This window comes from Fibrisoma montanum (assembly GCF_003583365.1).
Classification (GTDB): domain Bacteria; phylum Bacteroidota; class Bacteroidia; order Cytophagales; family Spirosomataceae; genus Fibrisoma; species Fibrisoma montanum.
The window spans coordinates 1-57671 of sequence record NZ_QXED01000018.1; the positions used below are offsets into that span (position 1 = coordinate 1).

Consider the following 57671-nt stretch of genomic DNA (forward strand, 5'->3'; position numbering starts at 1 on the left):
TTCCCGGCGAATGTCACCCATCTTTTTAGCTGCCTTGATAAACTCGAAAGCGGATAGTACGTCGGAGTCGCCAAGGCGAATTGGGACAAGGATACTGTCACAAAAGGTGAGCGCCATCACCGCTTCGTCGGGGCCAGTCATCCGGGGTAAGTCCAGAAAGATGACATCAAAATCTTCGTAGCGTTCATCCAGTACCGTTGCTACGTCGTCGGTAGCCATCACCTCGCAGGCATTTTCCGGTTCCCCAAGCCGGTCAACTTCCCGGCTTCGTAGCTTGGCAATGGTCCGCTGTCCGTCAGCATCCAGCACCAGTACCCGTTTTCCCTCCCGGCGAAGGCTGTTAGCCAGCCAGGCTGTAATTGCTGATTTCCCGCTGCCCCCCTTCTGTGAGCAGACCGATATGATTCGTATGTCTTCCATTGAAAAAGGTTTATTCGGCTGCAAGTAAAGCAATATACTGATATAATGGTAATGTGATTTATCAATATAATTAAACAGTACCCTCGTGCTGTTTGATTATATTTTATTCAATTACTTCATAGACAGGCTTTTAAAAAAGTAGAATAGAAGGGAAGAAAAAGTTAGGCTTACGCATTATGGCCTACAAGTCATTATATCAATATTTTATTATCACAATATAATGACGTATATTTATAGAGTCAAACAACGATACCAGCAGCACGTATGAAACTCTATTTGAAACACAGCATTGCTAATTTCTTCTACGCTGTCGATGTACAGAACCAGCAGGTAGAACTATGTAGCACAGTAGGAGGGAGGGAGCGCATAGAACGCTACGAGGGCATCAGTGGTGCGCTGCAAACGGGTAACGTCCTGATTACAGAGCAGGAGTTTAACAACGCTAAAGGTTTCGCCCTTCGTCAGTTGGGATTAGCTACGCAGCAGGAAAAAGCAAACCCTATGAGCTACATAACGGACTTCCTTTTCTCTCCCCTCAACTAACGCCAATACCTGCCCCGGTGGATTAGGCCGGGGCAGGAAACAAAATTTACCTCATCAACAACGATGCAATCTAACATCCTCAAACTTATGGAAACCGCCCGCGTCCTCGACCCCCAAACAATGGAGCCAATAACTGGCATCAAATCATGGCAAACTGTCAACCAGCAAACCGGTGATGTCGTCAGCAAATACAAGTATCTGGAAGGCCATCCAAGAAACTACCGTTTTGATGCCAAAGAAGGTGTTTTCTCCATCAATGGCACAGAGAAGATAGGCCGGTCGCTAACCTTCCAGCCGATTGCATGGCGCATCTTTACCGACAGCATATTAGGCCAACCGTCGAAGCAATGGGCCGAATTGTTCTTTATTGACGAGCAGAAATGCGTTGCTACTGTCCTGTTTCACGGGTATTCAGTTAATAACATCTTTCGCTTGATCGAGCCACTTTATTACGACGATTATTCATTGGCTAATATAGTGCTGACCGCTACCGCCGAGCGGAAGGAAAACACGAAAATTCAACCCAAAGGGGTGTATTACATTGCTCAATTCCGCTATGAATTGGCCGATACTGACCTAACTAAGCAGCGGCAGGAGTTCGCGCAGGAGAACCCGATTTTCCGGCAGGACACCTTAACCGACCCTGCCCGGTTCAAGACCTCTCACCTGTACGGCTTTCTAACTATTGACCAGCAAATAACCCCTGCCCCGGTAGCTTAACTGTCCAATCATAGACCGGGGCAACCCGTCCCGGTCTATTTTTTTCCTCAGCCATGTACGCATTCACCAAAAACGACGGAACCGCTTACCGTACCGCTTTCAGCCCCCGCGAGATTGCCCGAATGTATTGCTATGATGCTTGGGACGATGCCGGAAACCGCTGCATTATCCTAACCGACGAGACCGATTTTAAAACCTTCGAGTACCAGCAGTAAACAACATAACCGACAGTAAACGACCATGAGCAAGTTAATTAAAGCCATCAGTATTGACCCCACTAAACGAACTATCGAAGAAGTTGAAATTGAAGCCAGAAACTTGGGCGTTTTATACAATCATATTGGCTGTAGAACCATCGACTTTGTGTGTCGGATGCCGAACGGCGACGCGCTGATCGTGGACGACGAAGCCTTATTGTCCGACCCGCAGCCGCCAGCTTTCAAGTTTGCGTATTTTCTTCACCGTATTCATGGTATTGCTCTCGTCGTTGGCTCTAACAAAAATGGTCATACCATCGAACCAAAATTGACATTTCAACAAGTGCGGAATTTGACCAAGTTCTTAGGTGAGGTTCGGACGGAGCCGTTTATGAATGTGCTGTCGTGGGAGTGATGTTGCTGTAGCCGGGTAGTAACTCCGCTGCCCGGCTTTTTCTTCCCTTCTATTCTTTTGTCTAATGAACGATTACCGCAGCTTACCCCGAATTGCCAACAGCGACCTTACCGAACTCAAAAATCATTTGTTTGGCAAGCCGGATTTTCAATCAGGCCCGGCGCAGGAGTTCGGCACCCGGTTTCATGATTTACTGCTACTCGAAACCGGCGTAGTGCCGACTGGTAAGGGGGCCACCGCACAGAAACGTATGCTCGATGTGCTACGAGCCAACTCCTTGTTCTGTCGGCTGATGGATTCAGCGCAGGTCGAAACGCCCCACTTTGGGAGGATAAATTGACCGGCCTACCCTGCAAAGCCCGGATTGATATGCGCGTACCTGACGAACGATTAATTGTTGACGTGAAAACGACCTCAGCCCGTAGTCAGAATGAGTTTATAAGCAACTGTTATGGGTATGACTATGATCGACAGGCCGCTTTCTACCTTGATGGATGCCGACAGGCCGGGGAGTGTACTGACCAGTTCATTATCTTAGGTATTCAAAAGCAAAAACCTCATAACCTGTACATTATAGAGGTTGACGCCGACAGCATTTTTCTGGATTATGGCCGACGTAAATATCAACGCCTATTACGCTCATGGCAGGAGGTAGGTTATAAGCCGAGGTCTTGGAATAAATAGACTCAGTTAGGTTTGCTTATTGAGTAAAAAGCTCAGGAAATAACAGCCTGAAAACGTCATCGTAGCTTTGGTCTGGCTCGACGTTTTTCTGCCGAAAGGCTTCTATCTTCTTAGCCAGTTTTCCCCCTGAACGATCATCCTGTTTTTGTAGATTTGGGCTGGGATAGCGTTCTATGGCCTTTAAAAATAAGTGGGCGAAAGATTCTTTGCCCGGAAATACAGTGTGCGCCACTTGCACCACTTTCTGAAAACTTTGCCCAACCACACAGTCTAATTTGACCGATAAGAGAACAAACACGGTTCCGTACACTTTCTTTAATCGGTGAGCTTTTTGAGGGCTTTTAACTTTAATCAGGCAGGTTACCAGACACAAACACGTTAACAAATCAGTCCGATCCAGGTGAGAACGATTCAGGCGTTCGCGCTCAAAAGTTATTCTTAAAAAAGATTTGTCTTCCTCTGTAGGCTGATACCCTTGATCTTGTCCAAACAGGGTAAACAAATTTCCATACGTATCCAGCGAAAAGGCGGCAAACTCATTCAGTAAAGGGCTTCGTCGTTCGGGATAAGCATGAACTTCGCTAAGTGTTTGATGAACCGACGAGCGGGCGCGGGATAAGCCAACTTCAAGTTCTTCTTCGTAAGCCTGTCGGCGTTGCTCAAATACCTGTTGCCGTTGCTCAATTTCGCGTTGCCGCTCCCATTCGGCCCGTTGCTCGTCGTCAATTTCTTGCCTGATCGAGTTGGTAGCTCCTTCTACATCGAATAGGAACACTTTGTAATTCTTATCATCGAACGTTAAGTCGTGCAGGCCAACTGACCGTTCCTGCCAACGGTAAGCTATCTGCTGACCAGATCGGTAAGGTTCACGGTACAGGCATTTGAGGATAAGGTCTTGTTGGCGTTTGGACTCGCTGATAGCTTCGCCATCAAAAATAAATGCATTCTGATTATTGCCGTAGAAAACGTCTTTCTCGGTGAATCGTTGTTTGTCGAACTCATCGGAAAAGAATTTGAAAATCCAGATTATGAATGTCTGGTTTTGTTGATAAAAGTATTCTCGATCTGCAATGACACTCAAAAACGTAGTTGAAAGCTGTATCTCAAACACGACTTGACGTGAGTGGTAAACCGCGCTGACATCGGGCTTACGCCAGGTCAATAGTCCAGAGGTATCCCGCCTAACCGTTTCCGTCGCCACCTCAGTTATACCTTTGTTTGTCAACCGATTCGACTCTAAGGAGGCTGCTACCAACTCCTTTGTTCGTTCGTGCAGCTTGCTTTCTTTCTGCCCGTTGTATTTGATAGCCCGAATCTGTTGTTGGGTTAACTTATGGCTGGTCTTTATAGGGCAATCGTCGCTGTCCCACTGATGGGCAAAGTGCATCCGCTTTAGCTTTGTCTCGTTTTCGGCTTTACCCCGAATCTTGATAAGCTGATTGCAGTAGTAGCATTTGTATTTAGGGTCGCGTCGGTTACGGATAGCATCTTCTAACTGTCTGCGTATCTCGAAAATGGCCGATTCGTCTTGGTTGAAAAATGACCCTGCGAAAACCTCCTCGCCTGTTTCACAGTCTAACACGGAATGAATGGTGTATTGAAATCCTTTCATTTAAACGTCGGATCAAAAGAAAATGCTACATTCTTATACCGAAGGGAAACAGTTATCTTCACAGCCCAATTAATAAAATAAATGCTTTACGACCGCGAAACTACATTCAAACTCCTTCAGCAGCGTAATTGGATGGCTCTCATCGAGTTGTTTAAAAACAATAAGACTTATGACCAGCTTCGGCAGGACGATATTACAAGGAGTATTCTTGAATCGCAGTTCATCCGGGAACTAATTGACGGAAGTAGCTTCGATAAAGACCCTGATTATCTCTTTTATTTAGAGCAGTTTCATATGCTTCACACAGGGCCTAATTTTCACTTTGCCCTGCCGACTGTAGATGTGGAACGCCTTGCAGAAAAAATTATACTTGGATATCGCTCGACTCAAGTTCAGTCAGCTTTAATCTATGCCAAGAAATATCAGCATCTGCCTGTCAGTATTGAATTGCTTCAAGAGTTTGAACGAACACAACCTAAAGTAGTCGAACACAGTCAGCAACGGACGATCCACGTAACTGTAAACCGTGAAGTTGAAGCTGTAAACAATACAATTAGCTTGTTCAAATCGAAGCAAGAGTATGAGTTTTACCGGGCCGTTCGGGAGGTGTACAGCACGTACCTCGTCTTCCCAAATGTAGCTGTTTCGGCACTGGTAGATTTTGAGCAGATCAAACACCTTTTAGAGCCGCATGAGCGAAATTACTTTTTCAAAGCCTTAGTAGATTGCGTTGTCTTTGATGCAGAAAATGCGTTTAAGCCATTCAAGATGCTGGAGATTGACAGCGAGTATCATGATAGTGAAAAGCAGCAAGCTAAGGATCAAATAAAGGACAAAATAATGGCTAAGGCGGGCCAACGTTTGCTTCGCATTCGTGTGAGAGCAAGAATGTCAGAGCAAGACCTAACCCGCTTAGTTCGGGAAGTTACTCGTGAACAATCCTGACATTTGAAGCTATTACGTCTCTCAAACTAAAGTGCTTTCTCGTTCTTTAAACGTAACGAGTTGGTCAGTTCTAAAACACGATCTTGGTGTTCCAGTTGCTGAGTTGAATCGTTCAGTTTCCAATCGAACCGCCAATCGTGTAAATCATAGACCCCTAAAGGCTCGGCTCCTTGTTTGGCTACGTCTTCTAAATCCTCTACGGCGTTGAGGTAATTGCTGGCGGAACGGGTGCAATATTCCCCGTTGAAGATGTATAGGCTGTAATAACGAGTAGCAGATTTCGTCCGGCTCATAAAAGCTTTACATTATTAATTAACATTTAAACAGACCGCGCTATCCTCTCCAAAACCCGGTGACTATCCCCAAACCGGCAAAGAGCATCACAGTGAGTGCGTAAATCTGACATCAAAATGTAGCGGATTGGGGTATTCGTTTGCCGGATAGAAGGGCGGGTTAATTGCATTTCGACTTCTTTTCGGCGGCTGTCGGGAACGACCAGATACAGCGTCGTGGCATGGTCGGGCAACGAGCAGGTTAAATCGGTTAGTCGTAGGATACCAGAGTAGATCGACGTACTTTTCTCCACCTCGAAGGCGCAAATGATGCGTCCTGTGCCTTTCTCCAGCCATACAATATCAATCAGGCCAATGGTTTGAGCCGTTTCGGGCGCAACGGGTAGCGCGGGTAGGCTGGGCAGGCTCAAAAACGAAAAGGAATGGCCATTATACTGCCGGGAAATATCATTTCGGGCAGCCGCTACATCGTAGCCTAATGCCCGCCCAATGGTTAGCAGATGATACTGCATCTCGCTGTGCGTTTGTTCCTCCTGCTGTTCACTGACAACTTCCTTATGACGCTTAGATAATTGCTTTTCGAGTTTTTCGCGCTCGACAAGGGGTTGATCGGCCAGGCCCGGCACCAGTAGATTACCTGCCCCAATCTCGAACAACAAACCCGCCAACGCCCCTAAGTCATTCGATAAAACGTGTCGGTATTCAGTATTCACTGCCAGCATCTTATCCCGAATGGCTAAGTATTCCGACCACGAACCCAACTTACGTTTTTCATTAAAAAGTCGGTTGTAACCATTAATAATGGCCGTATTGAAGGGTGGCACCCAGGTCGGATGCAGGAAGTAGAGGATACTGGCTACGGCAGGCCCTAAGCCCTTAATCTTGTACGCATCAAGCCGATTTATTTCACTCACAACCGTTTCGGGCTTCGTGGCTTTTAGGCAGCATTCCAAGAACTGACCGAAATAACGCTTATGGTCCAGATTCTCGTAAATATCCGGGATACGTAGCTTCGGTTTCCAGTAAAATGGGTGGGATGCTCCCTCAAAAACCTGCTTCTGCTCGGTTATACAACTCAGCACAAATTCAAGTGAACTGCCCTTGAAGTCGTTGGGAAAAGAACCTTCTTTGATGTCGCTGATAACCTGCAAAACCCCGCGCCGGATAGACCGGAATGCCTTCAGGCGGTCTTCGTTGTGCAGAAACCAGCTTTGATACGTAAGGTCCGGGTTTCGTTTATAGTCGTCAATCAGGTCAATTAAAGAAGTAGCGGGCATAGGTATTGTCAATGAATACACCAATAAATAGCTAAGTTGAGGAATATACAGTGATTTGCCAAGCAATGAAAGTACTTATATGACCCCGGAAATTCTGTAATCTACAGGGGCAATCTTGTAATAACCCTCTTGGGCAACCGCCTGTTAACCATAGACGCAATAAGCGCACTCAACTATATGAAAAATTCACTTCAACGGGCAACTTCTGTCTTATTCATGGCAGGGATTATGCTGGCTTGCGACAGCAAAGAGGGCTTACAGCCGCAGGCCCATGATGCCAATGTGTATCAACAAATTAACCATCGTATGATGACAGAGATGGACAAAATGAAGGATACTAATGACCCTGATAACGATTTCTCGATGATGATGCGGATGCACCATCAGGGGGCCATTGATATGTCGAACGAAGAACTTAAATCAGGCGATAACCAGGCTATGAAAGCGATGGCACAGCAGGTGATCACCGCTCAAACTTCGGAAATCAGCCAGTTCAATCAATTTCTTCAAAATCATACGCCTGTTCCAATCACGGCTGGTTCAACTTACAATGCAGAAGAAATGGAGTCGATGATGAAAATGATGCGGGCGCAGGATGTCCGTATCCTGACAGGTGACTCGGATGTAGATTACGCCCAGCTTTTGATCGATCATCATCAAAGTGCCTTGGAAATGGCTATGTCGGAGCTTAAACATGGTGACGATGCCCAAATCCGTCAGATGGCCACGAAGATCATTGAGGATCAAAAAAAGGAAATTGGAATGCTACAGGACTGGCTAAAAACCAACAAAAATTATTAATCGCTAACCTGCCAGTACGAATACTGGCTTAATTGATGTTCCCCTTTATGAAAATTAATCCGTTTTATGGGCTGGCACTCAGTGTAGCCCTGTATATAGCGCAACCGGCTGTTGCACAAACCGGGCAGACATCGGCCAGCAACGCGATGATGAAGTCTATGCAATCGGGCATGAATCAAATGATGAGCATGAAAATGACCGGCGACCCCGATCATGATTTCGCTATGATGCTTAAAATGCACCACCAATCGGCGGTCGATATGGCCGACCTGGAGATCAAGCAGGGTGCTAACGCACAGACAAAAGCACTGGCTACCCGCATCAAAGCCACCAATCAAAAAGAAATCAGGGAACTAACGCAGTTTATCAGTAGCCATAAACCGCAGTCATCGTCTTCTAAACTGAGTCAGGATGCCATGAAGATTATGCACAGCGGCAGCCATTCGATGAACGGCAAAACTGACTATGATTTTGCCAGTATGATGGCCCAGCACCATCAGCAGGGCGTGGACATGGCTAAAGCATTTCTGAAAGAAGGAAAAACAGAGAAGATGAGGATGATGGCTAAAAACGTCATCAAGCAGCAAACCAAAGAGATTACCGAGTTGAAGAAACTGGAAACCAGCCTGAAAGGATAAGCCAGTTATCCGTTTGCCAATAACAAGGCCCACCCTATCATAAAAAAGGGTGGGCCTTAGTGTTAAGATTGCCTGTTGACATGGAGGTGTTTCCTCTATTTCATGTTGTGATGCATACCACCCATGTTCTTCATTCCCCGCATCATATTCATAACCATCACGGAAGGCGTGATTCGGAGATAAACCTCACCGGAAAGAGGAAACTTACCATAATAAGGCTGCAAGGCTTGTTCTGGCATATTACCCGTTAGCTGTGCTCCCAACACGAGATCGGTGCTGGCGTATTGAAGGAGCCGATAATTCATGCCCAACGTAAACGCATTATTCGTCAATATGCGCTGATTCGGTATCTCCGCTTCTAAACCAATTTCTTCGGGGGATTTACCGACGTTTTCGTAGCGGCCGTAGAAAGCAGTCCGGCCCAGTTGCAGACTACTTTCGGCTAAGAAGGCTTGTTCATTCGTTCCGTGGGAATTATTCAGCCCCCATACAAAGGCCGAGGTGACGTAATGATCGGCCTGCCCACCCAGCGGCACACTATGCAGCACCGAAGCGGTTGTACGGGTAGTATTATCTTCAGGGTGCAGATCTTCCGGGCTTTTGATATACCCTTGTGAGAATTGGAGAGCCAGCGAGGGAGAGGGATTGACCGATATACGGTACGAATAACTGTCGAAACGGGGCTGGTCGAAATTCAGGCGTTGTTCATCCGGCTCCCGGCCTGTAAACCGGGATGCTTCCAGTTTAACCCACTTGTAGCGGAAGCCAGCCGTGGCCACCCCAAACAGAATATGGGTAGCGTCTTCCCAATGGTGTCCCAGTGGGGCATCGGGATTGTTAAACGTGGAAATGCGGTGCATAAAAGCCGGTGGACCCAGGGCCGGTTCGCCGGGATAGCCGACGTAGCCATACAGGTCGATGTCCCGACTGAAGGAGTGCGTATAGCCGACGGATAATTCTGAAAATAAGTCGTGTGGGTGTTGTCGGTCAATCAGGGGTTGCCCTTTGTACGATTCGCCGGATTGAAACAGGAGCGGATAACCGCCATTGCCTACGGTTATGGCATCGAGCGACACCATTGCCCGTAACAACAGCAGCCCCCGCTGGCCGATTTGCCGTTGCGCCATGCCCATAAACCAGTTTGGCGCGTCGAACTGCCGGTCACTGCCCCGTTTGTCCCGGTTGTTGGTGTTCTGGCTATTATAGCGCAGAAAAACGCTGTAATGAACCATATAGCTCCATTTTTTTCCGTGGGTCATGTAGGCGTACATCGGCGTGTTGTCGGGGTGCCAGGACGTACCCGACCCATTGCGGTTCATCGGCAGATTGCGCGAAAACGAATGCGTCATCATCATGCCGGATGAATCGCCCATTGCATGGTTCATTCCAGCCATATTGTCCATCGAACCGTGATTCATCTGGCCAGGCCGTCGCTCCGGCGTACCGGTTCGGCTATGGTCCATCTGCCCATGCTCCATACCGTCGTGCTTCTGCCCGGTTGCGGAAGGTGCTCGTTTACGCCCTGGAGAGACGGTATCCGAAGGGGCAATTGTTGCCTTATCGGACATCGTGTGATGTTGAGCAAGGGTATTAAAAGCCCAAAAGCTGTTCAGAAAAATAGTGAATAAGATTGCTTTCATATCGTTGAGGTATTGTTACTAAATTAAAAAAGCGGGCTACCCGACCCGCTTCTGTGCTGAATGGACCCCCTTTCTATTAACTGTCCGAAAGGGATAATCCTCTTTTACAATGCTTTGTAATTTCATTCGCCAATGATTACAAAATTGTCAGCCGATGTGCGGTCTTATCAACCCCTATGGGTTTCAAAGCGCGTGGCCTTAGCCGGGTACTGCTCGAAGTGCCGATTGAGACTGCGTTCAATGTCGGAAACCGATACAGTAATATTTTCTGACAAGCTATTCCGCTTAATCCAGACTGAGGTGTATTGTTTAGCTCCTTGACAATAAGCCGAATATGTCAATCCCATGAGTTGGGATAAATACAAAAAATGGTCAGGCGCATAGTTAGGGGAGAATAGTTCAAACAAATGGGTACCCGGTTCGCACCAGATGATATTAGAGAACGATGCACCGTGAGGGCCAACAATAAGCGAGGCTCGGTTGTATAGCGAAAGCTGTTCCGATAAACTACGGGGTTTGTCTTCCACTATCGTAAAATCGTACTGCTGGAGGAGCTTCACCAAAGCATCTTCGTTGGCAATTCGGCGACGACCAGCCCGGCTAATGTATAGTCGTTCTCGTTTGCTGGTTGGGTTTTGTATTAAGGGAAAGAGCCGTTGTCGGATCGCTTGTACATTGGCTTCGTTGGGGTAGAACCAATGCCCGTTGTTGCCCATCAGACACGTATCAAACTGAACATTGACCGAGCGGCTATCAAGAATTTGCTCCGGGGAAAAGCCTACATAGGTCAAAAATTCCCGCTCATAGGTGGTACTGAATAACGGATAAGACACAGCGGCATCGGCAAATGAGCCGCTGGGTAGATTCTGCTCCATCCGACAAAGCTTTGCGGCTACAAGAAAGATGTAGTCGTAATAACCTCCGAATGCAACCCCATCCTGATAATGACCAAACGGAGCCACCAGCGTGTGAACTTTGCGGGTTTGTCGCCTATCGGGTTTTAAGCTGTCTTTCAGCAAATGTTGACTTCCGTAATCAGGGCAAAGTACCAATCCATCCGTCAATATATTGCCGCACCGAAGCTGAGACGTTTCGCGGTCGCCAGGTCTGTAAACCCACGTATAGCTCGGTTCACTAACCGCCGTTTTATTCCCGAAAATAACCTTTGCAGCATCCGTAGTATCCGTTACTTCGGGGAGGGGTAACAGATTTGCTGCATGAAATCCCTTCTGATAGGGCCGCAGGTAAACGATAGTTTCGTCCTTAGTTAGAAACGTTACTCCAAACCGTTTAGCAATCCAGGTGAAAAACTGTTTGGCGAACGTTTTGACGGTCGAAAGGTGCATGGTATCGGACTGTGAGAAAATAGCTAAAACCTGCTATTTAGACCGCCAAGCTAAAATCCCGTTACCGAAAAAGCCCTGCCAACTACTTGTAAGATTATCGGGTAAGACTTACAAAATTCAGGCGGGTTAAACACGATTAACAGCGTTACTTTCGATCTAACTCCTCCAGTTTGGCTTTCATCTGACTAATTTCAGCTTCTTGTGATTTGATAATTTCCTCACTCAATTTCCTGAGTTCGGGGTCATTCAGCTTTGCTTCTTTGGCCATCAGAATAGCACCGGCATGGTGAGGTATCATGGACTTAACGAATTGCCGGTCCGACACCGCCGTTTGTTGCCGGATGAGCCAGAAGAACCCCGTAAGGGCTAACGCACTCACAGCGATGATGATAGCGTTTCGTCGTTTGTCTGAATACATAGCCGACATCAACAAAACTTCAATGATAATCATAGGCATCGTCATCAGGCCCGCCATATAAAACTGATTGACGTTGGGAACGACGTTGGCAAAGGTATCCACCATCGCGTACATCAATACGTACATGGAAATGAACGATAAAACAGCCATAATTGCCAGCTTGCCGTAATGCTGTCCATGAGTCATTGAGTGGTCGTCCTGCCTGTGCTGCACTTGGTCAGTGTGTTGTTTGTGTGCTTCCATAAATTCTTCAGATCGTTGAGTACCTCTATAAACAAGTAAGCTGCCCAACCGGATGGCCGTGCAGCTTATAAGATTCGGCCCACTACGTTGCAAAACTTTTGGAAATCAGGGCCGTGGCATTGGTTCCGCCTTATAGCCTGCTCGCTCAACGGCTTTTCGGACTTCTGCGCCGATTCGGTTATCTGTGGTTTGCACCGTTAGAATTTTGTCAGGACTGTCAGTGTCCACATTCCAACCGTCAACCTGTTCGATGTCATTGAGAAAAGGCGTGACAGCCGCTACGCAACCGCTGCATTTGATATTCGTCTTGAAATTCAGGGTTTCCATGATTAATCGTCCGTTTTTTGTTGTTACCTATTGGTAACGTATTCCTTTCGTTAGAGTTTGGCGGCTCTCAATCGCAGACTGTTACTGACCACCGACACCGAGCTAAGGGCCATTGCTGCCCCGGCAATCATCGGATTGAGTAAAAAACCATTGACGGGATACAGTAGCCCGGCCGCAATTGGAATGCCGATCAGGTTGTAGATGAACGCCCAGAACAGGTTCTGCCGAATAGTCTGTACAGTCTTTTTCGAGAGTTGGAGGGCTTTAGGTACGCTGTTGAGGTCGGAGGTGATGAGCGTCATCTTAGCTACATCCATCGCAATGTCGGAACCTCGGCCCATCGCGATACTCACGTCGGCTTGGGCCAGCGCCTGCGAGTCGTTGATACCATCGCCAATCATGGCTACGACCTTACCTTGCGCCTGTAGCTCTTTTACGAATTCGGCTTTATCGGCGGGCAGGGCTTCGGCTCGGTAGTCACTGAGACCAACGGCTTTAGCCACCGCACTGGCTGTTTGTGTGTTGTCACCGGTCATCATGTACACGGCGATTCCCCGCTTCCTCAACGTATGAATGGCTTCGCGGGAGGTCTGCTTCACCGGATCGGCGATGGCTATTACGGCCAATATGCGCTGCTTATCTGCGAAATAGACAACGGTCTTCGCTTCATCCTGCCAGCGACTCACGATACCGGTTACAGTTGTCAACTTATCAGCTAATCCGCTCTCTGCGATTAATCGCCGATTGCCCACGACATACGTGGCGTTTTCGTAGCGGCCCGTTATACCTCGACCCGTCAGGCTCTCGAAGCCATCAAGAGCGGGGCCGGTGATACCAGTAGCCCGCAGTCGCTCGACTACTGCATCGGCCAGCGGATGTTCAGATTTGGCCTCCAGTGCATACAACACCGGCATTAACTTGGCTACTTCATTCTCGCCCACCTGCCAGGCCATGTCCGTTACAGTCGGTTTGCCTTCGGTAATGGTACCTGTTTTGTCCAGCACGACGGCGTTGACTTTGTAGCCGAGTTCCAGACTTTCCGCATCTTTGATGAGGATGTTGTTATCGGCTCCTTTCCCTACGCCAACCATGATCGCCGTAGGCGTTGCCAACCCTAATGCACAGGGACAGGCGATGACCAGCACCGTTACGGAGGTCAATAGGGCATGAGTAAAAGCGTTGTCTCCCCCTAACAGCATCCAGGCCGCGAACGTCAGCAGGGCGATACCGATGACCACTGGCACGAATATACCGGCAATCTTGTCCACTAATTTCTGAACCGGAGCCTTGCTACCCTGTGCTTCCTGCACCATGCGGATGATTTGCGCCAGCACGGTTTCTCCGCCTACTTTTTGTGCCACGAAGCGGAACGAGCCTTTCTGATTGATTGTCCCCGCAAAAACTGATTCTCCGGTTCGTTTGGCCACTGGAATGGCTTCTCCCGAAATCATACTCTCATCTACAAACGATTCGCCGGATTCAACGACACCATCAACCGGGATTTTCTCACCCGGCCGCACGACGATAATCTGACCGACACGTACCAGAGCAATGGGTAATTCACGCTCGGTCCCGTCCTCGACGATACGTACCGTTTTGGGTTGCAGGCCCATCAACTTCTTGATAGCCGAGGATGTATTTGATTTTGCCCTTTCTTCGAGCAACTTACCCAGCGAGATGAAGGCAATCACAACCGCAGCCGCTTCAAAATAAACATGCGGGTGCAGCCCCCGGCTGTGCCAGAAATCAGGATAGAGCGTGTTGAAAGCACTGAAAAGGAAAGCAATGCCCGTTGACAGTGCCACCAGTGTGTCCATATTGGCCTTACCGTGCCGGGCTTGTTTCCAGGCATTCACAAAGTAGGACCGGCCCAGCCAGAACACCACCGGTGCCGAAAGAGCCATCATAATCCAGTTGACGTAGGGCGCGTCCATGAAGAACATACCCAACACGACCACTGGAACGGATAGAATGCCTGCCCATAAGGTTCGCTTTTTCAGTGAATCGTAGTGCCGCTGCTGTGCTTCCTGCTGTACCTGTTGCGGATCTTCAACATCAACTACCAAATCGTAGCCAATTGATTGCAACACCTGCTGCATTCCAGCCGGGGTAATGGCTTTGGTATCATACTCGACCGTAGCTGACTGGTTAGCATAGTTCACGGCGGCTTTCGCAACGCCGGGCGTGTTGTTCAACATCGACTCGACACTAACAGCGCAGGCCGCGCAGGTCATTTCCAGCACCGGAAACGTTTGACGGGTTAGCCTTGCCGGGGCCGGGGATTTTATAGGTTCGGTCGTCGTCATCGTATTGTCAATTTATACGACAAAGGTCGCCATACCTATTACTCCCTCCGTTACACAATTACCCCGATGGCTTGTGAGATTTCAGGCAACCCGCTCTACATAGTACGCCAACAGTCACCCGCTACTGTTCGATACCGATTGGCACGGCTAATTTCTCTGCCCCATGCTGCAACGACTTTTTCTCCTGACGTACCTGACGGAAATAAGAAGGGGTCAGGCCGGTCTGCTGCCGAAATTGATTGGAGAGGTGTTGAACGCTGCTATAACCCGTGCGATGGGCAATCTCGGTAAGTGTCAAATCAGAATAGACTAACCACTCCTTGACCTTGTCGATGCGCCGGAGGATGATATATTTCTCTAAAGTAATACCCTCCGCTTTGGTGAACTGACCACTGATTGTATCGTAATCCAAATCAAGCGTTTCCTGGAGCTGTGTAGATAGACGTGACTTATTTTCACTAAGATCATCTTGGGCGAAATAGGTATCTATAAGTACTTTAACTCGCTGATGAATGCTCTGCTTAGTCTCTTCAATCAGGCTAAACCCCTGTTTGGTCAGCAGAGCTTTTATCTTTTCTGTATCAACGGCCGATAGAGGCCCACGTAGCGTAAGCTGACCTAACTGAATATTGAGCACATGGAAGCCAGCTTGTGCTAATTCACTATGGACGACCCCAATACACCGGTCGCACACCATGCCTTTTATACGCAGGGGCACTATCGTGCGACCGTCCGATTGCGTCATTGCTGTTTCTGGCTCCATTACTGATTCCATCATTTTTATGTTGTAGGCTCACCGCTACTATAAAGGGCTATCTATAATCAATACGGCCTTGGTTGATAGCATAACAAACAAAGCTACTATTCTGAGCCAGAAAAGGGCTTGCAAAATTCGGGATTGTCCTTGCAGAATTTTTGTAGTACGCTCCATTTGAACTCGCTACGTGTTAACTAAGACAGCATGGCCTATTAATCGTTTCAGTTTACTCTGTATTTCTAACTAAATCAGCCCTATGACACATCAACACCGATTTACGGTACACGGCCTTACGACCAATGAGCAGGCCGAAGATATCCGAAATATCTTGATTGGGCAGTCGGGCATTAAGGACGCTGAGGTAACGATCAATCCACCCCAGGCCGTACTAACGGTTGAGCATCATCTTTCCTTAACAGACATACAGCGGTTGGTTTCGACGGTTGGATCATTTCATGTCATGGAGGCCCGTGATGAATCGGTATCCCCATACGCTCATCATCGTGCCACTGAGCCGCCTATACCTCCCGCGCACAACCACGTAGCGCACATGAACCAAACAGCATCGACTGACGAGTCGCCTGCCGGACAACAGGCTCTGCAACACATTGGCCACGATGGACACAGCGGACCGGATAATCCCCAGCCCCATCAGGGCGGTACGGGAATGAAACACAAGCACATGAACCACGGCGACATGGAGCATGGAGCCGGACACGGTGGCCACGATCACGGCGCGATGATTGCCGACTTTTTGCGCCGATTCTGGATATGCTTGATTCTATCGGTGCCGGTGGTGGCTTTCTCGATGATGTTTCAGGAATTGGTTGGTTATCAGTTGGACTTTCCGTTCCGTGAACCGCTTGTCGTCGTGCTGGCCTCGTTCATTTACATTTATGGGGGCTGGCCCTTTCTGACCGGTATGGTCGGCGAACTACGAACCCGTCAACCCGGCATGATGACGCTGGTTGCCGTTGCCATCACAGCCGCTTACACTTACAGTGTGGCCGTTTCGTTCGGTTGGCTGCGTGGCATGGACTTCTTTTGGGAACTGGCTACGCTAATCGACATCATGCTGCTGGGTCATTACTTAGAAATGAAATCAGTAGCCGGGGCATCGCGGTCACTCGAACTGATCGTACAGATGCTGCCCGCCGATGCTCATAAGGTCGAAGGGGACAAAATCAATGATGTGAAAGTCGATACGCTCAACGAAAGCGACGTAGTGCTGATCAGGCCCGGCGAACGTGTTCCGACCGACGGTGAGGTAGTTGAGGGAGATAGCTCAGTCAATGAAAGTATGCTGACGGGCGAAAGCATACCGGTACAAAAAGGGCCACGCGACAGCGTAATTGCCGGGGCTGTCAACGGAGAAGGCGCACTTCGCGTTCGCGTTACCCACAAGGGTGAAGACAGCTATCTTAATAAGGTTGTCCGTATGGTAGAGGAGGCTCAGAACGCCAAGTCCCAAACGCAAACATTGGCGGATCGGGCCGCTGGCTGGCTGACACTGATCTCTTTGTCGGTTGGTCTGCTAACCCTTTTGGCCTGGCTGATTTCGGGAAAGGAGGTGTCGTTTGCTGTGGAACGTATGGTTACGGTCATGGTGACAGCCTGTCCTCACGCGCTCGGTGTCGCCATTCCACTGGTAGTGGCTATCTCTACGGCCATTTCCGCACAGAAGGGACTGCTGATTCGTAACCGCACGGCCTTCGAGGAGGCCCGCAAAATCACAGCGATGGTTTTTGATAAGACAGGTACGTTAACCGAAGGCGAATTCGGTGTGAACAGAATCAAGGTGCTGGTTCCCGATATGGACGAAGCAACATTTTTAAGCATGGTAGCCGCTCTGGAGCAACCTTCACAGCACCCTATCGCGCAGGGCATCGTCCGGGAAGCCAAAAAACGCGACCTCGACCTGCCCGGTATCAGCGATTTTCAATCCATTACGGGCAAAGGTGTATCGGCAATGGTTGCCGGTCAGCGGGTGCTCGTCGTTAGTCCGGGTTTCCTGAAAGAAGCAGGTATCGAACAGCCACATGATGCCTTCGGTAGCGGAGCCGAAACGGTCGTGTTCGTGCTGATTGATGACCAGATAGCGGGTTACGTAGCACTGGCCGACAAAATTCGTGAAGACTCCAAAGAAGCCATTCAGCGGTTGCAAGAGTCGGGTATCAAGGTGTATATGGCCACCGGCGATAATCAGAAAGTAGCCGACGCTGTTGCAAAAGAATTAGGTTTGGACGGGGTTTACGCAGAGGTTTTGCCCGACCAGAAAGTAAACGTCGTGAAGGACTTGCAGAAGCAAGGCCAGTTCGTGGCCATGACCGGCGACGGGGTCAACGATGCTCCGGCCTTAGCGCAGGCCAACGTAGGCATTGCGGTGGGTTCCGGCACCGACGTTGCCGCCGAAACCGCCGACATCATTTTGGTCAATAGCCGCCCCACCGACATTACCAACTTAGTTGAGTTCGGTAGAGCCACGTACCGCAAGATGATTCAGAACCTCTTCTGGGCGACGGGCTATAACGTCGTCGCGATTCCGCTGGCAGCCGGGGTATTATACCCCAATTTTGTCCTTAGCCCCGCCATCGGTGCTGTGCTAATGAGTGCCAGCACAGTGATCGTGGCTCTGAACGCGCAGTTGCTGAAACGTGAGATGAAATAAGTGCCGATTTTGTTGCATTGATTGAAACAATCTCTTTTCGATGGAGCAAAATCCTTTACGTTGTCCGCAATGCGGAACATATCGATTTATAAGACACCGTTTAATTCGTTTCGGCAAAGAACCTCGCGCCTACACGATGCGGATGCCGGTGTATGAATGTGACACTTGCGACATCAAGTATGAATCTATTGTCCCTTTTGATGGTCAGCGGCTTATCCACTTCCGGGATTATATTCTTGACGGGATTACCGAAGATGGGCCAACAGTGGAAATTTCATTCAAATATCTCTTTGCTGAAGTCGATGTCTCGGCCAAATTTGGTCGTTTTGATGACTTGGGCTTCGATTATGATCCCCTTGATTATTATTTTATACCCGGTCTATACCGGGATTTTGATACAGGTTATTTAACCCCTGCATTCTTTGATAGAGAGGTTTTGTTACACTACAATAACCATCCTGATTACACGGTGAAATTGACTTCGTTTTCATCAGGTAACATCTATCAAAAAGGTGAACGAATGTTTAGTTGGGGATTTGGAATAAACCGTGGTGGGCTAATTTTCATGTGGCTTGGAGATTTGAAGAAGGACTTTAATGAGGAAAATGAACGGGATAGGAAACGCTTCTTAGCCAGTAATGTGGCTTCTGACCATGACATCGTTTCCAAATTTTACTTCAGCCAAATTCCATTCACTATTCAGGACGCATTTCAGGAGTCGGATAATGAATTGAAGGTGTTCTCACTCAAAAACCAGTTTGATGAACGTATCAAGAAAGAATTTGGGTTCGACATTGCCAAGATTGATATAGAACGTTTAGCTGAGTATTATCGACCGCCTATCTTGGAGGATAGGGAACAAATCTTGAATGCATATCTGAGCTTAACTAAGTACCTCATCGAGTCGCTACAGGTTGAAGACTTAAAACGGCTCCTGATCGAACGGGGGGTGTCGCCGAAGGATTTAAAGGGCTTAGGTAGTCTAAAAGTATTTGAGCGGTTTATAAGTATTGTTCTCAAACTACCTGATGAACGTGGTATTATGACACCGTTGTACGTGCTATATGACCTCAGATTGTTACAGGGCCATTTGGCTATCGACAGTTTTGATGGAAATTACGAAAGTTGTAAGAAGCGACTCAATGCTGAAAGTACCACAACGGACCTTGAGTTTTTCAGGATCGTTATAATGAGCCTGATTAGCATGTATGAAACGCTTCTGACTTACCCAAATCCCTAATTCGTTTAGAATAGCTATTTACAATTTTACTGCCCTCAATTACAGAATTTTCTGTACCGTGTGACCAACGCCGATTAAGCGGTCATCTTTACATGATGATCGCCTATTCTTACCGATGCAAATTTAGTTTAGTGTGGTTCTTAACTGGTTGGCTGGTTACCTTGAGCAGTTGCCAGGACACGCAGCAAAAGCGGCCTGTTACGACCAATACAAACGCACCAACATCTATCCGCTTTAATGGTACTTCTTATGAACTCCTGCGGTATGGAAAGCCTTATTTCATTAAAGGGGCAGGCGGGGTAAGCCATTTTGAGGAGTTGAAAGCTTGTGGAGGAAATTCCATCCGCGTATGGGACGATATTGATGCCGGCCGCATTTTGGACGAAGCCCACGCATTGGGACTGACGGTCATGTTTGGCTTGTGGGTCGAGCGGGAAATGGAAGGTTTTGACTACGATGACCATGCCGCCGTTGAGAGGCAGTACGAACGTATCCGAAAAACTGTGATCAAATACCGGGACCACCCAGCCTTGCTGCTTTGGTGCGTCGGTAACGAATGGGCGCAGGAAGCTAAAAACTTCAAGGTATACGATGAAGTAAACCGACTTTCTAAGCTTGTTCACCAACTTGACTCCAATCATCCCGTCAGTACAGTCATTTCGCCTGATAGCAAACGCGCTATATGGTTAGCCAGTAAGCGGTGTACCGACGTGGACATCTTAGGCGTAAATTCCTATGCGCTAACCGAAAAATTAGACGAGTTTTTCCATAAAGGCGGTTGGACGAAACCTTACCTTATCTCTGAATATGGCGTACAGGCGTATTGGGAAACGCCTATAGCTCCGTGGGGCGCACCCGATGAACCCAATAGCCGAAGCAAGGTGGAATTCGTCCGGTCTTTCTATCAACGCTACATCGGCTCGCAACCACCCAATTGTTTTGGTTCGTACTTATTCTACTGGGGCACAAAGCAGGAAGAGACGCATACCTGGTTCAGTGTTTTTGACGAGCAAGGCCGACATACTCCCCTTGTAGGGTTGATGCAAGAACTTTGGTCAGGCAAGATACCAGCAAATCAGGCTCCGGTCGTTCAGTCTCTATTGATTGACGGGCAACTTGTCAACAATCGCTCTTACGCATCGGTTTCGGCTCCCCATCAAGCCGAAATACGCGTTTCTGATCCGGAGGGCGATTCCCTTATGTATGCCTGGGAGATTAAGCTTCGTGCCCAGCCCGGTGGCGATTACGTAGGGGTTCCGCGTCCCGCTATTCAGGGCTTGTTAGAACGGACCGATACCCGAACCGTTCGCTTCCGCTTACCAAACGAACCGGGGGCGTACCGGCTGTTTGTTAACGTATACGATACGCATCAGCATGTTGCAACAGCAAACTTTTCCTTCGAGGTAGCCGGTTCACAGACTGATGATTAGTTATCGCTGAACGGTTTGTTGCTGCGTCAGGTAGGTAACAGGTACCGCTTGTAAATCAGCATCATTGCTAAAAACAATTCCCCGAACAGTAGGGTAACGTTCCTGCATCAACTCCAACGCTTCGATTGTCCACTGGCGGTGGGGTGTGTGGTCCGTAACAGATTCCAAACGAGTAATTAGGACGGGCTTCTGCCGGATGCTGTAGGCCGGGTGCATGCGAACCGCCGTATGCGGAAGCTGAAAGAGAGCGGCAAACGAATGGTCTTTACCATCAATCGCCAACGTTGGATCGTTGACTACGGCAATGCCTATCCAATCGATATAATGCTCACCGGGATAGTAGGACACTACAGTTGATGGTTGGGTGGGGCACCAGACCCAGGTGACGTCAGGCTCGTCCCCTTGTTGGCGGCAGAACCGGACAATGTACTGCCAGGCTCGTCGGTATAAGTCTAAACTGGTTGCCTGCTTTAAGGTATTCTGTTGGGTAGGATTATCAAATTCCGGCATGAAGCTGGCCAGCACCGGACGATTCTGTTTACGAATTTTTTGGGTCCATTCCCGCAGGGCTGCGTCGCGTTCCCCACGCAGAATACTTTTCAAAAACTCTGCTATTTGCGTTTCGGTCGTGTAGATCGTTTCATCGAGTTCAATGTATAGCAGGGGTAACTGATCAGCTTTTGGTCGAAGGGGAAAAGAAATGGCCGAGTTCGGGGTCATCGACCAAGTCAGATGGTAGGGCGAAATAGGCGTAATTGAGGAAGGTAGGGCAAGTTGGCGAGGCAATGAATCACTCAAGCCAATGTAAAAAGGTTGGGTATTGGCAAAGCGCAGGTCGGTTGGCAGGACATCGGTTCGGATGCGGTAGGTGAAAATGAAGAAGCCCAAAGCTGCCACTACCATGCCCACAAACAGGGCGACCGCTCGTCGCTGGAGCCAGTTGTATAAGCCGTAACGAATTATCCAGGCCACCCGGCGTAGGCTACCGATTTGTTCCGAATGATCCGACGGTTTGGTAAGCCAATCGGCTATTTGCGCCAATGTTTGCTGCTGCCCAGTTAGTATATTCAGGGTTAGAATCAGGATGTTCAGCACCCCGAAGCCAAGCATCATCTGGAAGTAGATGTTGTAGAGCGCGAATCGGCCATACCAATAGATACTATAGCTGATTGCCCCGAGGGTGGCCAGCACAACCAGTAGATTTGGCAGGATAAGCCAGAAATGGTTGCGCGGACGGTCGTCTTTCGGCGTGGGAATATAGGGCACCCTGACTCGGAAAATTGTGTAAAGTAGCCCCAGCACATATACCCACCAGGTGCCGCTGGCCAGAATACCGCCAACCAAATGAAAACCGGCTTCGTGCCGTTCAATAAGCCATCGTTGGGCGTACTGACGAATCAAAAAGCCCGTTAGGAGCAGGGGCACGTAAACCGTCGCAAATTTGAGCAGATCAAGTTGCAGCGGCAGCAGCATAGTCGTTAGCGACAGAATGGGGATCAATAGATCAATCAATTGCACGGTACCCAACAAATAGTAGAGGGGCAGCGTCGTGTAATGAATCTTTTGCCGCCACGTTAGGCCACTAAACACTTTTGGGAGCGTTGTGACCAATAACTCAAACGTACCGCGCGACCACTTGAGTTGTTGTTTATAGTAGGCCGATAGTGTGGCCGGCACTAAACCGTAGGAGAGAGGCAAGGGGACATATACCGACTGCCAGCCCTTAGCGTGGAGCTTCATGGCCGTGTGCATATCCTCGGATAGTCCATTAGCGTGGCCACCAATCGAATCCAATGCGGACCGCCGAAACGTGCAGTTAGCCCCAATGGCCTGTGCGGTGCCGTACCCACCCATGCAGGTCATCATTGGCCCGTAGAAACTATACGTCTGCTCAGCGGCTCCAAACGCGACGACGCTTTCTTTTCGGTTGTAATACCCCTGTACACATTGCACAAAGCCAACTTCCGAATTTTCAAAATGGGGCAAGACGTGATCCAGAAAATCCGTTACGGGTACGTGGTCAGGGTCAATCACCAAACAAATCTCGCCGGTAGCCTGTCGGAGTGCATTGTTGATGTTGCCTGCTTTGGCATCGGTTTTATCCGTTCGCGTGACGTGGATTACGCCCAGATCGGCGCAAACTTGCTTTAGGTACGGGTCATTGGCCTCGTCGCAGAGGTACGTCGTGTGTGGGTACGTAATGCGCCCGATAGCTTCGAGGGTATTGACGACCATCTCGTGAGGCTCACCGGGGCAGTAAGTCGTCAGTATGTCCACGGTCCAGCTTCGGGTTGCAGCCGGTCGCATAGGCGGCACTACGTTCCAGTAGTGATACCACTCGTGCAGAAGGCGAAGAATACGGAACAGAACCGATACTGCCAGCAGACCAAACAACCAGGAATATCCCCGGTTTTCGGGTTGAAAAAACACCCACAGAAAAGCTGCCATGAAGAGCAGACCAATCACGATCAGGACGCGTACAGGCCGCACATCGCCCGCTCGGTAGGTGAAGTTATAGTCTTTGTTTGGTGAGGGTTGGGTAAATTTAGGCCATTGCATATCGTTTGGACTCACCTATAAAATAGGGGTTACAGAAAAGGTTTTTAATCCAAAAATTTTACAAATGCTGATAGGTGTTTTACCATGCCCATCTACCAGCATTTGTTACGTGAGCGCAGGGCGTCGCTACTTGATTACCTCCTTCGTTTCTCCGCAAGTCAACATCTGATCCCCGAAGTAGGGATTACGGATCGGTTCCTTATCACTGAGCCAGTAGCTGCCTTTGTTGTTCAGGGCCATCGGGCAGTACTGCCTGTAAATGGGTTTGTCGGTTACGCCAAATGCTTTTACGCTTCGATACAAACCATCTTCAAACTGCGCGTAGGCCGTTCGTTGTTTTTCTAGATCGCCCGTGCCACGAATCGCTTTCAAGGCCGCATTCATCGCGTTGAGGTACTTCATCCAATCTGTATGCGCCTGACCGGAAAGAAGCATCATGTCCGCGCCAGACAGAGCCTTTTCTACCCCGCCCGCAGCGGCCTTGCTCCGATTAACATCGGAGCCGACGAGCGATTCAGTTAGTTTTAGTGAAGCTTCATAAACCTCCGTTAGCTGCTTTTTAAACCCATCCGGTACCGTATGGACGTTGGGTGTTCGGGAAGCTGACGCGGCTTGGTTAGTAGCTACCGGTACCGGCGTGGGATTTGTCTCGCCGTTAGGAGTCGATTTCACCCCCTCCTCGTCAGCCTTTTGGGTAAACGGGTTTACGCCTTTTTTGAGAATCAGTTCACTGTAGAGCAGATACGCCCCTGACATGGCAATGGTCTCGTCGCCGTTCAGCCCTTTCGTGATGGCTACGCGCTGATCGGTCTCGGTGCCGGTTTGTACCAGGCGTGGCTGAAAGGCCGACCCATCGGGGGTGCGGCCTTCCGACTGTCCCTGGCCCGTCTGTACAAATACTACCGCCCCCTGCCCGGCCCGCACGACTGCATCAACCGGCAAGGTTAGCCCGCGCTGTACGCCATGCCGCAGCAGCACCCGCGCCTGCTGACCCGGCTGATAGCGTCCCCCCGGATTGGAAATCACGGCCCGCATCACCAGTACCTGGCTCCCTGCCCGGTATTCAGGGTCAATAAATGCCACTCGTGCGGTTTGCGGTTGCTGACCTTCGTAGCCAACTACCTGCACGGGTAGCCTATCGCCAACCTTCACATACCTGGATTCCCCGGCGTAAAGTTCGGCTTCGACCCAAAGCTGACCCAGGTTAGCCAATCGGTAGAGCAACGCCCCTTCGCTCACGTACTGTCCCTCACTGGCCGCAATTTCCGTCACGGTACCGCCTGATGGAGCTACAAATGGGATGCGGGGCAGCACCTTTTTAGTGCGGGCTAATCCGGCAATCTGTTCGGCAGTCATGCCGTAAAGCCGAAGTTTTTGCTCGGCGGCTTGCCGAAACTGGCTATATCGTTTTTCAGTCGTTCCCAATTCGGCTTCCTGTTGCAAGGCGATCAGGTATTCCTGCTGTTGGGTAAGCAGGGATTCACTGTATATCTCGTAGAGTACCTGCCCTTTGCGGATCGGCTGGCCCGTCTCTTTCACGTAGAGTCGTTCAATGCGCCCGGCTACGCGGCTGCTGATAACATCGGTCTGCTGCTGATCGGCGGCTAACCGGGCGTTCAGGACCGTGTTGTTGCCTATACTGCCAGACGACACGGGTTGTACTATTACATTGGCTAGTTGCATCTGGCTGGCACTAAGCACAATCTCAGCCGCCTTCTCTCCAGTCTTCACCACTGGCACCAGGTCCATGCTACAAATAGGGCAAGTTCCCGGCGACGACTGCACAATTTGCGGGTGCATCGGGCAGGTATAGGTCGTGCCACCTTCTTCATTAGGACTGTGATTATGACCGCTGTGATCGTCGCTGCTGGCAATCTGCGTCGAGTCGGTTCCTTTGGTTGAGGTCGATCCGCCCGATTTGCACCCGGCATTGAGCAGCATCAAGAGTGCCGCCGATCCGTATATCCATCGTCGTATCATATCATGGGGTAGCCGAGCGCGGCCCGGCCTGCGTTACGTTGACAAAGCTTTCACTATCAATTAAAAACTGAGCATTTTGGGCCACCGTTTGTTCTTCGGTTAGACCGCTCCGTATGGCAACGGAGTCGCCCGACCGAACACCCGCCTGAACCCGCACGGGGCGGTAGGTGTTCTTTGTCTCACCCTGAACAAACACGACCTGTTCGTTGCCTAAATCCAGCACGGCAGTTGCTGGTACCCAAAGCCCCTCTGTTGCTTTCCGGCGAATCTGAGCGCGGGCCAGTTGGCCAACGCGCACCGAATTACGGCCTGATAGATAGGCGCGTATGGTCACAAATGGATTGCCATTCTCTACGAAAGGCACTACGAAACTTACCCGCGCCGGACGCGAAGGCCCACCCGTCTGATCAAACGAGATGGTCAGGGCATCACCGGGTTTGATGCCGACAGCATCACGGGCGTACAGTCGAAATTCGGCCCACAACCGGCTTGAATTTGCTACCCGGAACAGGGTTTGACCGGTTTGTACGTACTGCCCTTCACGCAACAGCAGCGAACCGCCGATGGTCCCGCCCCCGGTTGAGGGAGACGGTTGAGCAAATGTGATTTCGTCAGTGCCGGTCGAAGTCATTCCGCCACCACCCATACCTGCCTCTCCGCCACTGCTCATACCACCCGCAGCGGGCGTTGGCGCGGCAGGCGTAGCCGCGTTTTCCTCCACTACGTAACCATCGTAGGGGCTGAACATGGCCAGCGAGTAGCTGGGTTTGCGGGTGCGAACGAGGTCGGTAATCTGCCCGTCCGTTACGCCAAGCAATCGAAGCTTTTGTTTGGCTGCTGCAACAAGGGGACCGTTGTCCGCATCCGCATCAAGCAGGTAGAATAGTTCCCGTTGTGCCGTAACGATGTCGGCGCTATAGAGTTCCAGCAACTTCTGTCCCTTGCGAATGGGCTGATAATTGAAACGCACGTACAGCTTTTCCACCCTCCCCCCGAACCGAGCCGGAATCGTGTAGAGTTGCCGGGTGTCGTAGGTTACAATACCGTTGGCTTCTACCGTCACGGCTTCGCTACGTCGTTCAGGATGAACCGTCGCAATGTTGGCTACCACAACCGAGTTGGTTGGTTGCAGCAGGGCCTTTAGGTCAGCATCAACCACTACGCTATCCCCGCTCATACCCGCTTTCTTCACCAAGTCCATACCGCAAATGGGACAAGAACCGGGTTTATCCTGCACAATTTGCGGATGCATCGGGCAGGTATAGACTTCCTCTTCATTCGCGTGTCCATGCCCTTCATGACTTGCTACGTTGGGGCGGTCCGTCGCACGGTTAGCGGGGGTGGTTGACTCCTTGTTCTCATTGCCTGTTTTACAACCAGCAACAAATACCAGAATCAGTACCATTAGCCAAGCCACGGACTGCAACCACCGTTTATTTCTCCAGTTCTCGTTCATAGCTGACAATCATGCGGTAATAGTCTCCAAGCCGCGTCAGGTAGTCCATCTGCGTCATGTTTAATGTCTCCCAGGCATCAATCACCACCGGCAATTCGCCCTTGTTTTGCTCGTAGGCGATTACCTGCGTATCGTAATTCTTGCGAAGTGTTGGGATCACCCGCTGTTCGTAGTTGTCCAACTGCGTCCGCATAGTCCGAATATCGGTCAGCATCTGTGCCACCATGCCCTGCGTTTCGTTGAGCATCCCTTCCCGCTCGTAGCGCATGGCTTCGATGTCCTGCTGCATTCCTTTAATTTCAGCCTTGTACATCCGGGAGGCCCAGGGGACAATCGGTATCGAAATCATGCCCATCAGCGTAAACTGTGTGGGCATCATGCTCTTTACCCCGGCGAATGGCTGCATATGGTCGAAGCGGATGCGGAAGTCGGGCCGGGCCTGCACCTTTTGCGCTTCAATACCTGCCTGCATACTCAAGATTTGCCGGTCCATCCGCCGAATGTCTGAACGTACCTGACCAATTTCTTCCGTTGTTGGTAAGGCGGGTTGCGGTTCGACAGGCCGGAGGGTGGTGTCAATGCGGAACGGCTCGGTTCGGGGCCGGTTCATCAGCGTATTCAGGCCGATGCGTTTGCGCTCGATGTCGGCTTCAGTCATCGTGACCATGTTGTCCAACTCGTAGAGCCGACCTTCCGCTTTATAGACGTTGCCCAGACTACCCTGCTGGTAGGGGTAGCGGATGTCGGCTAATTTCTTCATCAGTTGCAGAATGCGCCGGTTTTCGGCCAGCACCACCCGCCGTTTTTCCAGTACCAGCCAGTCGAAATAGAGTTGTTTGGCATCAGAGCGGAGTCGGTTGAGTGTCACCCCCCGCCCGGCTTCCTCAACAGCCGCTTTCGACTGCTGAAAGACCCGCGTAGCCCGTTGTTTTACCGGATTGGGAATGTCCTGTTCGACCGAAACCATACCGAAACCTTTATCGCGCTCGTCCATAATCATTTGTGCTGGATAGGGAGCCATGAATGTACCCACACCAACCATTGGGGCCATCCAGCTACGCGCACCCTCAGCGTAGGCACGGGCGGCAGCGGCCCGGCTTCCAAAGGGTTTAAGCAGTGGGTTATTCAGGTCGATACGGACCAACACACTATCTAAGGGCAGTACGGGGGCGGTCCCGCTCCGGCGTTCCGGTCGCACGGGTATCTGCCCGTAGCTGCGTATCGTCAGCAGGAAAAGAATAAGTATGAGATTAATGCGAAGCATCTAATACGTCGAGTTTACCAAACTTGCGTAATTCGTACTCCTTGGTCATCAGGAAGATGAGCGGAGTCACTAACAGAATATGCGTGGAGGAGGTCAACACCCCCCCGATCATTGGCAGCACGATAGGCAACATGACGTCGCTCCCCACGCCAGCCGCCCACAATACCGGCACTAAGCCGAACAGGGCCACCGATACGGTCATGATTTTGGGCCGAAGCCGTTTAGCCGCCCCGTTGATGACGTATTCGCGTAGTTCGTCACGGCTGATAGACTCGCGGGAGTTGCCCCGCTTGGCGACCAGTTGCTTCATGGCATCGTTGAGGTAGATTACCATCACCACACCTGTTTCAACTGCAATACCGAATAAGGCGATAAAACCCACTGCCACGGCTACTGATAGGTTTACTCCATAGAAATAGACCATGTACGCCCCGCCGATCAGCGCAAAGGGAATCGTAATCAAACTCAGAAACGCTTCCCGTGCCGAGCCGAAGGCCAGATACAGGGAGAGGAAAATGACCACCAGCACGATGGGTGCGATCAGCAGCAGCGTTCGTTGCCCCCGGATGAGGTTTTCGTACTGTCCGCTCCATTCCAGAAAGTAGCCGTTGGGTAGGGTCAATTCCCGGTTCACTTTGGCGATAGCTTCCTGCACCGTTCCTCCCAAATCGCGGTCACGCACGTTGAACATCACCGCCCCACGCAAAAGGGCATTGTCCGACGTAATCATCGGTGGACCATCTTCAAAGCGTACCGTCGCCACCGCCGAGAGCGGAACCGTACCGAAAGCGGCCGTAGCGATGGGAATGCGCCGGATGCGTTCGATGCTGTTGCGGTAGTCTTGCGCCAGCCGCACGTTGATCGAGAACCGCCGTCGCCCCTCGATGGTCTGCCCGATGGGTGAACCACCAATGGCTGATTCGACTACGCCGTTCACATCGTCCACACTTAGCCCGTAGCGACCCAGCGCGTCGCGGTTCACGTCGATGGTTAAATACTTACCACCCGTAACAGGTTCAACGTAGAGGTCTTTCACGCCCGGCACCCCGTTCAAAGCCGCTTTTACCTGTTCCGATACGGCGTAAATGCTGTCGAGTGACTGTCCGTGTACCTTAATGCCCACGTCGGTACGGATGCCTGTGGAGAGCATATTGATTCGGTTGATGATGGGCTGCGTCCAGCCGTTGACCACGCCCGGAATCTGAAGTTTGGCATCCAGTTCGTTAATCAGGTCTTTCTTAGTGAGGCCGTCCCGCCACTCGGACTTGGGTTTGAGCATAATGATGGTCTCAATCATGCTGATCGGCGAGTTATCCGTAGCCGTCGAAGCCCGTCCCGCTTTCCCCAACACTTTATCGACTTCCGGTACCGACTTAATCAACTTGTCCTGTACCTGCAAAATCCGTTTAGCTTCTGCGTTCGATACGTCGGGCAACGTCACGGGCATGAACAGAATACTTTGTTCATCCAACGGCGGCATAAACTCCGAACCGAGACTCATCAGCATCGGTACGCTCACGGCAAGAGCCAGCAGGTTGATACCAATGGTTGTTTTGCGCCAGCGCATTACCCACCGGATGATGGGTTCATAGACCCGCTCTAAGAAGCGATTAATCGGATTAGCGTGGTCATCCTTGAAGCGGCCCTTCATGAATAGGGACAGCATCACCGGGGCCAGCGTAACCACTAATAGCGCATCAACCAGCAGGATAAAGGTTTTGGTCCAGGCCAGTGGGTGAAACAACTTTCCTTCCTGCCCGGTTAGCAGAAACACTGGTAGAAATGACGTAATAATGATGATGGTCGAGTAGAACACTCCCCGCGACACCTGAATACTTGACCGCTCGATGATCGCCAGCCGCTCGTCTTCGGGTATCTCTGCGTAGTTTTTTGGCCCGTAGCCCAGCCATCTTTTTATCTTCTTCCACATGATGTTAGCGCGTTTGCCGGGTTGGTTTAGCCGAGCGCGGTCCGGGGTCCGATTGCCCGTTGACATAACCCCCTTGTCCGTTGTTGTTCGTGGCCGATGCCGTGCCATTGACCTGCCCTGGTGGTGAATCAGGCTTTATCCCGTCGCCGGTCCGCTGGTGCGGTTCAGCGGTCAGTTCTGCCTGCCGAATCGCTAAGTTCTTATAAGCGTTTTCGGCCATGATGATGCCGTTATCGACGATTACCCCGATAGCCAGCGCGATGCCCGTTAGGGACATAATGTTTGAGGAAATATCAAAGGCGTTGAGCAGAATAAAGCTCGTGGCGATGGTGATCGGTATCTGAATGATGATGCTGATGGCCGACCGCCAGTGAAGGAGGAACAGAATTACCACAAGCGACACCACAATCATTTCTTCGATCAACGTGTGCTGAATCGACGCGACCGATTCCTGAATCAGCCCACTACGGTCATAGACGATATTGAACGTTACGCCTTTGGGAAGACCCTTGGCGACTTCTTCCATTTTCTTCTTGACGTTGCCAATCACCTCGTCGGCGTTCTCGCCGTAGCGCATCACCACGATGCCGCCCACAGCCTCACCCTGCCCGTTCAAGTCGAAGATGCCCAGCCGGGTTTCACCCGTCATCTGCACCGTCGCTACGTCGGCTACGCGCACGGGAACGCTGCTGATCGTCTTCAGCGGAATGTTCTGAATCTGCTCGACCGATTGCAGATAGCCCGTCGTTTTAATGATGTAGCCGATACCGCTGAGTTCAAACTTGCGGCCCCCGGCTTCGTTGTTGTTGGCGCGGATAGCCCCGATGACCTGCGGTACGGACAAACCATAGTAGGTCAGTTTGTTGGGGTCAAGCGTAACCTGGTATTGCTTTTGAAAGCCACCAAACGACGCGATTTCGGCTACGCCCGGCACGTTCTGCAACCCAAACTTGACGTACCAATCCTGTACGGCCCTCTGTTCGCCGAGGTCCATACCGGGCGCGTCCAACGTGTACCACAGAATATGTCCCACACCTGTTCCGTCGGGACCAAGCGTCGGCGAAACGCCCCCCGGTAGCAGCCGGGCCGCGTAGTTGAGCCGTTCCAGCACCCGCTCCCTGGCCCAATACACCTCCGTGTCGTCGTTGAAAATGACATAGACGAAACTCATGCCGAACATAGACGTACCGCGCACGTACTTCACCTGCGGTAACCCCTGGAGGTTCGTCACTAATGGGTAGGTAATCTGGTCTTCGATGAGCTGCGGAGAGCGCCCCATCCATTCGGTAAAAACGATGACCTGATTCTCCGACAGATCGGGAATCGCGTCGATCTTACTCGTCTTCACCGAATATACCCCCCAGCCGAATAGTCCCGCTGCAATTAGCAGGACGACGAATCGGTTACGGAGCGAAAATTTTATCAAGCCTTCAATCATACCGATTGGCCGGTGTATCGGTCTGCGCGACCCGGCCTGTTTAAGTGTCTTATCTGAATAGACAGCTAATGAAAAAAGCCGCCTGTGAGTGGCGGCTTTGCAAAAGCGAGGGCTTACCGTATCTGTTACGATAGCAACTCGGCTTTGTAGCCTGCCTGCTGAACGGCAGCTTTGACTGTATCGGCTGTAACCGCTTCCGTCTGCACCGTCAGTATTTTATCGGGGTTCTGCGTATCAACCTGCCAGTTACCCGCTCCAACAGATTCGTTTAAAAAAGGCGTTACCGTGGCAATGCAGCCCCCACACTTGATATTGGTTTTTAGTTTAATCGTTTCCATGACCGTTTACAGGTTTGTCTAAATTACTCTGCAAAGGTCGCTACTAAACGGGGCGGGTCCGTTATACAATTCCCGCACCCGCTTGCAAGATTTTACCTAATAAAGCTACCAACCTCCCTTTCAATTAGCGTTTTGATGGCTCTACTCGCTTCGGCCTGACAAGGCGATTGATGAGCGTTCTGCTGCGCCGAGCTACTGAATGCCGCCAAGCTCAGACAGAAGGGAAGAAAAGCCTGCTAATGAAAGGTTCATACTCCAGTGAGTTAGTGATTGATAGTCAATTAAATGGATGAACCTTAAATCCAATCTAATGGATTACGGTCCGCCGTGTTTTGGTTCCGGTAGGTGGCTGGTGTAAGCCCCGTTATCTGCTTAAATTGGTTGGTCAGGTAGGCCACGCTGCTATAGCCCAACTGCTTGGCAATATCGCTGATGGGCATTTCGTCGTAGCTCAACAGTTCTTTAGCCCGTTCCACCCGTTGCATAATCCAGAATTTCTCGATGGTTAAATTCTCCGTCGAGGAAAACAGATGACTTAGATGTGCGTAATCCAACCCGACGTTTTCCGACAAATAATCGGAGAGCGTTGTCCGAAGTTCGGCAATCCGGCCACTCTGAATTAAGTCGATAATGAGTGTTTTGACCTGATTGACTACGCGAGTAGTTTTATCGGTCAACAGGGCGAAACCATGCCCTTCCAGCATCGGACGGACGAGGGTGATGTCAACGGCGGGGCTGCTGATAACCACCCGTCCCAATTCTACCTGAGCCACTGAATAGCCGAGCCGTTCCAGTTCGGTTCGCACGACCCAGATGCAGCGGTCGCACACCATGTTCTTGATAAATAATTCCTGTTGGGCCATCGTCTATAGGTGGCCCCGGAAATCGCCTATTCATCGGTTCGACCAAAGAAATGAACCATCTCCGGGGCGTTTACTGCCGCTTCGGCGGTTCGATTAAATTTCTTCTTTTACCGATCCACACTTCAGCATTTTGTCGCCGTAGTAAGGGTTGCGTACTTCGCGCTTGTCGCTGAGCCATGATGCACCTTTGCCCTCAGCGGCCATCGGGCAGAACTGCACGTAGGTTTTAGCGGGTTTAGTGGCTTTTGCCAGCGCGATCATGCCCATCGAGAGACCCTCAAAGGCTTCGCGCTGCGCGTCCACGTCGGTGCTCTTGCTAATGGCAGTTGCCTTCGTTTTTGCTGTATTCAGGGCGTTCTTGTCAGTGGCCGAAAGTTTGGCCGCATCCACTTTACCGAGGGCAGCTACCAAAGCCGTTGCTCCGGCTTTAGCTTTGGCTCCATCGGTGGCCACTAAAGCATCTTTCACGTTGTAGTAGGCCGTGAGTGCGGGGGTGGTTGTCTGTGCCGAAGCGACGAGCGAGAAAAGCGACAGGCCCAGGGTGGCTACAGTCAATCGAATCGTTTTCATTGGTTGTACAGAATTGATTGGTTGAAAATTTGATTAAGAAGTTAATCGAACGGGTTTTCCACCCGACTTCGCGCGTCGGCGCAAACCGGGTGATGAACCAAAGTAGAGCGTAAACCCTGATGAAATGGTGAGCAATCCCAGCACCGAAAAGGCCCGAAGCAACCCATTGTTGATGTCGTCGCGGCCTTCGTAATCCATTGTATGCAGCATCCAGAGTACATCGAATACGCGCCAGGGGTCTGTGCGAATGCTTTGCACGGTGCCCAACTGAGCCGCTACATACACGGTCGCGTGAGCCGGTTGCCGGAACGTAACCGCATAGGCAGGCAGAGGTTTTTCACGGTATTCGTGGTGACCGTTGGTACTTGTCAGATACTCGACTTGTTCAACGGTAGATGGCCCGGCAAAGCGTTGTTTGGCTAACGCGGTAGCTTCTGCCTGCGTCAGTTCACCCCTGAGTTGTCCCGTCGTTGCGTCGGCCAACTGCACGTGCGCCATTGCGTGGCCGTTACTGTGCTGCATCCGGTAGTTTAGTTGGTAAAGAGGCTGATTCAATACGTCGATAAGGGCTATGTTCTGGATAGAATCGACACCTTTTTGCTGCAAAGCCCGTAAGGGAGCCGAGGGTGAAACCAGCGACAGCGAAGCCGGAAATGTGGCAGCCGGGCGTTTGAGGTGGTCGCCGTGAATGTCGTCCAGATTCGACCAACTAAAATACAGCCCGCCCAGCGTCCAGAGCAGAAACTGAATACCGATAAATAGTCCCAAATACCGGTGGGTTTTGCGAATGCGAAGATGCCAGGCTCGGTTCATCTGACCTTAGTGTTTGTCGTTCGGATGTTTGTGTTCATGCCTGTTACCATCGGCGGACCCTTCCTCATGCTGTTCGAGGTAAGCTCCGCGTGGTCCAATACCGTACAGGTACGTCAATGCTCCCCCCTGATGCCCGGCCAGCCCCACCGCAATACCCGCGCCGACGAGGGCGATAGCTGTAAACCCCTCCAGCCACTTTAAGGGTCGCCAGAGTGTTATTCCTTTCAGCAGTGTACCAGCGAGGCCCAACCAAACCGTATAGTCAGCGTAGGTTTCGTGGGTTTCCAAAGCCGCCTGTGCTGCATTGCTCAGACCGTCCGTGTGCGGATGTACATACGTACCAGCTACGTAGGCCCCTACCGTTCCACCGAGTGCAACCACTAAGGTTAGCCAGTTCAGTGGTCCCGATGGCCGGAAGACTGCGACGAGTTGCAGCAGTGCAGCGAGCAGAAGCAAAACAATTGGAATGTGTACGACCATAGGGTGGTACGTCGGATAGTCATCCAACGGGGCAGGCATAGTTGCCGTGGTCTGAACTTCTACCTTGTTAAGGCTATCGGTCACTATGCCGGCATGATTTATTGAGTTTGGTTGTACCAAAGCCGAATCGTGCCGAGCGGAAGGCCGCCCCGTCGAGTCCAAACGCCCCTTTTTTTTGTGACCACCGTGTCCCAATCCAAGTTGTGCCGTAACTAATAGCATCAATAGCACCCATACTGTACGGACGAGCTTCATGATTTCGCGTAATAAATGGCCAGTGTGCCAAAGAGTGTATTCACCTGGCCGGTTTGCGTAATTTGTTTAAAGCCCTCATCGTAGAGCATATTCGGAATGAGTCCTTCCACATTAGCTTTCGTGGTATCGAACCCATCGAAAAGCTGAAGACCGAAAAAGAGCAGCCGCATAAATTCATTAGCGGGTTTGCCCCAATCGGCCAGCATCAGCGTACCACCTGATGTGAGTACCCGGCGCATTTCTCCAATGGACTGCTTCTTATCGGTATCCGACAAGTGATGGAGCAATAAGCTACAGGTCACAATATCCATGCTTTCATCAGGATAGGGGAGGGCTGTAGAAAGACCTTGATCCAGAACGATGGGCCAGCCTACCACAGCGTGTTTCTGTTGGGCAATTGCTAAGGCGGTCTTGTCGCCATCAAGCCCAAACACACTGGCCTCCGTAAATTGACGATGCAACAGCAAAGCCTGCGTACCGGTGCCGCATCCCACATCCAGCACATACCGGGGTTTGTGGTTTCGGATCGGTTCGAGCAGTAGCGTCCGAAACCGATCTTCGCGCATGGTCAGTGCCATGACCTGGTCGTAGAACCGGGTCAGACCATTCCAGCGCAACGCCGGTTTGTAGGGGGCAGCAGCAGTTTTCATAACCTACAACTTCTTTTCCCACTCGGCAATGAGCCGATTATTGATGGTCACGTAGTCAGTAAACTTTTCCTGTTGAGCAGCCTGAGCTGATTTTTGAGCAGCAGCGATGGCCCCTTTGTAATCGCCCGCACGGGCCAGTAGCTTCGCTTGCAGATGCAGGTAATTGAAAGCGGGCTTCAACTCGACTGACTTTGTTGCCCAGCTAAGAGCCTGCTTTGTATCCTTCTCTTGATCGAAATAATATAGAGCTGCCTGGTAATACAGTCCGGGCTTGTCCTCTTTCTTGACGTTGATGCGGTCCATGATTTCAGCCGTAATACGTTCGTCGGCGTTACTCACGATAGGAAAATGCACCGATGTATTCGCCCAATTCAGGTAGATGGTAGCCTGATTCCTGACCAAATCCTGTATTTCGATAGTGAATGATTCATAGAATCGGGCCGATGAATCAGCTTTGACGGTGAACCGCATCACATCACTCTTCTCGTCGTAGCCATCCAATCCATGCCCCCCCACGTGCTTGTTCAGGATGACTGTCCAATCAGCCCGGTTAGGGATTGTGAACAGGGAATAACTACCAGCGGCCAGAGGTTTACCAGCCAGTGTAACCGGGTCCGTTAGCGTCAGGATGGTAGCATCCGACGCGCCAGTACGCCAGATTTTTCCGTAAGGGACCAATCCACCGAAAATAGTGCGCCCTTTTACTGCCGGGCGTGAGTAATCAATGGTTAGGTCCGTAAAGCCTATTTTCTGCCTGATCGTCGTTGGGGGCGACGGTTCGGGCAAACTAAGCTGTGCCCGAACGGGCTGCGTTATCAGCCCCGCCAGCAGCGTGAGCGATGCGATTGATTTGAACAATGCATTCATGCCGGAAAGGATTTAGTATTTCAGTACGATGCCATTCGGTTTCTTGCCCACCGCGATGTCCTTGATTTTGGTGCGTTTTGCTACGTCCACTACTGATACGGTTGCCGCTCCCTGATTGGTAACATAGGCCGTTGCCCCATCTTTAGTGAAGGTGATGGCATGAGCATCGAGACCCGTTTGTACCTCGCCCATCTTCATCCATGCTCCGTTCATACGCTCGAAGATGACTACCTTCGTGCCGGTACCGGCCTGGCTAACCCAGAGTTCATTGCGGGTAGGATGGTAAGCCGCGTAGCCGGGCGTAAAGCCCAGCTTGACCGTTTCTACTACAGCCAGCGTGTTTACATCAATGACACTGATGCTTTGCCCCTTCTCGTTATCCACGTACATTCGGCCATCGGCTCCAGGCCACGCACCGACCGGATCATCGCCTACAGGAATTGTCTTCACAACAGATTTATCAGATACCCGAATGACCGAGACCGTGTTGCTCATACCGTTGGCCACGAACGCATATTGACCATTAGCCGACATCGTTACCTCGGCGGGTTCCATGCCAACTGTAATCGTATTCTTTAGGGCCATTGTACTGGCATTGTACACCAGTATCTTACCAGCTTCGTCCATCTGTGAGGTCCAGATTTCAGAACCATCAGGCGAGAACACCGCGTTATGATTCATCACCGGTGTTTGCTGATTGACAGAGGTTGCTCCCGTCTTCGGGTCCACGACCAGTACCCGGCCCTTCATGCCCGATGTGCCACCGGCGTGGCCCGCGCTGAGGTCCATGCCCGGAACGCCTATCCCCAGTTTACTTCCATCGGGTGAGAGGTAAATATGGTGCGGCCACATGACCATATCGGCCGTGTTCATACTGCCGTGTCCGCCTGACGTTTCGCCAAACGAGATGGTTTCCTTCACCTGTTGGCTCGACAAGTCAATGACAGATAGACTATTACCCTCAGCATTCACCACGTAAGCAGCCGGGTAATTGATGTTTAGTTCAGGCTGCATGGACGACATATCGTGCGAGTTGCAGCCCCACAGGGTTAGAAGCGGAAGTACCGTGGCAAGTGACCACACTGAACGCGGCCCGGCGGTAATACGGTTATTCATAGAAATATATAGTTTGGTGAAAAATGTACGTAGGGGCGACCTTCCGCTATGCGATATGTGGTCTCTTGTGGAGAGACTAAACGGATCAGGCCGAAACAGAACCGTTGAGGCAAATCCGTGCGACAAGATGAAACCGCATCGGCGGAACGTACAGAAAGCTCGCCAACCGGGACGTTTGAATCCGTCCGTCAGCGAGTGGCGGTCATACAGTCGGACCGCCGAAGCGTTTGGCTCAAATCAGCCAGGTACAGAGGGAGGTAAGCCGGAAACGCCCCGTTCGATGAAGTGGGGTGTCGGCAGTCGGTAGACTATGTTGGGCCGAAGCGGGCGGAAAGAGAGCCGCCAGCAGGAACTGAAATTGCGGATTAGGCAGAAATGCCGCTGGGCTGGGTGTTGGCAGCGGGTGATAATCGGCCACAAAGCTGCTCACATCGAGGTGTTCGTAAGTGAGCGTGGTTTTGCAGCAGGGTTGTTTTTTCAGGACCGGGCCACCTGAAACGGGGGCCTCTGGTTCATCTACCTGGCAGGGTTTGGGACACTCTTTCTGAGCTGCCAGCAGGGTTTTCGTATGTCCACGCATCTGACACCAATGTTCCACCATACCAAAGCCCGTACTACTCAGCAAGACCAGGATGGCCAGCCAGCAGCAGAAGAGTCGGGTATGAAGGGGTGTTCGCATCAGGATACACGTTTACATCAACAAAGGTAAAGGCTTTGAAACAGGAATGTTTTACAGGATTCAGAGGGGCAATTACAAAATTTATGGAAGTACGGCAAAATGATAGCAACTGACAAAGTCTATTCAACCTATCTACTGATTATCAGTTGAACTAAAGGTAAACCAAACCAAAACTCTTTATGGCAACTGCCTTAATGCCCCAACAGTATCAGGATTGTATCGAAGCCTGTCAGGATTGCGCCATTAGTTGCGATGCCTGCGCCGAAGCCTGCCTGGGCGAACAGGACGTAATGATGATGGTTGACTGCATCCGGCTCGACCGTGATTGTGCCAAAATGTGCTACATGTCCGTAACGTTTATGGCCAGTGGTAGCCAGTTTGCCAGGCAGGTTTGTGAATTGTGCGCTAAAATGTGCGATGCCTGCGCCGAGGAGTGCGAAAAACACGCGGCTCACATGGACCACTGTAGGCAGTGCGCCGAAGCCTGCCGTCGTTGTGCCGAGGCTTGTCGGAACATGATGAGTATGGCGGCTTAATAACAACTGTTTATCACAAGCCCATGTAGTGTTATTCATGGGTTTGTGATTTACTACAAGTGGACCGTGGTAGTCATTACCTGTCCGTCCATTTCCCATACACATACCGCCGATTGATTGGTCAGCGCGACGCTCGGTAGCTGGCCTTTGCCAAGGTTGATCGGATCATTGCTGTTACGCTTTAGCCAAACCATACCATCATCATCCCAAACTACAGCAGTATCTGATGGGCTGGTTGAGGCCGTTACATTCCGACCTGTTCCAATAGCTTGTTCGGATTGACCCGGTCGGCAGGTAAACAAGGTACGCTCTCGTCGCCAGACAGTCAGTGGCTGACCTGATGACGACAGCGTCACCGCACCGCCATCCATTGGACATGCGTTCAGTTGCCAAGTGCCTGAACCAAGTTTTTGCGCTGGAGCGAAGGTTGCTCCGCCATCGGCTGAATGAGAAAGATAAAGGTCACGGGAGCTATTAAGCCAGTTTCGGAATTGAATGTACACATTGTTGTCCTTCGCGGCAATTGAGACTTTGCAGCATTCACAAACGGTTCCGCTGGGTGAACGATACACCACCCGGTTGGCCGACCAGGTGCGCCCTCCATCGCGGGAAGTGGCCATTACGATTTTGTTCCGTTTGTCCGCACGTAGGTCGAGCCAAGTAGCTTGAAATACGTTAGGCGACGCACTGGCTATCGCCTGGAACCCTTCTTTGGCGACTTCCGGTACATCATTGATTCGCACCGCAGACGACCATCTGCCACTTTTCCGATCAAGCGAATAGGCGAACAGATTACCCGCTCGATTGACGGCGGTGATGACAACGTATTTTTCAGTCGATGCTATCTGTGGCCCTCGTTTGGCCCCTGCTACCAATTGCGATAAGGTCGTAATTGCAACCGGTTGACTAAATTGAGCGCGTTTTTTAGTGGCTACAGCATAGAAAATAGTCGAATCCTGACCATAGACCAAATGTACCATTCCTGTTTCATCAGAAACGACGACTGGTAGGTGACAAGAAGCTACCCGTTCACTGACCTCAAAAGGCAGATGTTGGGTAGTTAAAAAGCTGACAATTGAAACAACAAACGAGATTAACCACATCATACAAGAAGGTTATCGGCCTTTAGTTTTCCTTATCTGATTATGCACCACCGAGTCATTATATTTTGGTATTTCTTGCCCGGTTCCTTTTGCGTTGTTTGATTCTTACCCTGACTTAAGTCCGATCAATTTCGTAAGCAGCAGTTATAATTGCTGATAAAACATTGGCAACAACGGGAGATAGGGCCGAATCAGACCGGACTAAATTAATGATTTGTCCCTGAGAGTAATACTGGCCTATCTGTTGGACAGTTTGTGTTGGATCGGAATAGCTAAAGAATTGTTCAGGTTTCACGTTAAGCCAGTTACATATACGCAAGAAAACAGCCATATCTGGACACTTGCCTACCTCCAGGCGGTGTAGAGTCGAAGCACTCACATCACCAATTTCATCGGCCACCTCCCGGAGCGGGCGATTCGCTCGTTGCCCCCGTACCATTGTAGCCAACTTTTTGGTATCTAACTCGTAGCTCATGCGGATAAATTTTCTAAAGGTGAGTTGGTAGTAGGATATACAGTTGCATAGCTGAAGAATTTTTGCTGACCAGCGTACCGGGGGTTTCGGCCCTGTTGGACAGGCGAAAAGTCAATAGGGTATGGAAACACCGACTCAATCGCATCTGCCATCATCTTGACTTCTTCGGCTGTTTCGCCTTCTAATCGTAACCTGACCATGCTGCTATGAACTAAATGCTGATGTGATGAGGAGTGAGTCTACCGAAATACGTTCATAAATACACCCCGTCGCCAGTCGGCATATAAATAACTGACCGACCTAAATGAATAAGTAAAGCCATCGGCATGATACAGGAATTGCAGGTAGCTATCCTGATCCTCTATGCTAAAGCCGCCTAAGTCATCACCCGCTTCTGTGATAATACTGATACCGCCCCCTTCGTAACATTCGTACACCACTGCCCGACTACCGGCCGGACTATCCAAAAAGGCGGCTGTCGTTTGCACGACATCACCTATTTGGTATTGGCTGGTTGGCTTTGGCTGAAGGGGTCGAACTACACTTGGAGACCTAAACTCAACTGGAGGAATCAGGACGTTATGAGCTTCCTCGACCAATTCCCAGCTTTTCCATTCGTCTTCCTCTGTTTCCCGAATCAGAGCCTGCTGAAGCGTTATCCGGTTGTCTATTAAGAAGTCTGCAACGTCGATGGTTACTGTAAAGGGTCTTTTTTGGGGTTCCCACCCGGCGACGAAGGCCCTCTTAAACTGTTGATATAGGGCTTCAGCAACGTGAGAATTTTGGAAGATATGCAGGCAGATAGCCAACGCACTCTGTGCCGGACCTGATCCGCCGTAACCCCAGTTAAAGCCGCACGGCGAGTGATTGCGAATGGATAAGCTATCAGCCAGCGACAGCTCCTGTCCATCTACAAACAGACGACATTGCTCATCAATATCGTGGTCGTAATCACCAGGTTGGTAAGTCCCTTCAATTACGAAAGAGGTTTTAGCTAAGTTGAAGCGAGCGAATTCCATACCTAAAAATACACCACAAGTTAGATTAAGCAAAGTTTTATAATCATTATTTTGTAATTGTGTTTTTCTAATTACAAAATAATGATTATAAAACTTTAACGTAATTCGACAAACGCCTAATTAGTTTTCAGTTAATGCTAAGGTTGCCAAATCATGGAAAATCGCTTCGTCTTGGCGATAACGGTCGTTGATCGACAGTGAAGCCTGTGCGCCGAACAGGATGAAGTTAGCCGCATTATAAAGCAGCCATAAGTTTGATTCGCTCGATAGGAGCCGTTCTTCCTCAGCCATCCGCGCCATTGCTTGACGGGCTAACATCTTGGGCAGTTTGGCTTCAACAAGCAGTTTCTCAGCCCGTTCATTAGTGATCGGCTGTTTAGCCATCTGCTCATACACCTTTAAGGTCAATCCATTTTTCTGGCTTAAAAACTGTCCGATAACTTTCTCCAAATATTGCTCGAAATGAGCCACGTTCAGTCCCTTATGGTGGAACTTGCGGGATAGGGCCAAGTCAGATTCCTCCCCGATGCGTTCCTGATAGGTGTAAGCCTCCTGGAATGAAGTCTTCACTTCTTTAGCGTTTTTATACTTCTTAGGCTTGCCCTTCAATAACCAATTCAGGTAATCGTCCAGATTCATGAACTCATCCGACCAGCCCATTAGCCCATTGGAACAAACTTGGCGATAATAACTGATCCGCATCCGCGCTTCCTGATGTTTCTCGACGGTGGTTGTATTGACAACTGTACCCTGTACCTTGAAGGGCATTTTACCGTTGTACGAATTGTTGAAGACAAGGGAGCGGCTTAACGTATCAGTCTGCTTACCAATCTTAAAGGTCTCTCCTGGCACAATGACATTGATGGCGAATTCACCGTTAGGGGTATAGCGTATATCCAACTTGTAGTCGGTAACCAATTTGTCCACCACTCCCCGCAGCATCGAATTGTCAATAATGCTGTACTCATTGCTTTGAACGGCGAAGATGACGGGTTTTCGGCCAGCCGGCTCGCCGACAACCAGTTGTTGGCGGTCAGTAGCTACCAACTCGTAATCAGGGACAAGATTGGTAAAAGGAGTCGTATAAATGGGGTAACATACGTCCTCCCAGGCGGAGGTAATTATAGGGCGATTGCTAACAGAAGCCATAGTAGCTGTAATTATGGATTTGCAATTACGTAAAGGTAATTACATTTTTCTAATTAGAAAAATGTAATTACAGATTAAATCAATAATTGTGCACTGATTTTGGAGTGACCACGAGAAGTGAATTTAGACTGGTTGGAGAGATTACGGCTTATTTATCTCTATCCAGAAACTGTAGTCCTCGTTGCTTAAATTCATCCGCATGAATTCATCCATACCGAAATCATTACGCTCCAATACGTAGCGACGAAACGGCCAGCTTCGTTTAGCCGCTTCGAGTCCCCCGGCTCGTTCGCCTTCCCGAAACCCTTCGTTCGGTAGGCCGTCCAAGTATTCCTTGAAGTAAATCTGCAACAATTCGTTGGCTGATCTATTCTCCTGTTTGGTCGTTAAGCGTTCTTCGAGCCATTCGATTAAATCTTCTGGTACGTTGGCAGATTCATTACTCGTCAAGCCCGCCACGTCGTTGAATTGATGCTGGTAACAGTAAGCAGCATTGCCGATCCGAAACTGACGTGCCCAGAACTCACGCTCTTCTGGAGCAAAGTTGGCCAACTGCTCGGCCTGTATCTGATTGTATTTTTCAATAGGATGCCGCATCGTGTAACAAGTTCTCTACTCATTCATTAAAAAAGAGGTATGCCGAAATCGTATCCGGCTTCATCTTCATGCTTAATAAGCTGTCGTAGTAGGAGTTCAGGATCAATCAGTGATAAGATATAATCCCCCCAATTAGCCGAATTACCAAATCGCTTATCCTCAGCGGGTAGCTCATCCAACTTTATGTGGTTGGAAGGTTGTGCGTTGATGCCGTAATTCTCAAAGAATTTAAGCAACTGATGCAGTTGCAGCGCTTTGGCGGGAGGGCGACCTGCTAGCCTAAAGACAGGATTCCGTAATGCCGTACCCACGTACTCTTCATCCTGCCAGTCACGAATGCCCCAAAAATGGAGCAGGTTAATTTGACGATAATGAGGCAGGTTCAGGTAAAACAAGCCGAAGTGACGCTCTTTACTGTACCATTGGTTGCGAAAGTGCTGACGAAGGTCCTTCATGGCATTTTCATCCTCACCCAACACAACGGGCGATATAGCTCGTAAATGAGCAAAACCATCTTCTAAAGGCATTTGCTCCAGAGTCCGGTAGGCGCGGATGAAATGCAGAATCTCATCCACAGGTATAGGTTTAATGGGCTGTTTGATCATAGCAATCTATTAAGATACTAGTTAATTTACTGTATGATTATCCGTCGTTGAGGGGCGGCATTTTTAGTTTTGACGAATCGTTGTAAAGAATCCAGTCGTCGGCAAACTTTGGCTTTTCCTCATGATGAAACCGCTTCAATGACCAGATTTGAGCATACTCGATTCGGATGCGTTCGTGTTCAGCCGGTAGTTTATTTTTCAAAATGACATCAATTAGCATCGCGTTATCCTCGAAAACGGGATTCCATAGCGCATCGTAATCAATATACAAAGGTGCTTGCCACCAACGGGTTAGGTTACGGTCAGTAGGTGGCAAAACATCGAAATAATTCGAGTACAGCCAATAACCGCATTGTGGATCTTTGATATCCTCAATCATTTGCTTCAATAAACCCGGCAGTGCTGATTCGTCGGTGGTTGTCATTCGGTAAAAGCGGTGATCGTTATAGTCCTAACTTCATAGCGGCATTATGCTTGACGACCTGCTGCACTCTTGTATAACGGTCGATCATCGTTCGGGTTCGGTGTTTGGTCTGCTGCATGATCTGCGAGTCATCGGCCCCGTTGAGTTTGGCGATGGTCACGAACGAGGCCCGATGCGAGTGCGCCGAATACTCATCGCCGATATATTCTTTAGTTGTTCTGGCTACCTGTTTGTCCGACAGCCGGACGGTCGTCACCCGCTCCCCTTTTCGGATTCGGACGAATAACGGCCCTATCTGACGATCCAGTAGATTGATATAATCCTGCAACGCTCTAACCGGACACGTATCCGGGTCAGGGCTAAAGAATAAGGCTTTTTGCTCCGTTTTACCGTACTGGTTGGTTTTGCTGCCCTGGTAGGTTAGCACGGCACCATCACGGGTAAACTGTACGCCCTCTACGTTAAGAGCGACTAACTCGGATCGGCGAAAGGCACCGGCAAAGCAGACCAGCAACAACGCCCGGTCACGTATTCCTGATGGTGTCGCTGGAATGTGCCGAATTCTATCTTTATACGCTGTAATGTCGAAAGCCGCAGCCTGATTCGGTTCAGTCCCGATACTCCGCTTAATCCCTTCCAATACGACTTTGACGGCCTCCTCCCCGCCCGGATCAGGATGCTGGTGCAGCCGGTGCCACTTGCGGATGGTGGCCAGTCGGCGGGATACGGTTGCCCATTTATGACGGGTGGCCAGGTCCGACAGATAAGTAGCTAATGTCGCTGGTGTTAGCGGCAGCATTGGCAGACTATGTTGGGTCAACCAACTTTCCAAGTGTTCAATATCGGAGACATAAGCGGTTTGGGAATTGGTCGCACCTTCAATCCCTTTTTTAAAGAAGGCGGCCGTTTGCCCAGCTAATTCCTCCTTTGTGCGTAGAATAGTCAGTTCTTTCGGGCTACGTCCACGAGTGAAAATACGAGTATCGCTCATCTTGGGTCAAAGATAATGATAAACTATTACGTCCGATAATGTTTAATTATTGGACGTAATAATCTGATTGTGGGTAAGCGCGTTCCTTTTTCTTCCCTTCTATTCTTCCCGAGTCTGTTCAGTTCTTTGTGATGATTGGTTAGCTTTCTCTATTCCTTTCTTCTTGTAATTAAAAACGCTTTGCGCTACATAGGCTTCAGGGTCTTTGTCGGCAAAACCATATTCTGCATACAAGTTAGCCCGAAGAAACGCTTTCAATAGTTCGCCATTTTGGAGAACTGATTTTTTCTGTTGGTGCGTGAACGAGGGGTAGTACTGACTCAACTGATTGCCGGCATAGGATATGACTTCGGCAATATCCAACTGCATCAACTCATCTAAGCGTTGTTTCATCTCTGCCTTCTTGGTCTCTTTCTCTAACTCGTCAGGTGGGGTTTTCGTCTGAATTCTAAATTCGATACCAGCCACGGCCCTGCCCTGCATTACTGGTTCATACGTTACTGTCAGATTTGTGTGTTCGTTGATCTGCCGTAATGACAAATCGATCACGCGCGTTCGGAACGCTGAGTAATTCGCATAGGATTTCTCATGAGCACCAATAAGCTGCCGGAGTTCGACCAAACCGATGCGCCAGATGCCCGTATTCCGAAAACGAGCCAGGTTGGTAAATAACAACTGTGCATATTCACTACTGAGGATTAACGCATCTTCATATCCATATTGCGCGTATCCGCTGCCCAGATACAGAAAGACAGGTATGACAGCATGGTACATCGTTAGTTCAATCACGCCTTTCTTTGGCCAGTACTCAGCCATCGGAAATACGACTACGTTCGTGTATTTGCCACTCTCATCCTCCCAATTAATTTTTCGCTTCTGGATCAGTTCAACTACCTTTTTTATGGATGAGTTGGGATGGCCCTTGATAACCTCGGAGTAATGAAACCTGAATTTGAGTTCCTCATAAGGCTTGATCTTCACTTTATCGACAGCCTGAATGTTGCGAATTTCACGCAGGACAAGCCAGTAGAGACGACGCTCGAAGAAACCAAACTCGGTCGTGCTGGTTAAAAGTTTCAGCGGTTCCCGGATCAGAATTGTCTTGTTGTTCGGTGTCCGAAGCACAATAGTTTCGGGATTCACCTCAACAGGAGCCGTTATGGTAGTACTCTCGAAAACTAACGAGAGCTGGTTATTAGAGAGTTGGAGCGACTGGGCGGCATTCCGCTGATTGGGATTTGATTGCTTACGCATTGCCTAACAAATTATAGCTGATACAAGGTAAAGGGTTTTATGTTCCTAACAAACACTTTTTCAGTTGTTATAGATAAATGACTGATTTACAGCATATTTATCCTAAAGTATTCTTGAAAACATAGGTTAAATCACTCACTTTCAGTTCGTTTTCGACTATTATCTGTTAGGGTAAATGTGTTATTTGACGTCAGTACCAATACTTACGCACAGAGTTTGTAGGTTATTTCTGTGTTTTGTCTAATTTTTTAGAGTCTTGGTAATATATAAAGACAAAGACCAGTATGAAGTAGGTACGCTGTTTTTCGACTATCATCTGTTAGGCTCAAGACTATTATCTGTTAGGGTGATGACTATAATCTGTTAGGTTCGGGACTACTATTTGTTAGGCTACGACTATTGTTTGTTAGGCTTCTGCTATTATCTGTTAGGCTACGACTATTATCTGTTAGGGATAGCCAAGTTATCCACATACAATACATTAATTTACAGATAGTTACGACAGATTTCCACAATCTATAATATCTTATTATCTAATCTATCATTCTAAAATGATTTTTATAATTTAAATATAAGTAAGATTATAAGGTCATGTAGGGGTAAAAACAGAACTGCCATTACTGAAATAAGGCTGGAAATTGAAAAATCATAAAAATAATTAGTGGAGAAAAGATTTAAGTTTCCCTTAAAGGGAAATATATTTGCATTAAACCTTTTGCTAAACTAACATGGAAGAACAACCCTCACATACCAAACGGAAGCATTACGATCCGCAGACCTACGCTCGTTTGCTGGCAGAGTTCACACAACTAATGGAAGAAGTCCCGAAGCTAAGGCCAGACCGTGATGCCTGGGATATTGAAGGTGACTGGGCGGCCACCGGTACTATCTTCTTTGTCGATGCCATTCATCAGCCTTTATTTGAGACGATTCGCAGATTTGATTGTCGGACGATCAAGTTAGTCAACTTTGGCCAACCGGCTGTGCGTATCACATTTTACCGTAAGCATCGGTATTGGTTGTTAAAGGACAAAGATTTACCAACAGACAAAAAGATAGAGCAGATTCAGGCTCATATCAATGACCTTACTGTCAAGGCTGAGGTTTTAAAGTCGAAGCTTGACAAAATGCCAGCCCCTAAACGAGCCGAATCGAAAGGGCAGATAGGACTGTATTGGGAGCAGGTTAGTACGTGGCGTAACATCCTGGCCAGCCCGGAACAATATGAGGTCGCCGTATCCAACTATAGTCGGCAACACTTCTACGTCACGGTCAATTATAAATACCGACTACCATCGGGTGATTATACAAATGAACAGGAACATTTGCTCAACACGCAACGAGACCGATTAGGCAATATCACGCAGGTCCGTTACAATATTCTGTTTGTTGATCCAGTCGAGATTTTTCGTGAACACCCCTACCAGAACCGGGAGGTTGAAGGTTATTTGAACAATTTTTCAATTAAATCGGAAGGTGGTAGGCATACTATTTATGCTCGGCTACGGCCTGAAACTGATGCAATAAATACATTTTTGTAAATTATTTTTCTGTGATAATAATTAATTACTATCACAGTAAAATAATTTATCAATGTTTTGTGATAACATTATCATTTCAATGTATGGTGTTTTCAGCGGAATTACCCTATTTACTGGTATGGCCCTCCCATCAAAACAGGGTAAAATCTTAGCCAGATAACTCATCGTCGGGGCCTTCTTCCTTACGCAACCGCTCCTCGATTTCCTCGATAGATGGTAGTGTGCTTTTGAGATTGTCGGGTAGGGACTCCATTAACCGATACTCGGTGATACCAATTGGTTTGTGAAAATCCCGTAACGCATATTCGGCAATCAACTTGTCGTGTCGGCGGCAGATAAGCAGGCCGATAGTCGGATTGTCGAACTCACCCCGAAGCTGATCGTCCACCGCCGACAGATAGAAGTTCAATTTACCGACGAATTCTGGCTCGAACTCGACCACTTTCAGGTCGATGACTAAGTAGGAGCGCAGTTTGAGGTGATAGAACAACAAGTCGATGGCAAATTCCCGATCTGAAACTTCGATTGGGTATTGCCGACCAACGAAAGAAAATCCTTTGCCAAGTTCCAGTAGAAAACTCGTGATGTGGTTGACCAATCCTTCCTCCAGATCGCGTTCCTTGTATTTTTCAGTCAAGGTGAGAAAATCGAACAGGTACGGGTTTTTCAGCGATTGTTGCGCCAGATCTGACAGCGGTTCGGGCAGGGTGCGGTCAAAGTTTGTAATTGCTTTCCGCGACCGTTGCCGGTAGCCTGACTCAATTTGCTGTACCATCACGTCCCTCGACCAGCCGTTTTCGACGGTTGCCTGTATGTAAAATTGCCGTTCTGCGGGGTCTTTTACCTTGTCCAGTAAGGTGAGGTGATGATACCAAGTCAATTTTGCAAGCGGCACTTGCAAAATTGGCTTTTCACCAAACGGATCGTCAGGATAGGCAGCCGCGAACGATTTCATATACCGCAGATTCCGGGGCGACATACCCTTCATGTTCGGAAATTCTGCTTTGAGATCGGCTACTAAGCGGACGACGACCTTCTGCCCCCACCCCTGCTGTTTTTCCTGCTCCAGTATGATTTTACCGATTCGCCAGTACAGGGCATAACCAAACAAAAAGGGTAAATCTTTCACTTGTGCCCAATAATCAAAAATGGCACACTTAATTCATCACCATAGCAAATAAAACGAATGTTATAGAGCGCTATTTCGTCTCACAAACTCAGCTAAAATGAGAGATTTTTGGTTTGATTAGTGATATGACATTTTGAGACTTAATCTAGTATGGATTGTCTTGGCCAAGACAATCAAACTCCATGTCTCTTTAAATGGGCGTTTAAAGAGACACATAGAGATTAATTGATCTGTTAAAAGACTATCAAATTTTTAGTTTTGTTGTAGCTGGTCGAAAAATACTTATCGCTTCAACGCTCAGATTCAAACTGCTACGATCGGTGCACTTGGTTAGGGCTATGGAAAGTTATGGTTGGGTTTCTTTCCGTAAACAGGTAAGATATAGTCGAACGAGCGATTCCTATTGAATTTCACACGAATACTAAATTAATCGTAACTTTACGATGAAAACCAATTTTGTGTTTGTAAGTGATAATTTATAAGACTGTGCTATGAAGCTTTTCAGCCTACTTCCAATAAGCTTACTATTTATAACCGCCATTTTGTTGGGTAATGCTCCCGACAAAAAGACGGAATTGAATGGTCCTTTAGTGACCTATATCAATGGCATCAAACAAGATTTTTCAAAAATCCCGCAAGACCGCAAAGCTGAATTGGACAAAATAGTGGAGTTTATTCAACTCAAAGTAAACGCCAAAGAGCCTGTCCAATTAACCTACATCTGTACGCACAATTCCCGACGCAGCCATTTTGGCCAATTGTGGGCAGCCACAGCCGCTGCTTACTATGGCGTGCCCAGGGTGAAAACCTTCTCAGGCGGAACCGAAGTCAGTGCCTTTAATGAACGAGCGATTGCGGCTTGCAAACGAGCGGGATTCGACATTGCCAAAGTGTCGGAAGGGCCAAACCCGACCTATGCCGTCAATTACGCGTCTGGCATAGAACCCATCAAAGCATTCTCAAAAAAATACGATGACGCTAGCAATCCCCAAAGCAATTTCCTGGCGATTATGACTTGCTCACAGGCCGACAAGGCATGTCCCATCGTGAAAGGCGCAGCGGTACGGGTAGCGACGCCCTACGACGATCCCAAAGCCTTCGATGGTACTCCCCAGGAAACCGCCAAATATGACGAGCGGTGCAAGCAAATTGCCACGGAAACTTTTTACGTTTTCTCCAAAGTGAAGGTGGCGATCTAATCGACAAAAAATTTATTCATCGTAATATTGCAATGAATAAAAACCTGCTACCTTTGGGGCATGGGACTGACCAAAACCGAAATATTCACTGAAGAGCAAAACCGCATCGCGGATCTGGCGAAAGCATTTGCGCATCCTGCACGGGTGGCCATTCTGCAATTGCTGATTGCCAAGAAAGCCTGCGTTTGTGGTGATCTGGTGGACGAGCTGAATTTGGCCCAAGCGACCGTATCCCAGCATTTGAAAGAACTGAAACGCATCGGCATCATTCAGGGCGAAATCAATCCACCCCGCGTATGCTACTGCATCAATCCCCCCGTATGGGAGGAAGCCCAACGCGCATTCGGGGCCTTGTTTGACACGTTTGTGCCTGTGACCTGCTGCTAGTCAACGGCAGGTATTTTTTTGCCTGAATCAATCGTAATATTACAATATACCAATAGGAAAGCATATGGAAACCGCCGAGCAAATCAAAGAAGTCGTGCGCCAGAAATACGGTGCGATTGCTGAACAACCGACCGACGGCCCGGCCGATGCCAATGGCTGCTGTGGCCCCACCTCTTGCTGTGGGCCTGAAACCGTCGCCAGCGTGCCCATTGATATGACCGTGGGCTATGACGAGCTGAAAGGTTACGTCGCCGAAGCCGATTTGGGATTGGGTTGCGGCTTGCCCACGCAATTCGCGCAAATCAAGCCAGGTGACACCGTGGTGGATCTGGGATCGGGCGCAGGCAATGACTGCTTTGTGGCCCGTGCCGAAACCGGCGAAACGGGCCGCGTGATCGGCCTGGACATGACCCCGGCCATGATCGACCGTGCCCGCAAAAACACCAAGACGCTCGGATTTACCAACGTCGAGTTCGTCTATGGCGACATCGAGGACATGCCATTGCCGAGCAATCTGGCTGACGTGGTGGTGAGCAATTGCGTGATGAACCTAGTTCCCGACAAACAAAAAGCCGTGGCCGAAACCTTCCGCATTTTAAAGCCCGGTGGTCATTTCAGCATCTCCGATATCGTGCTGAAAGGGGAGCTGCCCGCAGGCTTGCAACAGGACGCCGAACTCTATGTGGGTTGCGTCTCGGGTGCCATCCAGAAGAGCGAGTATTTGCAGCTCATCCAGGAGAACGGTTTTACCAACATCACCGTGCAGAAAGAGCGGGAAATCGCCTTGCCGGATGATGTGCTGAAAAACTATCTGTCGGCCGACGAAATCGCCGATTACCGCCAACAGGACAAAGGTATCTACAGCGTCACGGTGTTTGCTCAAAAGCCCGAAGAAGCGGCCAAAGCGGCTTGCTGCCCTCCCGGTTGCTGCAACTAAATCCAATCAATCAGCCATGAAAAAAATCCTAGTGCTTTGCACGGGCAATTCCGCCCGCTCTCAATTGGCCCAAGGTTACCTGCAATATTTTGCCGGTGATCGGGCGGAAGTTCTCAGTGCCGGAGTGAACCCCAAAGGGGTGAATCCGCTGGCCGTTCAAGTGATGGCCGAAGACGGCATCGACATTTCGCATCACACATCGAATCATGCCGACGAGTACGTGCATATTCCCTTCGATTACGTCATCACCGTTTGCGACAATGCCCGCGAGCAATGCCCGTTTTTCCCCACAGTGGGCGAACGCATTCACCAGAGCTTTCTCGATCCTGGCCACACCGCGCCGGCGGACCGGCCAGGCGAAGACGCATTGACCTCCTTCCGCCGGGTGCGGGATCTGATCAAAACCTACAGTCAGGAATTCATCGCCAGCCGTTTGGGCGAAGCCGTCCCGCAATAAATGATGGCCATGCAGATCGAACCCGCGCAACTGGCCGATACTGAGGCCGTCATTGCCCTGCTAGAGCAAGGGCACCTATTGACCGAGGATTTGCCAACCGGCCTTCCTGGTTTTGTCATTGCGAAATACGAGCAAACCCCCGTTGGGGTGGCTGGTCTGGAACGCTTCGGCCCGGTGGGCCTGCTGCGTTCGGTGGCGGTCGATCCGCATCACCAGGGCAAGCAGATAGCCGCCCAACTGGTCGGCCGTTTGCTGGAATCCGCCCAGGCATCCAGCCTGCAAGAAGTGTATCTCATCACTAATACGGCCGACCACTATTTCGAGCGGCATGGTTTCCAAACCGTCAACCGCCAGGAAGTGCCTGCGGCCATCCAACAGACGCAGCAATTCAGCGAACTATGTCCGTCATCGGCCATCGTCATGAAGCGCAGCTTAAACTAAATCCGCCATGAAATGCACATTGATTGCCCTTCTTCTTCTCGGTGGCATTGGCCTGTTGGCCTTCCGTCTGCCTTTGAATTCCAGGCCCCAAGCCAAGCTTTACCCCGCTTTGGCGGAGTACCTGAAGAGTGCCAAAAAGGATCTGGAAACGATACCCGCGTCACGGCGTGCCGAGCTGGATAAAATTGCGCTGTTCATTCAGAACAAACGCATCATGGATAAGAATGCGAACCTGCTTTTCGTGAGTGGGGACAATGCCCGCCGTAGCCTGCTGGCCCAGGTATGGGCGCAGGTTGCCGCCGATTATTTGGGCGTCGAAAACGTACATGCATTTTCGGGTGGCAACATCGCTTCCACGGTTGCCCCGACGATTCAAAAAACACTGGAAAAAATTGGTTTCCAGGTCAACCCGGTGACCTTGAGCGGGCAACCAGCTTATGAATTGCGATTCGATGAAAAGCAGCCTGCTTTGACGCTGTTCTCGAAAGTCTATACCGACCAGGCCAACCCCAAAAATAACTTCGGGCTGATTCTCACCTGCGATCATACGGAATGCCCTGGCCCGGATGGGCCAACCGACCGCATCGCCAAATCCACGGTGCAAGGCCCCGCTTTTAAAATCACCCTGCCCTACACGCCCCCACGCACGGCGGAAGGGCAAGCCAACGAAGCCGCTGTCTATGATGCCCTGAACCGGCAGATAGCCACCGAAATGCTGTATTTGTTTAGCAACGTTCATTAACCCACGGAGCCAGGTCGGTGCATAGCCGACCTTTTTTTATATGAATCCAACTATTGTTCCCCCAGTTAACCGGCCAAAGCTTTCCTTTCTGGATAGCTACCTGACGCTGTGGATTTTCCTGGCCATGCTGATCGGTGTGGGCATCGGGTATTTCTTCCCGCAGTCGCAGAGCTTCATCAACCAATTCAATTCGGGATCGACCAATGTGCCTCTCGCCGTTGGCCTGGTGCTAATGATGTATCCACCTTTGGCAAAGGTGCGTTATGACGAGCTGCCCAAGGTATTTGCCAACACCAAAATATTGGGCCTTTCACTCGTACAAAACTGGATCGTCGGCCCTTTGCTCATGTTCGGTCTAGCGGTCATTTTCCTACCCGACAAGCCCGAATACATGACCGGCCTTATCATGATCGGCATTGCCCGATGCATTGCGATGGTGATTGTCTGGAACGACCTGGCGGGCGGTGATGGGCTGTACGCGGCTGGGCTGGTTGCCTTCAACAGCATTTTCCAAGTGCTGTTCTATTCGGTCTATGCCTGGCTGTTCATCACGGTGCTACCGCCCCTGTTCGGACTGCACGGATACGAGGTGAATATCACCATCGGCGAAGTGGCCAAAAGCGTGTTCATTTATTTGGGTGTACCCTTCCTGGCAGGCATGTTTTCGCGGATCATTCTCACCCGTTTGAAAAGCCTTCACTGGTACGAGCAGACGTTTTTGCCTGCCATCAGTCCCATCACCCTTATCGCACTTCTGTTTACGATCGTGGTCATGTTCAGCCTGAAAGGCCAACTGATCGTGTCCATTCCGCTCGATGTGCTGCGCATCGCCATTCCCCTGACGATCTATTTTGCCATCATGTTCTTTTCGGCCTTCTATCTCTCGAAGCGAGCCGGTGCGGATTACGCGAAATCTACCTCGCTCGCTTTCACCGCAGCCGGGAATAATTTCGAGCTGGGCATTGCCGTTGCCATCGCCGTTTTTGGCATCAATTCGGGTGCTGCCTTTGCCGCTGTGGTGGGGCCACTGATCGAAGTGCCGGTGCTAATTCTGATGGTCAATTTTGCCCTGAAACAACAACACAAATTCGATCTCCACTACAAAAAGACGTTTCAAAAACACGCATGAAAATTGCCCTGTTTTCCGACATTCACGCCAACTTGCCCGCACTGGAAGCGGTGTTGGCCGACATTGACAGCCGCCAGCCTGACGCGGTGTATTGTTTAGGTGATCTGGTCGGCTACAACATTTGGCCGAACGAAGTCATCGCCACCATTCGCCAACGTGGGATTCCCACCATCGCCGGGAATTACGATTACGGCATCGGCCGCAGCAGTGACGATTGCGGATGTGCCTACCGTGAAGAAGACGAAAAGGCGATGGGCAAAGTCTCTATTGCCTACACCAACAAAACCGTGGGTGATTCTGAACGGCAGTATCTACGCACCTTGCCGACCCATATTCGGGTCGAATTCGAGTTGGGCAACGATCCGGCCCACCTCTGGCAACAACAAACCCCGGTGACTTTGTTGCTGGTACATGGAAGCCCCCGACGCGTGAATGAATATCTGTTCGAGGATCGGGGCGACCGGAGTTTGGGGCGTGTGCTGGAAGGAGCCAGTGCCGACATTCTATGCTTCGGACATACGCACAAACCCTTTCACAAAGTGGTCAGTGCCGAAGCTACAGGCGCAGAAACTTATTGGCGTCATGCCATCAATATCGGATCGGTAGGCAAGCCAAAGGACGGCGACCCCCGCGCCTGCTATGTCATCCTGACGATTGACGAAACCGCCCGCCCTGGTTCAGCGGATGGAGTTCAAGTGGAATTCGTGCGGGTTGCCTACGATGTGGAGAAAGCCGCCCGTGCGGTCGAGGAAAGTGAATTGCCCGATCCTTACGCGGACATGCTGCGCCGTGGTTAATTACCCGAAAATACATGAGTCATCCCGAAGTTTGGGTGATGGTTTGGTAAGTAGTTAGTAGAGCCGCCAAGGCGGCTCGTAGTCGATAAAGCGGTGTCAGTGCAGACTGGCACCGCTTTCCGGTTCGATGGCACCAACTTCGTAGCAAAGCCAGGCGATAAGCATGCTGGTCGATCACCAGCAAGGACAGCAGGAAGGCATACACCAGAGCCACCATCATCATCAGCTTGAGCCGGTTTTCCCAGAACCAGAGCCGGGGCGACTGAAGGGCCAGTTCACTCTTGGAAAAGCGCCAGCAGGCCTCAATCTGCCACCGACGTGCGTAGGCCAGCACAACTGACCATACTACATCCGCCTGATCACAGGCTTGATTGGTCAGCAGATACCAAGGCTCCCGGCCCTTGCCCAGTCGGGAGACGACTAGCCACAAGGCTTGGTCGGGGTAGTCAGCATGAGTAACGGCCAGCGCCAGCGCTGAGCCTTGCCGCCACTGCTGTTGATGGGCATCCCACACCCGGCGACGAACCTGTGTGGCCCGCCCCCGGGCGATCTGCCAGGCCGCCCGCCGACCCTTTTCGTCGACTAACTGATAGCGTTTGGGCCAGCGGAGGACAAAGCCCACCCGCTGGGTAAGTAACTCCCCCAGCCAGCGTTTACCGGCATAGCCCCGGTCGAATACATGCCAGAGTTGCCTGCCAAAAGCAGTTATGGACTGCATTAACAAGGCCGACTGTAGACTGAAGCGGTCCTGAGCGTACTCACCCCGGGTGGTATACCAGCGAAAGAAAGCAATCATGGGATGGGTCTTCAAGCCCGCCAGTAACAGCCCCATCCACTCGAAGCCGGGTACGTGCACGGGGCGTCCGCCGGGTGGATTGAAAAACCCCGGCTTGAGCCGCTTGAGCCGTTTGGCTTTGCTACTACGGACGGCACATAGCCCTTGGGCTTTAAGACTTTCAGGCTTTTCAAGCACACTTTCATCCCAGAGTATGATACAGGTCTGTTGCTGATCCTGGAGTTGTTGGGCCCGTTGCTGAGCCTTTTCCAGCAGGAAGGTCTCGATCAGGGTGTGCTCCCAGGTCTTGGATCTGAGCAGGTTACTGATTCGTTTGGTGCCCGCCGGGGCGTGTTGTTCACCGAGCAGTTTTCCTCCTAACTCGCTCAGCAACAACCCCATACTGTTATGGCGAAAGCGCATCAGGCAACCTAGTAGCCCCCAAAAGATGTTGACCAGTCGTCGGTCTGCCTGCTGATCAAGCCGATCCAGTAGGGGTTGGACAAAATCGGGTAGTTTTGCCGTTTCGTACAAAATCCGTCACTTGGACGGCCTTAACTATACAACATATTGATTGTCAACTAATTTAGGTAAGAAAGTCGGTTTCATAAAACAAAATTCAAAATGGTTAATGAACCTACTTTTTGGCCCTATTTTTTGGCTTAATCCGAATAGTCAAGTTGCTAATTAACTGTGGTTCAGAAAGGTGTGACTTTTTGAACCTTGACTTTTAAAAGCCGTTTAGTCAATCAAATCAGTCAAGTGACGGATTTTGTACGAAACGGCAAAACTACCCAAAATCATGGAGCAGGTCATAAAAATAGCCTGCCTGTTGCTTGACATCGTCGGAGGTAGGTCCGACTTTTACAGCGTCTTTGGACATAAGAAAACCTTCCGGTTAGTAGTTCGCACCACTAAACTCGGAAGGTTTTTGCTTTTAAGCCAGCTCCCATCAAACTCCGGGATGACTCATGTGTAGGATTGTCCCGAACTTTCGCCGAAAGATTCTCTAGTTTTACGAACGATGCTGATCCCCGTTTTAAAATCCATTTTAGTGTTTATCCTGGCGGGACTTTGCGAGATCGGAGGTGGTTACCTGGTCTGGCAATGGATGAAGGAAGGGAAACCAATCTGGTACGGTATTGTCGGCGGGATTATCCTGGCAGGCTATGGTATCGTGGCCACATTCCAACCCGCCGGATTTGGGCGCGTGTACGCCACCTACGGTGGATTCTTTATTGTCATGGCCCTGCTTTGGGCTTGGAAGGTAGATGGATTCCGCCCAGACAGATACGATATTATCGGCGCGCTCATTGCGTTAATTGGGGTATGCATCATCTATTACGCACCCCGGAATTAATTTCAAAGGCCAGCCTAACGAACGGTGCGCTTATCGAGTTTGTCGAGTTCCATCACCAGATAGACCATTTCCTTGGTTTCGACTGAATCGCCCATCTCCAGAGAAATCGGCCCTTCTTCAGGCTGAAAGGTCAGGTGCAACACTAGCCACGGGCAGCAGAGCCGCTCGAATTTGATGAATTCGGCTAGGTCGCCAATGATGGCACTATCTGTTCCCTGAAATACTAGCTCGTAGCTCTTGGTATGCTCCACGGCACGCGACACCTTTTTAAAAAGCGTCTGGTGTAATTCATTCATTCGCTTGATCTGGTCTTTGTCCGTGAGCTTGCAGGCCAGGGCGATTTTCTTTTTTAAAGCAGTTTCGGTTTCCATCGACTTAGTTGTTTTTGCTTGAGCCAAGCAGACCAGCGCGAGTAACCAGGCGAACCCAGTAAGCAGGAGTGATTT

General features: G+C 50.0%; 60 protein-coding genes (1 of these 60 running past the window's edge). 23 read left to right on the top strand and 37 right to left on the bottom strand.

Features of this window, described 5'->3' with window-relative positions; translation table 11 throughout:
* Positions 1-420, bottom strand: a 420-nt coding sequence (locus tag DYU11_RS31725) for a ParA family protein (protein WP_147368092.1), incomplete at its 3' end; no start/stop codon positions are given.
* Between the two features lie 264 nt (positions 421-684).
* On the opposite strand from DYU11_RS31725, the gene DYU11_RS31730 reads away from it, so the two are divergent.
* From DYU11_RS31730 to DYU11_RS33750, 6 genes are all read left to right on the top strand, one after another.
* On the top strand, positions 685-963 hold the full coding sequence (locus tag DYU11_RS31730) for a hypothetical protein (RefSeq protein ID WP_012931337.1): 279 nt from the start codon (positions 685-687) through the stop codon (positions 961-963).
* Between the two features lie 63 nt (positions 964-1026).
* The gene (locus DYU11_RS31735) at positions 1027-1683 is read left to right on the top strand and encodes a hypothetical protein (RefSeq protein WP_119671781.1); all 657 of its coding nucleotides are present in this window, start codon (positions 1027-1029) and stop codon (positions 1681-1683) included.
* 53 nt (positions 1684-1736) lie between these two features.
* Complete coding sequence (locus tag DYU11_RS33550) at positions 1737-1898, top strand: hypothetical protein (RefSeq protein ID WP_199736859.1); 162 nt, start codon at positions 1737-1739, stop codon at positions 1896-1898.
* A gap of 25 nt (positions 1899-1923) precedes the next feature.
* On the top strand, positions 1924-2295 hold the full coding sequence (locus DYU11_RS31740; RefSeq protein WP_119671782.1) for a DUF3846 domain-containing protein: 372 nt from the start codon (positions 1924-1926) through the stop codon (positions 2293-2295).
* A gap of 64 nt (positions 2296-2359) precedes the next feature.
* Entirely contained in the window at positions 2360-2635 is a 276-nt protein-coding gene (locus DYU11_RS33745; RefSeq protein WP_229366153.1) for a hypothetical protein, read from the top strand.
* A gap of 29 nt (positions 2636-2664) precedes the next feature.
* Positions 2665-2979 carry a PD-(D/E)XK nuclease-like domain-containing protein gene (locus DYU11_RS33750; RefSeq protein ID WP_229366154.1) on the top strand — a complete coding sequence of 105 codons (315 nt, stop codon included), beginning with the start codon at positions 2665-2667 and terminating at the stop codon, positions 2977-2979.
* Between the two features lie 16 nt (positions 2980-2995).
* On the opposite strand, the gene DYU11_RS31750 is transcribed toward DYU11_RS33750, so the two are convergent.
* The gene (locus DYU11_RS31750; protein ID WP_119671783.1) at positions 2996-4591 is read right to left on the bottom strand and encodes a DUF6035 family protein; all 1596 of its coding nucleotides are present in this window, start codon (positions 4589-4591) and stop codon (positions 2996-2998) included.
* An 81-nt stretch (positions 4592-4672) separates the two neighbouring features.
* Here DYU11_RS31750 and DYU11_RS31755 point away from each other — a divergent pair, with 81 nt between their 5' ends.
* Positions 4673-5536 carry a DUF2726 domain-containing protein gene (locus DYU11_RS31755; protein ID WP_119671784.1) on the top strand — a complete coding sequence of 288 codons (864 nt, stop codon included), beginning with the start codon at positions 4673-4675 and terminating at the stop codon, positions 5534-5536.
* A 26-nt stretch (positions 5537-5562) separates the two neighbouring features.
* On the opposite strand, the gene DYU11_RS31760 is transcribed toward DYU11_RS31755, so the two are convergent.
* Together DYU11_RS31760 and DYU11_RS31765 are read right to left on the bottom strand one after the other, a co-directional pair.
* Positions 5563-5829, bottom strand: coding sequence for a hypothetical protein (locus tag DYU11_RS31760; protein ID WP_119671785.1), 267 nt, complete (start codon positions 5827-5829; stop codon positions 5563-5565).
* 26 nt (positions 5830-5855) lie between these two features.
* A complete protein-coding gene (locus DYU11_RS31765; RefSeq protein ID WP_119671786.1) occupies positions 5856-7106 on the bottom strand; it encodes a type II restriction enzyme NmeDI-related protein in 1251 nt (416 codons plus the stop codon).
* 177 nt (positions 7107-7283) lie between these two features.
* Between DYU11_RS31765 and DYU11_RS31770 the strand changes: the two genes are divergently transcribed.
* Positions 7284-7907 (top strand): DUF305 domain-containing protein, encoded by a 624-nt coding sequence (locus tag DYU11_RS31770; protein WP_119671787.1) that lies wholly within the window; start codon positions 7284-7286, stop codon positions 7905-7907.
* Between the two features lie 47 nt (positions 7908-7954).
* The gene (locus DYU11_RS31775; protein WP_229366155.1) at positions 7955-8545 is read left to right on the top strand and encodes a DUF305 domain-containing protein; all 591 of its coding nucleotides are present in this window, start codon (positions 7955-7957) and stop codon (positions 8543-8545) included.
* A gap of 95 nt (positions 8546-8640) precedes the next feature.
* Here DYU11_RS31775 and DYU11_RS31780 read toward each other — a convergent pair whose 3' ends face one another.
* From DYU11_RS31780 to DYU11_RS31805, 6 genes are all read right to left on the bottom strand, one after another.
* On the bottom strand, positions 8641-10185 hold the full coding sequence (locus tag DYU11_RS31780) for a hypothetical protein (RefSeq protein WP_119671789.1): 1545 nt from the start codon (positions 10183-10185) through the stop codon (positions 8641-8643).
* Positions 10186-10352: 167 nt separating this feature from the next.
* Positions 10353-11531, bottom strand: coding sequence for a glycosyltransferase family 61 protein (locus DYU11_RS31785; protein WP_119671790.1), 1179 nt, complete (start codon positions 11529-11531; stop codon positions 10353-10355).
* 145 nt (positions 11532-11676) lie between these two features.
* Positions 11677-12192, bottom strand: coding sequence for a DUF305 domain-containing protein (locus DYU11_RS31790; protein ID WP_119671791.1), 516 nt, complete (start codon positions 12190-12192; stop codon positions 11677-11679).
* 105 nt (positions 12193-12297) lie between these two features.
* Positions 12298-12519: a heavy-metal-associated domain-containing protein gene (locus DYU11_RS31795; protein WP_119671792.1), complete on the bottom strand. Its 222-nt coding sequence runs from the start codon at positions 12517-12519 to the stop codon at positions 12298-12300.
* A 50-nt stretch (positions 12520-12569) separates the two neighbouring features.
* Positions 12570-14825, bottom strand: coding sequence for a heavy metal translocating P-type ATPase (locus tag DYU11_RS31800; RefSeq protein WP_119671793.1), 2256 nt, complete (start codon positions 14823-14825; stop codon positions 12570-12572).
* A 121-nt stretch (positions 14826-14946) separates the two neighbouring features.
* A complete protein-coding gene (locus DYU11_RS31805; RefSeq protein ID WP_310589524.1) occupies positions 14947-15603 on the bottom strand; it encodes a helix-turn-helix domain-containing protein in 657 nt (218 codons plus the stop codon).
* 529 nt (positions 15604-16132) lie between these two features.
* Between DYU11_RS31805 and DYU11_RS31810 the strand changes: the two genes are divergently transcribed.
* The 3 genes from DYU11_RS31810 (at position 16133) to DYU11_RS31820 (ending at position 20920) form a co-directional block, all read left to right on the top strand.
* Positions 16133-18250 (top strand): heavy metal translocating P-type ATPase, encoded by a 2118-nt coding sequence (locus tag DYU11_RS31810; protein ID WP_199736865.1) that lies wholly within the window; start codon positions 16133-16135, stop codon positions 18248-18250.
* Between the two features lie 40 nt (positions 18251-18290).
* Positions 18291-19490 carry a hypothetical protein gene (locus DYU11_RS31815; RefSeq protein WP_147368093.1) on the top strand — a complete coding sequence of 400 codons (1200 nt, stop codon included), beginning with the start codon at positions 18291-18293 and terminating at the stop codon, positions 19488-19490.
* Positions 19491-19582: 92 nt separating this feature from the next.
* Entirely contained in the window at positions 19583-20920 is a 1338-nt protein-coding gene (locus tag DYU11_RS31820) for a glycoside hydrolase family 2 TIM barrel-domain containing protein (RefSeq protein ID WP_119671795.1), read from the top strand.
* On the opposite strand, the gene DYU11_RS31825 is transcribed toward DYU11_RS31820, so the two are convergent.
* The 15 genes from DYU11_RS31825 to DYU11_RS31895 all read right to left on the bottom strand — a co-directional run bounded on the left by DYU11_RS31825 (position 20921) and on the right by DYU11_RS31895 (position 38178).
* Entirely contained in the window at positions 20921-23479 is a 2559-nt protein-coding gene (locus DYU11_RS31825; protein ID WP_119671796.1) for a glycosyltransferase family 2 protein, read from the bottom strand.
* 126 nt (positions 23480-23605) lie between these two features.
* Positions 23606-25459, bottom strand: coding sequence for a DUF3347 domain-containing protein (locus DYU11_RS31830; protein WP_119671797.1), 1854 nt, complete (start codon positions 25457-25459; stop codon positions 23606-23608).
* Between the two features lies 1 nt (position 25460).
* Entirely contained in the window at positions 25461-26915 is a 1455-nt protein-coding gene (locus DYU11_RS31835; RefSeq protein WP_119671798.1) for a heavy metal-binding domain-containing protein, read from the bottom strand.
* Positions 26893-28179, bottom strand: a complete 1287-nt coding sequence (locus DYU11_RS31840; RefSeq protein WP_119671799.1) for a TolC family protein — start codon at positions 28177-28179, stop codon at positions 26893-26895. Before DYU11_RS31840 ends, DYU11_RS31835 begins: the two co-directional genes overlap by 23 nt.
* Positions 28166-30109 (bottom strand): efflux RND transporter permease subunit, encoded by a 1944-nt coding sequence (locus tag DYU11_RS31845; protein ID WP_119671800.1) that lies wholly within the window; start codon positions 30107-30109, stop codon positions 28166-28168. The genes DYU11_RS31840 and DYU11_RS31845 overlap by 14 nt, the downstream gene beginning before the upstream one ends.
* 4 nt (positions 30110-30113) lie before the next feature.
* Positions 30114-31547 carry an efflux RND transporter permease subunit gene (locus DYU11_RS31850; protein ID WP_119671801.1) on the bottom strand — a complete coding sequence of 478 codons (1434 nt, stop codon included), beginning with the start codon at positions 31545-31547 and terminating at the stop codon, positions 30114-30116.
* Positions 31548-31672: 125 nt separating this feature from the next.
* Positions 31673-31885, bottom strand: a complete 213-nt coding sequence (locus tag DYU11_RS31855) for a heavy-metal-associated domain-containing protein (protein WP_119671802.1) — start codon at positions 31883-31885, stop codon at positions 31673-31675.
* 296 nt (positions 31886-32181) lie between these two features.
* Positions 32182-32748 (bottom strand): helix-turn-helix domain-containing protein, encoded by a 567-nt coding sequence (locus DYU11_RS31860; RefSeq protein ID WP_119671803.1) that lies wholly within the window; start codon positions 32746-32748, stop codon positions 32182-32184.
* Between the two features lie 93 nt (positions 32749-32841).
* Positions 32842-33318, bottom strand: a complete 477-nt coding sequence (locus tag DYU11_RS31865) for a DUF3347 domain-containing protein (RefSeq protein WP_119671804.1) — start codon at positions 33316-33318, stop codon at positions 32842-32844.
* Between the two features lie 33 nt (positions 33319-33351).
* On the bottom strand, positions 33352-34131 hold the full coding sequence (locus tag DYU11_RS31870) for a hypothetical protein (RefSeq protein WP_119671805.1): 780 nt from the start codon (positions 34129-34131) through the stop codon (positions 33352-33354).
* 6 nt (positions 34132-34137) lie between these two features.
* On the bottom strand, positions 34138-34611 hold the full coding sequence (locus DYU11_RS31875) for a DUF2231 domain-containing protein (RefSeq protein WP_229366156.1): 474 nt from the start codon (positions 34609-34611) through the stop codon (positions 34138-34140).
* Between the two features lie 251 nt (positions 34612-34862).
* Positions 34863-35516, bottom strand: coding sequence for a class I SAM-dependent methyltransferase (locus tag DYU11_RS31880; RefSeq protein WP_119671807.1), 654 nt, complete (start codon positions 35514-35516; stop codon positions 34863-34865).
* A gap of 3 nt (positions 35517-35519) precedes the next feature.
* Positions 35520-36383 (bottom strand): DUF2911 domain-containing protein, encoded by an 864-nt coding sequence (locus tag DYU11_RS31885; protein WP_119671808.1) that lies wholly within the window; start codon positions 36381-36383, stop codon positions 35520-35522.
* Between the two features lie 12 nt (positions 36384-36395).
* Positions 36396-37499 (bottom strand): YncE family protein, encoded by a 1104-nt coding sequence (locus DYU11_RS31890; protein WP_119671809.1) that lies wholly within the window; start codon positions 37497-37499, stop codon positions 36396-36398.
* Positions 37500-37731: 232 nt separating this feature from the next.
* Entirely contained in the window at positions 37732-38178 is a 447-nt protein-coding gene (locus DYU11_RS31895; RefSeq protein WP_119671810.1) for a hypothetical protein, read from the bottom strand.
* A 179-nt stretch (positions 38179-38357) separates the two neighbouring features.
* Here DYU11_RS31895 and DYU11_RS31900 point away from each other — a divergent pair, with 179 nt between their 5' ends.
* A complete protein-coding gene (locus DYU11_RS31900) occupies positions 38358-38714 on the top strand; it encodes a four-helix bundle copper-binding protein (protein WP_119671811.1) in 357 nt (118 codons plus the stop codon).
* Positions 38715-38767: 53 nt separating this feature from the next.
* On the opposite strand, the gene DYU11_RS31905 is transcribed toward DYU11_RS31900, so the two are convergent.
* The 9 genes from DYU11_RS31905 to DYU11_RS31950 all read right to left on the bottom strand — a co-directional run bounded on the left by DYU11_RS31905 (position 38768) and on the right by DYU11_RS31950 (position 46331).
* Entirely contained in the window at positions 38768-39820 is a 1053-nt protein-coding gene (locus tag DYU11_RS31905) for a sialidase family protein (RefSeq protein WP_229366157.1), read from the bottom strand.
* Between the two features lie 112 nt (positions 39821-39932).
* On the bottom strand, positions 39933-40292 hold the full coding sequence (locus DYU11_RS31910; protein ID WP_119671812.1) for a helix-turn-helix domain-containing protein: 360 nt from the start codon (positions 40290-40292) through the stop codon (positions 39933-39935).
* 239 nt (positions 40293-40531) lie between these two features.
* Positions 40532-41344 (bottom strand): DUF6166 domain-containing protein, encoded by an 813-nt coding sequence (locus tag DYU11_RS31920; protein ID WP_158600404.1) that lies wholly within the window; start codon positions 41342-41344, stop codon positions 40532-40534.
* Between the two features lie 87 nt (positions 41345-41431).
* Complete coding sequence (locus tag DYU11_RS31925) at positions 41432-42460, bottom strand: hypothetical protein (protein WP_119671815.1); 1029 nt, start codon at positions 42458-42460, stop codon at positions 41432-41434.
* A 141-nt stretch (positions 42461-42601) separates the two neighbouring features.
* Positions 42602-43057, bottom strand: a complete 456-nt coding sequence (locus tag DYU11_RS31930; protein ID WP_119671816.1) for a hypothetical protein — start codon at positions 43055-43057, stop codon at positions 42602-42604.
* Positions 43058-43083: 26 nt separating this feature from the next.
* A complete protein-coding gene (locus tag DYU11_RS31935; protein WP_119671817.1) occupies positions 43084-43662 on the bottom strand; it encodes a hypothetical protein in 579 nt (192 codons plus the stop codon).
* Positions 43663-43699: 37 nt separating this feature from the next.
* Entirely contained in the window at positions 43700-44086 is a 387-nt protein-coding gene (locus tag DYU11_RS31940; RefSeq protein WP_119671818.1) for a hypothetical protein, read from the bottom strand.
* 19 nt (positions 44087-44105) lie between these two features.
* Positions 44106-45077 (bottom strand): tyrosine-type recombinase/integrase, encoded by a 972-nt coding sequence (locus DYU11_RS31945; protein WP_119671819.1) that lies wholly within the window; start codon positions 45075-45077, stop codon positions 44106-44108.
* A gap of 99 nt (positions 45078-45176) precedes the next feature.
* Complete coding sequence (locus tag DYU11_RS31950) at positions 45177-46331, bottom strand: replication initiation protein (protein WP_119671820.1); 1155 nt, start codon at positions 46329-46331, stop codon at positions 45177-45179.
* A 728-nt stretch (positions 46332-47059) separates the two neighbouring features.
* Between DYU11_RS31950 and DYU11_RS31955 the strand changes: the two genes are divergently transcribed.
* The gene (locus DYU11_RS31955; protein ID WP_119671821.1) at positions 47060-47872 is read left to right on the top strand and encodes a hypothetical protein; all 813 of its coding nucleotides are present in this window, start codon (positions 47060-47062) and stop codon (positions 47870-47872) included.
* Positions 47873-48020: 148 nt separating this feature from the next.
* Here DYU11_RS31955 and DYU11_RS31960 read toward each other — a convergent pair whose 3' ends face one another.
* Positions 48021-49001, bottom strand: a complete 981-nt coding sequence (locus DYU11_RS31960) for a PDDEXK nuclease domain-containing protein (RefSeq protein WP_199736861.1) — start codon at positions 48999-49001, stop codon at positions 48021-48023.
* 491 nt (positions 49002-49492) lie between these two features.
* Between DYU11_RS31960 and DYU11_RS31965 the strand changes: the two genes are divergently transcribed.
* From DYU11_RS31965 to DYU11_RS32000, 8 genes are all read left to right on the top strand, one after another.
* Positions 49493-50200, top strand: a complete 708-nt coding sequence (locus tag DYU11_RS31965; protein ID WP_119671822.1) for a low molecular weight phosphatase family protein — start codon at positions 49493-49495, stop codon at positions 50198-50200.
* Between the two features lie 60 nt (positions 50201-50260).
* Positions 50261-50587, top strand: coding sequence for an ArsR/SmtB family transcription factor (locus DYU11_RS31970; protein WP_119671823.1), 327 nt, complete (start codon positions 50261-50263; stop codon positions 50585-50587).
* 64 nt (positions 50588-50651) lie between these two features.
* Positions 50652-51524, top strand: a complete 873-nt coding sequence (locus DYU11_RS31975) for an arsenite methyltransferase (protein ID WP_119671824.1) — start codon at positions 50652-50654, stop codon at positions 51522-51524.
* A gap of 16 nt (positions 51525-51540) precedes the next feature.
* Positions 51541-51981, top strand: coding sequence for an arsenate reductase ArsC (locus tag DYU11_RS31980; RefSeq protein WP_119671825.1), 441 nt, complete (start codon positions 51541-51543; stop codon positions 51979-51981).
* Between the two features lie 9 nt (positions 51982-51990).
* Complete coding sequence (arsN2, locus tag DYU11_RS31985; RefSeq protein WP_229366159.1) at positions 51991-52422, top strand: arsenic resistance N-acetyltransferase ArsN2; 432 nt, start codon at positions 51991-51993, stop codon at positions 52420-52422.
* Between the two features lie 19 nt (positions 52423-52441).
* On the top strand, positions 52442-53164 hold the full coding sequence (locus DYU11_RS31990) for a protein-tyrosine-phosphatase (RefSeq protein ID WP_147368094.1): 723 nt from the start codon (positions 52442-52444) through the stop codon (positions 53162-53164).
* Between the two features lie 40 nt (positions 53165-53204).
* Positions 53205-54293, top strand: a complete 1089-nt coding sequence (arsB, locus tag DYU11_RS31995) for an ACR3 family arsenite efflux transporter (RefSeq protein WP_119671827.1) — start codon at positions 53205-53207, stop codon at positions 54291-54293.
* Entirely contained in the window at positions 54290-55090 is an 801-nt protein-coding gene (locus DYU11_RS32000; protein WP_119671828.1) for a metallophosphoesterase family protein, read from the top strand. The genes arsB and DYU11_RS32000 overlap by 4 nt, the downstream gene beginning before the upstream one ends.
* A gap of 19 nt (positions 55091-55109) precedes the next feature.
* Here DYU11_RS32000 and DYU11_RS32005 read toward each other — a convergent pair whose 3' ends face one another.
* Positions 55110-56288, bottom strand: a complete 1179-nt coding sequence (locus DYU11_RS32005) for a transposase (RefSeq protein WP_119671829.1) — start codon at positions 56286-56288, stop codon at positions 55110-55112.
* A gap of 601 nt (positions 56289-56889) precedes the next feature.
* On the opposite strand from DYU11_RS32005, the gene DYU11_RS32010 reads away from it, so the two are divergent.
* On the top strand, positions 56890-57225 hold the full coding sequence (locus DYU11_RS32010; RefSeq protein WP_199736863.1) for a YnfA family protein: 336 nt from the start codon (positions 56890-56892) through the stop codon (positions 57223-57225).
* Between the two features lie 14 nt (positions 57226-57239).
* Here the strand turns inward: DYU11_RS32010 and DYU11_RS32015 are convergent, their stop codons facing one another.
* Positions 57240-57671 carry the 3' portion of a hypothetical protein gene (locus DYU11_RS32015; protein WP_147368095.1) on the bottom strand. Its footprint extends 3 nt past the window's final position, so only the last 432 of its 435 coding nucleotides appear in the window; its start codon lies off the right edge, out of view; its stop codon occupies positions 57240-57242.

Bases quoted from the DNA above. Each gene is read 5' to 3' on its own strand.
- DYU11_RS31730 (WP_012931337.1), top strand. From the start codon at position 685: ATGAAACTCTATTTGAAACACAGCATTGCTAATTTCTTCTACGCTGTC.
- DYU11_RS31735 (WP_119671781.1), top strand. From the start codon at position 1,027: ATGCAATCTAACATCCTCAAACTTATGGAAACCGCCCGCGTCCTCGAC.
- DYU11_RS33550 (WP_199736859.1), top strand. From the start codon at position 1,737: ATGTACGCATTCACCAAAAACGACGGAACCGCTTACCGTACCGCTTTC.
- DYU11_RS31740 (WP_119671782.1), top strand. From the start codon at position 1,924: ATGAGCAAGTTAATTAAAGCCATCAGTATTGACCCCACTAAACGAACT.
- DYU11_RS33745 (WP_229366153.1), top strand. From the start codon at position 2,360: ATGAACGATTACCGCAGCTTACCCCGAATTGCCAACAGCGACCTTACC.
- DYU11_RS33750 (WP_229366154.1), top strand. From the start codon at position 2,665: ATGCGCGTACCTGACGAACGATTAATTGTTGACGTGAAAACGACCTCA.
- DYU11_RS31750 (WP_119671783.1), bottom strand. From the start codon at position 4,591: ATGAAAGGATTTCAATACACCATTCATTCCGTGTTAGACTGTGAAACA.
- DYU11_RS31755 (WP_119671784.1), top strand. From the start codon at position 4,673: ATGCTTTACGACCGCGAAACTACATTCAAACTCCTTCAGCAGCGTAAT.
- DYU11_RS31760 (WP_119671785.1), bottom strand. From the start codon at position 5,829: ATGAGCCGGACGAAATCTGCTACTCGTTATTACAGCCTATACATCTTC.
- DYU11_RS31765 (WP_119671786.1), bottom strand. From the start codon at position 7,106: ATGCCCGCTACTTCTTTAATTGACCTGATTGACGACTATAAACGAAAC.
- DYU11_RS31770 (WP_119671787.1), top strand. From the start codon at position 7,284: ATGAAAAATTCACTTCAACGGGCAACTTCTGTCTTATTCATGGCAGGG.
- DYU11_RS31775 (WP_229366155.1), top strand. From the start codon at position 7,955: ATGAAAATTAATCCGTTTTATGGGCTGGCACTCAGTGTAGCCCTGTAT.
- DYU11_RS31780 (WP_119671789.1), bottom strand. From the start codon at position 10,185: ATGAAAGCAATCTTATTCACTATTTTTCTGAACAGCTTTTGGGCTTTT.
- DYU11_RS31785 (WP_119671790.1), bottom strand. From the start codon at position 11,531: ATGCACCTTTCGACCGTCAAAACGTTCGCCAAACAGTTTTTCACCTGG.
- DYU11_RS31790 (WP_119671791.1), bottom strand. From the start codon at position 12,192: ATGGAAGCACACAAACAACACACTGACCAAGTGCAGCACAGGCAGGAC.
- DYU11_RS31795 (WP_119671792.1), bottom strand. From the start codon at position 12,519: ATGGAAACCCTGAATTTCAAGACGAATATCAAATGCAGCGGTTGCGTA.
- DYU11_RS31800 (WP_119671793.1), bottom strand. From the start codon at position 14,825: ATGACGACGACCGAACCTATAAAATCCCCGGCCCCGGCAAGGCTAACC.
- DYU11_RS31805 (WP_310589524.1), bottom strand. From the start codon at position 15,603: ATGATGGAATCAGTAATGGAGCCAGAAACAGCAATGACGCAATCGGAC.
- DYU11_RS31810 (WP_199736865.1), top strand. From the start codon at position 16,133: ATGAACCAAACAGCATCGACTGACGAGTCGCCTGCCGGACAACAGGCT.
- DYU11_RS31815 (WP_147368093.1), top strand. From the start codon at position 18,291: ATGGAGCAAAATCCTTTACGTTGTCCGCAATGCGGAACATATCGATTT.
- DYU11_RS31820 (WP_119671795.1), top strand. From the start codon at position 19,583: ATGATGATCGCCTATTCTTACCGATGCAAATTTAGTTTAGTGTGGTTC.
- DYU11_RS31825 (WP_119671796.1), bottom strand. From the start codon at position 23,479: ATGCAATGGCCTAAATTTACCCAACCCTCACCAAACAAAGACTATAAC.
- DYU11_RS31830 (WP_119671797.1), bottom strand. From the start codon at position 25,459: ATGATACGACGATGGATATACGGATCGGCGGCACTCTTGATGCTGCTC.
- DYU11_RS31835 (WP_119671798.1), bottom strand. From the start codon at position 26,915: ATGAACGAGAACTGGAGAAATAAACGGTGGTTGCAGTCCGTGGCTTGG.
- DYU11_RS31840 (WP_119671799.1), bottom strand. From the start codon at position 28,179: ATGCTTCGCATTAATCTCATACTTATTCTTTTCCTGCTGACGATACGC.
- DYU11_RS31845 (WP_119671800.1), bottom strand. From the start codon at position 30,109: ATGTGGAAGAAGATAAAAAGATGGCTGGGCTACGGGCCAAAAAACTAC.
- DYU11_RS31850 (WP_119671801.1), bottom strand. From the start codon at position 31,547: ATGATTGAAGGCTTGATAAAATTTTCGCTCCGTAACCGATTCGTCGTC.
- DYU11_RS31855 (WP_119671802.1), bottom strand. From the start codon at position 31,885: ATGGAAACGATTAAACTAAAAACCAATATCAAGTGTGGGGGCTGCATT.
- DYU11_RS31860 (WP_119671803.1), bottom strand. From the start codon at position 32,748: ATGGCCCAACAGGAATTATTTATCAAGAACATGGTGTGCGACCGCTGC.
- DYU11_RS31865 (WP_119671804.1), bottom strand. From the start codon at position 33,318: ATGAAAACGATTCGATTGACTGTAGCCACCCTGGGCCTGTCGCTTTTC.
- DYU11_RS31870 (WP_119671805.1), bottom strand. From the start codon at position 34,131: ATGAACCGAGCCTGGCATCTTCGCATTCGCAAAACCCACCGGTATTTG.
- DYU11_RS31875 (WP_229366156.1), bottom strand. From the start codon at position 34,611: ATGGTCGTACACATTCCAATTGTTTTGCTTCTGCTCGCTGCACTGCTG.
- DYU11_RS31880 (WP_119671807.1), bottom strand. From the start codon at position 35,516: ATGAAAACTGCTGCTGCCCCCTACAAACCGGCGTTGCGCTGGAATGGT.
- DYU11_RS31885 (WP_119671808.1), bottom strand. From the start codon at position 36,383: ATGAATGCATTGTTCAAATCAATCGCATCGCTCACGCTGCTGGCGGGG.
- DYU11_RS31890 (WP_119671809.1), bottom strand. From the start codon at position 37,499: ATGAATAACCGTATTACCGCCGGGCCGCGTTCAGTGTGGTCACTTGCC.
- DYU11_RS31895 (WP_119671810.1), bottom strand. From the start codon at position 38,178: ATGCGAACACCCCTTCATACCCGACTCTTCTGCTGCTGGCTGGCCATC.
- DYU11_RS31900 (WP_119671811.1), top strand. From the start codon at position 38,358: ATGGCAACTGCCTTAATGCCCCAACAGTATCAGGATTGTATCGAAGCC.
- DYU11_RS31905 (WP_229366157.1), bottom strand. From the start codon at position 39,820: ATGATGTGGTTAATCTCGTTTGTTGTTTCAATTGTCAGCTTTTTAACT.
- DYU11_RS31910 (WP_119671812.1), bottom strand. From the start codon at position 40,292: ATGAGCTACGAGTTAGATACCAAAAAGTTGGCTACAATGGTACGGGGG.
- DYU11_RS31925 (WP_119671815.1), bottom strand. From the start codon at position 42,460: ATGGCTTCTGTTAGCAATCGCCCTATAATTACCTCCGCCTGGGAGGAC.
- DYU11_RS31930 (WP_119671816.1), bottom strand. From the start codon at position 43,057: ATGCGGCATCCTATTGAAAAATACAATCAGATACAGGCCGAGCAGTTG.
- DYU11_RS31935 (WP_119671817.1), bottom strand. From the start codon at position 43,662: ATGATCAAACAGCCCATTAAACCTATACCTGTGGATGAGATTCTGCAT.
- DYU11_RS31940 (WP_119671818.1), bottom strand. From the start codon at position 44,086: ATGACAACCACCGACGAATCAGCACTGCCGGGTTTATTGAAGCAAATG.
- DYU11_RS31945 (WP_119671819.1), bottom strand. From the start codon at position 45,077: ATGAGCGATACTCGTATTTTCACTCGTGGACGTAGCCCGAAAGAACTG.
- DYU11_RS31950 (WP_119671820.1), bottom strand. From the start codon at position 46,331: ATGCGTAAGCAATCAAATCCCAATCAGCGGAATGCCGCCCAGTCGCTC.
- DYU11_RS31955 (WP_119671821.1), top strand. From the start codon at position 47,060: ATGGAAGAACAACCCTCACATACCAAACGGAAGCATTACGATCCGCAG.
- DYU11_RS31965 (WP_119671822.1), top strand. From the start codon at position 49,493: ATGAAGCTTTTCAGCCTACTTCCAATAAGCTTACTATTTATAACCGCC.
- DYU11_RS31970 (WP_119671823.1), top strand. From the start codon at position 50,261: ATGGGACTGACCAAAACCGAAATATTCACTGAAGAGCAAAACCGCATC.
- DYU11_RS31975 (WP_119671824.1), top strand. From the start codon at position 50,652: ATGGAAACCGCCGAGCAAATCAAAGAAGTCGTGCGCCAGAAATACGGT.
- DYU11_RS31980 (WP_119671825.1), top strand. From the start codon at position 51,541: ATGAAAAAAATCCTAGTGCTTTGCACGGGCAATTCCGCCCGCTCTCAA.
- arsN2 (WP_229366159.1), top strand. From the start codon at position 51,991: ATGCAGATCGAACCCGCGCAACTGGCCGATACTGAGGCCGTCATTGCC.
- arsB (WP_119671827.1), top strand. From the start codon at position 53,205: ATGAATCCAACTATTGTTCCCCCAGTTAACCGGCCAAAGCTTTCCTTT.
- DYU11_RS32000 (WP_119671828.1), top strand. From the start codon at position 54,290: ATGAAAATTGCCCTGTTTTCCGACATTCACGCCAACTTGCCCGCACTG.
- DYU11_RS32005 (WP_119671829.1), bottom strand. From the start codon at position 56,288: ATGCGCTTTCGCCATAACAGTATGGGGTTGTTGCTGAGCGAGTTAGGA.
- DYU11_RS32010 (WP_199736863.1), top strand. From the start codon at position 56,890: ATGCTGATCCCCGTTTTAAAATCCATTTTAGTGTTTATCCTGGCGGGA.